This window comes from Streptomyces sp. cmx-4-9, from assembly GCF_046548835.1.
In the GTDB taxonomy this organism is placed as follows: domain Bacteria; phylum Actinomycetota; class Actinomycetes; order Streptomycetales; family Streptomycetaceae; genus Streptomyces.
In genome coordinates, this window is the sequence record NZ_JAEBEE010000003.1 from 1 (window position 1) to 55,729 (window position 55,729).

The window sequence follows — 55,729 nt, forward strand, 5'->3', positions numbered from 1 at the left end:
TTTTTCAAAGGAACCTCATCCACCGAAATGGACGGGGTATCAACTTCTGGCGTTGATTTTTGGCACGCTGTTGAGTTCTCAAGGAACGGACGCTTCCTTTGTACTCACCCTCTCGGGCTTTCCTCCGGGCTTCGTTCTTCGTTTCCGACTCTATCAGACTCTTTCGTGTCCGATTCCCGGTCGAAGCGGGGTTCGCTTTCCAGGTTTTCGCTTTCGCGTTTCCCTTTCCGGCGAGTCCGACTCTATCAGATCCTTTCGGGCCTGACTCCCAGTCAGCGGGGCTTGCGTTCCGGGCTGTTGGGCCCTTCCGGCGAGTGAGACAGTAGCGGATTCCCGGCTGCCGGACCTAATCGGCGGCCGCGTCCTGGGACACGGATTCCTCATTCGCAAATACGCATGAAAACAGGACGACACAGTGCGTCGTTCGTTCGAATGTGTGGTGCGGAATGGCTGTCCGGGGACCGGCCGGGCCGGCGCTCACTTCGGACAACTCGAAGAACCTTACGGACCGGGCACAAGCGTGTCAACCCCGGGTCGGGCGGCGGCGGACCGGCGGTGTCCGGAACCTCCGGGCGGGTCCGCGTCCCACCGTCTACGCTGTCCCCATGACCACACCCGTGCTCCCGTCCAGTCTTCGTTGGTGGGCCGCCTGACGGCGGCTGACCTTCTGCGCGAGCACGCACGCGCTCCACGGCCGCCGCCTCGGCGGCCGTTCTTGTTTCTCCCCCCGGGGAGTGGCTCGGCCGCCCGGCAGGCGGTACCGGCGCCACTCACACCACACACGTAGGGAGAGCAGGACATGACGAGGATCTTCAGCGGGGTCAAGCCGACCGGGCATCTGACGCTGGGGAACTACCTGGGGGCGGTCCGGCAGTGGGCCGCCGCCGACCAGGGACCGGACGAGGCGCTGTTCTGCGTCGTCGACCTGCACGCGCTGACCGTGGAGCACGATCCCGGGCGCGTACGGCGGCTCACCCGCCAGGCGGCCACACTGCTGCTGGCCTCCGGGCTGGATCCGCAGCGGTGCACCCTCTTCGTGCAGAGCCATGTCGACGAGCACACGCGGCTGGCGTACCTGCTGGAGTGCACCGCCACCGACGGTGAGCTGCGGCGGATGATCCAGTACAAGGAGAAGGCGGCGAAGGCGCTGGCGGCCGGGGAGGGCGTGCGGCTGTCGCTGCTCACCTATCCCGTGCTGATGGCGGCCGACATCCTGGCCTACGGGACACAGGAGGTGCCGGTCGGCGAGGACCAGCGGCAGCACGTCGAGCTGACCCGCGACCTCGCGGTGCGCTTCAACCAGCGCTACGGGCACACCTTCACCGTGCCGCGGGCGACGCATCCGACGGTCGCGGCGCGGGTCATGGACCTCCAGGAGCCGACGTCCAAGATGGGGAAGTCCCACGGGAACGCGGCCGGGATCGTCCATCTGCTCGACGAGCCGGAGGTCGTGGTCAGGAAGGTGATGCGGGCCGTGACCGACAGCGGGGACGGCGGCGTCGTCCACGACCGGGCGGCGCGGCCGGGAGCGGCGAACCTGCTCGACCTGCTGGCCGCCTGCACCGGCGGGGACCCTGTGGAGCTCGCCGGCGGCTACACCGGCTACGGGGCCCTGAAGCGGGACGTCGCCGATGCCGTGGTGGAGCTGCTGCGGCCGGTGCGGGAACGGCATGCCGAACTGGCCGCCGATCCGGGTGCGGTGGAGAAGGTGCTGCGGGAAGGCGCCGGGCGGGCCAGGGAGCTGGCGAGGCCGGTGGTGGACCGGGCGTACCGGGCGATCGGGCTGCTCGCGCCCTGAGGAGCGGGGGCACAGGGGTACGGGTGCCCGCTCGTGCGGGGCCCGTACCCGGCGGCCGGTCGGTGTCAGCTGTTTCCGGAGGCGAGTTCGCGGCTGCGGTCGCGGGCCGCTTCGAGGGCGGCGATCAGGGCCGCCCGGACGCCGTGCTTCTCCAGTTCCACGATCGCGTTGATGGTGGTGCCGGCCGGGGAGGTGACGGCCTCGCGGAGTTTGACGGGGTGCTCGCCGCTGTCGCGGAGCATGACGGCGGCGCCGATGGCGGCCTGCACGATCAGGTCGTGGGCCTGGGCGCGGGGCAGGCCGAGGAGGATGCCCGCGTCGGTCATGGCTTCGACGAGGAAGTAGAAGTAGGCGGGTCCGGAGCCGGAGAGGGCGGTGGCCGCGTCCTGCTGGGACTCCGGGACGCGCAGGGTCTTGCCGACGCCGCCGAAGATCTCCTCGGTGTGCTGGAGGTGGGCGGCGGTGGCGTGGCTGCCGGCCGAGATCACGGACATGGCCTCGTCGACGAGGGCGGGGGTGTTCGTCATGACGCGGACGACGGGGGTGCCTGCGGCGAGCCGCTCCTCGAAGAAGGCGGTGGGGACGCCCGCGGCGCCGCTGATGACCAGGCGGTCGGCCGGGACGTGGGGGGCGAGCTCTTCCAGGAGCTTGCCCATGTCCTGCGGCTTCACGGTGAGGATGAGGGTGTCGGCGCGCTTGGCGGCCTCGGCGTTGCTGACGGCCTCGACGCCGTAGCGGGCGGTGAGTTCCTCGGCGCGTTCCGGGCGGCGCGCGGTGACGAGGAGTTTCGCGGCGGGCCGGCCCCCTCGGATCATCCCGCTGAGCAGGGCCTCGCCGATCTTGCCGGTACCGAGGACCGCGACTGTCTGGGTCATGCCCGATTCACCTCGCCGAACTGTGTTGCACACGTGCTGCGGACAGCGGATACCTCCTCATCCTTGCACCCGGGGGCGTTGCGGCGAGGAGGTGTCCGTCCTGTGGGCGCCGGGCGTCAGGGGGTGCGGCGGCGCAGGGTGGCCGCGCCGAGGGCGAGGACGAGCAGGGCGCAGCCGGCGACGACGGCGGCGTCGCGCACGAACGCGGCGGTCATGTCGGTGTGGGTGAGGACCTGGGTCATGCCGTCGACGGCGTAGGACATGGGCAGGACGTCCGAGAGGGCTTCGAGGACCGGGTGCATGGAGGCGCGGGGGGCGAAGAGGCCGCAGAGCAGCAGCTGGGGGAAGATCACCGCCGGCATGAACTGGACGGCCTGGAACTCGGAGGCGGCGAAGGCGGAGACGAAGAGTCCGAGGGCAGTGCCGAGGAGCGCGTCGAGGAGGGCGACCAGCAGGAGCAGCCAGGGGGAGCCGACGACGTCGAGGCCGAGGACCCACAGGGCGAGGCCGGTGGCGAGGAGGGACTGCAGGACGGACACGGCGCCGAAGGCGAGGGCGTACCCGGCGATCAGGTCGCCTTTGCCGAGGGGCAGGGCGAGGAGGCGTTCGAGGGTGCCGGAGGTGCGTTCGCGCAGGGTGGCGATGGAGGTCACCAGGAACATGGTGATGAGGGGGAAGATCCCGAGAAGGGATGCGCCGATGCTGTCGAAGGTGCGGTCGCTGCCGTGGAAGACGTAGCGCAGCAGGACCAGCATCAGGACGGGGACCAGCAGCATCAGGGCGAGCGAGCGCGGGTCGTGGCGGAGCTGGCGCAGGACGCGGGCGGCGGTGGCCGCGGTGCGGGCGCCGCTGAGGGCGGTGGCGGAGGTCATCGGCTCTGCTCCGGTGCGGTGGCTGCGGCGTGGGCGATGGTGTCGGCGTCGTCGACGAGGCGGAGGAAGCCCTCCTCGACGGTGTCGGAGCGGGTGCGGGTGCGCAGGGCGTCGGGGGTGTCCTGCGCGAGGATGCGGCCTGCGCGCATGAGGAGCAGGTCGTGGCAGCGCTCGGCCTCGTCCATCACGTGGGAGGAGACGAGGATCGTGGCGCCGCGGGTGGCGGTGATCCGGTGGAAGAGGTTCCACAGGTCGCGGCGCAGTACGGGGTCCAGTCCGACGGTGGGTTCGTCGAGGACCAGCAGCTCGGGGGTGCCGAGGAGGGCGACGGCGAGGGAGACGCGGCTGCGCTGGCCTCCGGAGAGGTTCCCGGCGAGGGCGTCGGCGCGGGCGGTGAGGTCGACGTCGGCGACGGCGCGGTCGACGGCTTCGGCGCGGCGGTCGGCGGCGGCCCGGCCGGGGTCGAGGACGGCGGCGAAGTAGGCGAGGTTCTGCCGGACGGTGAGGTCGTCGTAGACGGAGGGCGCCTGGGTGACGTAGCCGATGCGCGCGCGCAGGCCCGGGTGGCCCGCCGGCCGGCCGAGGACGTCGAGGGTGCCGGTGACGCGGGCCTGGGTGCCGACGACGGCGCGCATCAGGGTGGATTTGCCGCAGCCGGAGGGGCCGAGGAGGCCGGTGATGCGGCCGCGGGGGACGTCGAAGGCGAGGGAGTCGAGGACGGTGCGGGGTGCGCGGCCGGTGCCGCGGCGGACGGTCAGGCCGCGGGCGTGCACGGCGGCCGGGGCGGGGGCCGGGACTCCTTCGGCCTGGTTATTCATCATGTGATGAATAATGCTCCTGGCGGTGCCGCGCCGTCAACACGGCCGGACCCGCCGGCCCCGGGCGGGCGGGGCGGGCGGGGCAGGCGGGGCAGGCGGGGCGGGGAAGGGCGGGGAAGGGCGGAAAGGGCGCTGGCTACTTCTTGCGCTTGGGGCGGCGCGCGGCCGGGTTGCCCGTACGGGTGCTGCGGCGGCGGGCGAACTCCGCCGAGGCCCGCTCGTACTCGGCACGGCGCAGCCCCTCCCCCGGGGCCTCGGTGAAGCAGCGCAGGAAGTAGGCGATGAGGGAGCCGATGAAGCCGATCGCCTTGAGGCCCTTGAGGGCGGCCTCGTCCGAGGACGGGCGGGGGCGGCGGGTGAAGGACTCCCAGGTCTTGGCGAAGGCGATCGAACTGGCGATCGCGAAGAGGACGACGACGGAGATGCTCAGGAACGGGCCGACGTCGCCGATCTCCATGCCCTCGTACGCGAACTGCAGCAGGTAGGCGCCCGCCACGGCCGCGGCGAGGTGGCCCAGCGCGGCGCCGACGCGGCGCAGTGCGTAGCCGCCGTCGTGCTCCACCCAGGTCGTCCCGAAGAAGCGGATCGGCTCGGGCTCCGGCCCGGCGGGGGCCGCCGGGGCCGGCGCGGCGGGGGTCTGGTCTCGCTGGTCGTCGCTCACACCGGCGATTATCCCCCGCCGGGGCGGGCCGGCCGGGGGTGTCTCACGTGGCAGAACGGTGACCGTGCCGCGACCGCGCCCACCTCTTGCCCCGGCGGGCGGGCCGCGGGGCGGGTCGGCGCCGGCCGGGCAGGACCTTCGCTACGCGCAGCGGGGGGCGACGTAGCCGTCGCTGCCGGTCTTCACGTAGGCGTCGGACACGAACTCGCCGTTCCCGATGCAGTCCCACAGGTTCGTCGTGCCGTAAGGACCCGAGACGGTCGTGCCGGGGCACTGGCAGCGGACCGAGACGATCGCACCGAGCGGCAGGGTGTCGACGATCGCGTATCCGGTGCCGGGACCGCTGCGGACGTTGACGTTGTAGCCGGGCGCGACCGGGAACCTCTGGACGCCGGATACGGCGGCGAGGCTTTGAACTTGGCCGGAATCGTTCTCAACGGACATGCGAAATCTCCCCCCATGGGTGTTGCACTGCGCAACGCGCGCAGGGTAGCAGGACCTTGGAGATTCGCACGGACCATGGACTAGGCTCCGGCGGGGGTGGTGAGCGGTGCGATCGCGGCGCGCGGACTACGCCGGGTTTCCGGAGTACGCCGGGCAGTACCGGCTCGAATCCGTGCTCGGCTCCGGCGGTATGGGCGTCGTCCACCTGGCCGCCTCCAGCTCGGGGCTGAAACTCGCCGTCAAGGTCGTGCACGCCCAGCACGCGGTGGATCCGGAGTTCCGGGCGCGGTTCCGGCAGGAGGTCGCTGCCGCGAGGCGGGTGAGCGGGGCGTTCACCGCGCCCGTCGTGGACGCCGACCCGGATGCCGAACGGCCTTGGATGGCCACCCTGTTCGTCGATGCGCCGACGCTGTCCGAGCGGGTACGGGAGCGCGTGCTGGACGCCGTTGAGCTGACCCGGCTCGCCGCCGGCCTCGCGGAGGCCCTGCGGGACATCCACCGCGCCGGGGTGGTGCACCGGGACCTGAAGCCGAGCAACGTGCTGATGGCCCCGGACGGGGTGCGGGTCATCGACTTCGGGATCTCGCGCCCGGTCGACAGCGACCTGCGCACCGAGACCGGCAAGCTGATCGGAACCCCGCCGTTCATGGCGCCGGAGCAGTTCCAGCGGCCCCGCGAGGTGGGGCCGGCCGCCGACGTCTTCGCGCTGGGTGCGGTGCTCGTCCACGCGGCGACCGGACACGGGCCCTTCGACTCCGACAGCCACTACCTCGTGGCGTACCAGGTGGTGCACAGCGAGCCCGATCTGGCAGGGCTGCCGGCGCGGCTCGTACCGATCGTGGCCCGTTGCCTCGCCAAGGATCCGGAGGAACGGCCGACCGCGCACGCGCTGATCGCCGAGGTCCGGGCCGTGGCCAGCCCGACCTCCGAGGACACGCAGGCCTTCGTACCGCAGCCGCGCAGACCCGTGCCCGACGAGGAGGACACCCACCGGCAAAACCGGATCGCGGACGCGTCCGCACCTCCCGCCGGGGCCACGGGGCGGCGCCGGCGGGCACGGATCGGGGTCGCCGCGGGTGTCGGGCTGTTGCTCGTGGGCGGGCTGGCCGGCGGGTACGTCCTGCGCGGGACCGACGAGCCCGTCGCGCCGGGGACCACGGCGGCCGCGGCCACGGAGTCCGAGGAGTTCGTGCCCTGGGAGGCGAGGCTGGCCGCGTCAGGAACGCAGGGCCCCACCCCGGCGTGCTCGGGCGGGGGCGACGCCCTCTACTGCTCTGCCCCCGGAGTCGCGGCGGCCCGGCTGGACCCGGCGAACGGTGCGGTGGTGTGGTCCGTGCCGACCGCCGCGCGAGAACCGAGGGGCGACAAGGAAAGGGTGCCCCTGTCCGTGGGCGGGCTCGTGCTGTCGGTGACTCCCGACAGCGGGGCGCTCAAGGCCGTGGACCCCGGTACGGGCTCGGTGCGGTGGGGCCGGGACCTGCCGGGCGGCGCGCGGGTGATCGTCACCGGCGGGAAGGCACTCGTCGTCACGGCGGACGGGAGCGTCAGCGCCATGGACCCGTCCAACGGCGTCCCGCAGTGGACCAAGCAGGTCGGTGGACCGGGGTCCGTGTGGTGGGGCGGCCTTGCGGATTCGTCCCCTCCGGCGCTGTTCGTGGCCGCGTCGAGCAGGAGCACGGCCTCGACCCAGCTGGCGGCAGTGGACCCCGGGAGCGGCGCGGTGCTCTGGCAGATCCGCGCCGAGGGGCGTCTGCGACCCGTGGGAACGGCGCGGGGCGGCATGTACCTCGTGGACAAGGACGCCGAGTCCAAGACCGACGCCGTGGTCCGCGTCGATCTGGCGACGCGCGCCGTGCTCCGCGTCCCGCTGGCATCGCCGCTGTTCGACGCGCAGGCCGCCGTGGCTCCCGACGGGACCGTGTATCTGGTCGGTACCTCCGGTGGGCTGGCGGCGGTCGGGGCGGCCAAGGAGATCTGGCGGCTGGAGACGGGTACGGCCTTCTCCTCCCAACCGGTCTTCGAGGACGGGCGGTTGTACCTGAGCGCGTCGGACGGGCGGCTCCTCGCCGTCGATGCCGCGGCGGGCCGCCTCGTCGGGCAGACCAAGCCCCGGATGGTGACGGGCAAGGACACCTTCAGCGCCACCCTCCCCGCGCCCGTCGTCGCCGGCGGCCGGGTCTACGGGTCCGCGCCCGACGGGACGGTGTTCGCCCTGGACGCGCGGAACCCCGCCGGGTGGTGACGCCGCCCGGCAGGGTTCTCGGTGTGGACGGCGCTCAGCTCAGTCGGCTCACGTCACGCACGGCGCCCTTGTCGGCGCTGGTCGCCATCGCCGCATAGGCGCGCAGGGCCGCGGAGACCTTGCGCTCGCGGTTCTTCGGGGCGTACACCCCGCCCAGCGCCTCGTGGCGGGCCGCCAGCGTCGCCTCGTCCACCAGCAGCTCGATGGACCGGTTCGGGATGTCGATGCGGATCCGGTCCCCGTCCTCGACGACGGCGATGGTGCCGCCCGAGGCCGCCTCGGGGGAGGCGTGGCCGATGGACAGTCCCGAGGTGCCGCCGGAGAAGCGGCCGTCCGTCACCAGGGCGCAGACCTTGCCGAGGCCGCGGCCCTTGAGGAAGGAGGTCGGGTACAGCATCTCCTGCATGCCGGGGCCGCCGCGCGGGCCCTCGTAGCGGATGACGACCACGTCGCCCGCCTTGATCTCCTTGCGGAGGATCTTGTCGACGGCCTCGTCCTGCGACTCGCAGACCACGGCCGGGCCCTCGAACGTCCAGATCGACTCGTCGACACCGGCGGTCTTCACCACACAGCCGTCGACGGCGATGTTGCCGCGCAGCACGGCCAGCCCGCCGTCCTTGGAGTACGCGTGCTGCACCGAGCGGATGCAGCCGCCCTCGGCGTCGAGGTCGAGGGTGTCCCAGCGCTCGGACTGGGAGAAGGCCGAGGCGGAACGCTTGCAGCCGGGGGCGGCGTGCCACAGCTCCATCGCCGTGTCCGAAGCGGTGCCGGAGCGGGCGTCCCACTGCGCCAGCCAGTCCTCCAGGCCGTCGGAGTGCACGGTGGTGACGTTCTTGTTGAGGAGCCCGCCGCGGTGCAGCTCGCCCAGGATGGCGGGGATGCCGCCGGCCCGGTGGATGTCCTCCATGTAGTACGTGCCGCCGGGCGCCACGTTCGGCGCGACCTTCGACAGGCACGGCACGCGGCGCGAGACCTCGTCGATGTCGGTGAGGTCGTAGTCCAGACCGGCTTCCTGCGCCGCTGCGAGCAGGTGCAGGATCGTGTTCGTGGACCCGCCCATGGCGATGTCGAGCGCCATGGCGTTCTCGAAGGCCTCGCGGGTGGCGATGGAGCGCGGCAGGACCGACTCGTCGCCGTCCTCGTAGTACCGCTTGGTGATCTCCACGACCGTCCGGCCGGCGTCCTCGTACAGGGCGCGGCGGGCGGTGTGGGTGGCGAGCACCGAGCCGTTGCCCGGCAGGGCCAGGCCGATGGCCTCGGCGAGGCAGTTCATCGAGTTGGCGGTGAACATGCCCGAACACGACCCGCAGGTCGGACAGGCGTTCTCCTCGATCCGCAGCACGTCCTCGTCGGAGATGTTCTCGTTGGAGGCGTCGACCATGGCGTCGATCAGGTCCAGCTTGCGGACGGTGCCGTCGACGAGGATGGCCTGCCCCGCCTCCATCGGACCGCCGGAGACGAACACGACCGGGATGTTCAGCCGCATCGCGGCCATCAGCATCCCCGGCGTGATCTTGTCGCAGTTCGAGATGCAGATCAGCGCGTCCGCGCAGTGCGCCTCGACCATGTACTCCACGGAGTCCGCGATCAGGTCGCGCGAGGGCAGGGAGTACAGCATCCCGCCGTGCCCCATGGCGATGCCGTCGTCGACGGCGATCGTGTTGAACTCGCGCGGGATCGCGCCCGCGGCCCGGATGGCGTCGGAGACGATCCGGCCGACCGGGGCCAGGTGCGTGTGCCCGGGGACGAACTCGGTGAAGGAGTTGGCCACCGCGATGATCGGCTTGCCGATGTCCTCGCTCGCTACGCCCGACGCGCGCATCAGGGCGCGCGCGCCCGCCATGTTGCGGCCGTGGGTGACGGTACGGGACCGGAGCTCGGGCATCGGGTTCACTCCCCAGAGGTGCGGCTGCGCCGGACGCGGCCGCGACTGTAGTCAGGAATCTGCATACGAGGCTACCGCTCCTCGCCCGGGATGCGGACGGCGAGTCCGGATGCCGGGACGAGAGGGTCAGCCAGCGGTCACTCCTCGGTCAGGTAGCGCTGCAGCGTGGGGGCGACCAGCGCGATGATGTCCTCGGGATCCGCGGACGCGAGGGGCTCCACGCGGACCACGTACCGCAGGATCGCGATGCCGACCATGTGCGAGGCGGCAAGCTCGGCCCGGAAGGTCGGCTCGGGGACGTCGAGGTCGGCGGCGACCTTCTCCAGGACCCGCCGCAGGATCAGCCCGCGCAGCACCTTCGCGGCGGCCTCGTGGGTGAGCGCCGACCGGATGACGGCCAGCATCGGCGCCCGCGTCGCCGGGTTCTCCCAGATCCCCAGGAAATACCTGGCCAGCCGCTCGCCGACGCCGTCCGGGCCGCCTCCGAGGATCGACGGGGCCACCAGCGCGGGCTCCATGTCGATCTCCACGGCCGCGGCGAAGAGGTCGTCCTTGCTGCCGAAGTAGTGGTGCACCAGCGCCGGGTCCACACCGGCCACCTTCGCGATGCCGCGTACGGACGTCTTGTCGTACCCCCGTTCCGCGAACACCTCGCGGGCGGCGAGCCGGATGCGCTCCTGGGTGCCGGGGCCTTCCTCGGCCTCGTCCTGACGGGGCCGTCCGGGACCCCGGCGGCGCGGCTTCGCGGGCTCGGTCACGGGCGGCGGACCCGGGGACGGGCCGCGGTGGCCAGGTGCAGCCGGGTGAAGGCCAGCGCCTCGGCGAGGTCGGCCTCGCGCTCGGCGGAGGACATGGCGCGCCGCGTGTTGACCTCGATGACCACGTGCCCGTCGAAGGAGGTCCGGGCGAGCCGCTCCAGCAGCTCGGCGCAGGGCTGCGTACCGCGCCCGGGCACCAGGTGCTCGTCCTTGGCCGACCCGTTCCCGTCCGCGAGGTGCACGTGCGCGAGCCGGTCGCCCATCCGGTCGATCATCGCCGTGGCGTCGGTCCGGGCCGTCGCGGTGTGCGACAGGTCGACGGTGAAGTGCCGGTAGTCGTCCTTGGTGACGTCCCACTCCGGTGCGTACGCGAGCATCTCGCGGTCGCGGTAGCGCCAGGGGTACATGTTCTCGACGGCGAACCGCACGTCGGTCTCGTCCGCCATCCGCCAGATCCCGGTGACGAAGTCCCGGGAGTACTGCCGCTGCCAGCGGAAGGGCGGGTGCACGACGACGGTCGACGCCCCGAGCCGCTCGGCCGCCGCCCGGGCCCGCTGCAACTTCGTCCACGGATCCGTCGACCACACGCGCTGGGTGATGAGCAGGCAGGGTGCGTGCACGGCGAGGACCGGCACCTGGTGGTGGTCGGACAGCCGCCGCAGTGCGTCCACGTCCTGGCTGACCGGATCCGTCCACACCATGACCTCGACGCCGTCGTACCCGAGGCGCGCGGCGATCTCGAAGGCGGTCGCCGTCGACTCGGGATAGACCGATGCGGTGGAGAGGGCGACTTTCGCGGTGGGTGTGCGGACTGGTTCTGCCACGCAGACAGGTTACGGGCCCCGCGCCCCCGCAGAACGTGACGACCACCACGCAACGGTCAACCCGCCCCCCGCAGGCCCCCGCAGACCCCTGCAGCCCTTCAGCCCCCTCGGCCCCCGCCTCAGCCCGCCACCGTGGGGAGGTGGTCCAGGCGGCGCAGGATGACTCCCTCGCGCAGGGCCCAGGGGCAGATTTCGAGCGCGTCGACCCCGAGGAGGTCCATCGCGCCCTCCGCGACCAGCGCCCCCGCCAGGAGCTGGTGCGCCCGGCCCTCCGAGACGCCCGGCAGGGCCGCCCGCTCGTCGGTGGTCATGGCCGCCAGCCGCGGGACCCACTCCTCCAGGGACTTGCGGGTCAGGTCCCGCTGGACGTACAGGCCGTCCGCCGAGCGGGCCGCCCCCGCCATGCGGGCCAGCTGCTTGAAGGTCTTCGAGGTCGCCACCACGTGATCCGGCGCCCCGAAGCGGTTGAACTCACCGACCGTACGGGCGATCTGCGCCCGCACGTGGCGCCGCAGCGCCCGTACGTCCGCGGCGTCCGGCGGATCGGCGGGGAGCCAGCCCGCCGTGAGGCGGCCGGCGCCCAGCGGCAGGGAGACGGCCGTGTCCGGGTCCTCGTCGATGCCGCACGCGATCTCCAGCGAGCCCCCGCCGATGTCCAGTACGAGGAGCTTGCCGGCCGACCAGCCGAACCACCGGCGGACCGCCAGGAACGTCAGCCGGGCCTCGTCCTCGCCGCTGAGCACGGGCAGGTCGAGACCGGTCTCCCGCTTCACGCGGGCCAGTACCTCGTCCGCGTTCGTGGCCTCGCGGACCGCGCTGGTGGCAAAGGGCAGGACGTCCTCGCACCCCTTGTCCTCCGCGGCCTGCACGGCCTCCGCGAGGACCGAGACCAGCCGCTCCACGCCCTCGGGGGTGACGGCGCCCTGCTCGTCGAGCAGCTGAGCCAACCGCATGTCCACCTTGTGCGAGTGCGCCGGCTGCGGGCGCGCACCGGGGTGCGCGTCCACCACCAGCAGATGGACCGTATTCGAACCCACATCCAGGACACCGAGTCTCATGGGGGCAAACGCTACTGGGAGGAACGCGCGGGGGAAGAGGAAGGGGCCCTTAGGCTTGGCTTTGTGCCACATACGAAGAAGGCAGACAAGACCCGGTCGAAGAAGAACACCGGCGTCCCCCTCGCCCAGACCGGCGCGCACCCCGCGGGCGACGCGCCCCCCGCGGCCGAGCCCGAACCCGAGCCGCAGCCCGAGCCCAGGCGGTCGGCGTCCTCGTCGGAGGCCTCGTCCAGGCCCGATGCCACGTCCTCCGCCACGTCCTCCCCCAAGTCCTCCGCCAAGTCCTCTGCCAAGTCCTCTGCCAAGAACAAGGCAAAGGCGGCCCGGGCCGCCGCCGCACCCGCAGTCCCCGACGAGAAGGGCCTCGACTTCCCCCGGGCCTGGGTGGAGTTCCCGGACCCCGCCGACGACGAGCAGGTCTTCCGCTGCGACCTGACCTGGCTGACTTCCCGCTGGACCTGCATCTTCGGCAGCGGCTGCCAGGGCATCCAGGCGGGCCGGGCCAGCGACGGCTGCTGCACCCTGGGCGCGCACTTCTCCGACGAGGACGACGAGCAGCGCGTCGCGCAGCACGTGTCCCGGCTGACGCCCGAGCTGTGGCAGTTCCACGATGTCGGCAGCGAGTCCGGGTGGACGCAGACCGACGACGACGGGGAGAGGCAGACCCGCCGCTGGGACGGCGCCTGCATCTTCCTGAACCGGCCCGGCTTCCCCGCGGGCGCCGGCTGCTCCCTGCACATCCTGGCCGTACGGGAGGGCAAGGAGCCGCTGGAGACCAAGCCGGACGTCTGCTGGCAGCTGCCCGTCCGGCGCACCTACGACTGGATCGAGCGGCCCGACGACACGCGGGTCCTCCAGGTGACGATCGGCGAGTACGACCGCCGGGGCTGGGGTCCGGGCGGCCACGACCTGCACTGGTGGTGCACCTCGGCGACCTCGGCGCACGGCGCCGGTGACCCGGTGTACCTCACGTACCGCCCCGAGCTGACGGAGCTGATGGGCAAGGAGGCCTACGACGCCCTCGTGGAGCTCTGCGAGGCGCGGCTGGCCTCCCTCCTCCCGATGGCTCCGCACCCGGCCGACCCGGTCCGCCCGGCGCCGTAGGGCCAGGTCGCCTCTCTCGGATCGCGCCGGCTCGGCCGGGGTCGTCCGCGGCGATGTGCCGTGCGGGCCGGGCCGGGCCCCGACACGATCCGACATGGCTTAGGACGGCGCGGACGATCCGCCGTCCCCCGGCTTCGGATCCGTTCCGGGGTCGGGGGAAACCGTTCCGCCTGGTCCCGGCCCCTCCGTGGGCGTCGGGTCGGGCGTCGGCGAAGCCGGCGGCGTCGGCTCCGTGGGGGTCGGGCTCGGCGTGGGCGTCGGCGTCGGGTCCGCCGACGGCGGCTGCGTCGCAGGCGGGGGCCGGGTCGGGTCGGGCGCGGGCCGGCCGCGGCCCCGTACGGAGACCACTGCACCGCCGGGGTCCACCCCCACCCGCGCGCTCCACGCCCCCACGGGCTGGGCTTCGGAGTCCACCACGATCCGCAGGGTGACCGATTCTCCGGGGGCCAGCGTGCCAGCGGTCCGGTCGGCCCGGAGCCAGGGTGCGTCGGACCACAGGCGCCAGTCCACGGGGGCTCCGCCCGAGGCCGTGAGGGTGAGCAGGGTGAGCAGGGTGACGGCCCCCCGGGAGGCCGCCGATACCGTGAGGTGCCCGGGGCCGCCGGGCCGGTCGGGGGTGGCCGGGGCGCCCGTGCTGATCACCTCGACGGAGACGTCGGGGGCGGCGCTGCCGGGGGCGAAGCCGGGGCCGCCGGTGGTGCTGGCGGCGTTGCCTGCGATCTCGTACGCCGTCAGGGGGCGGCCGTCCACCCGCCGCAGCGGGATCTCCGATTCGCTGGCGGAGATCCGTGCGGCCCCGCCGCCGACGGGCTCGCCCGTGTCGGGGGCACCCCGGTACGCGGCCCAGAGGGCGAGGACCGGCGCGGCCACGACGGTGGCGACCACGGTGGTGGTGACGGCCCGGGCCCGGAGCCGGTCCCGTCGGGCCGCACGGTCCTTGGGGTCCATTGGGAAACCGGTGCGGTCGAAACGCGGTCCGGGCCGGCGGCGGCCGCCCGAGCGGAGCATCGCGGCGTGCACCGCGGTGCGGGGCGCCGGGACCAGGGGCAGGGCGGCGGTGTCGAGGCCGCCGGAGCCGGGCCAGGGTGCCGCGGCGCCGAGGCGTTCGGCGACGCGGCGGCAGCGCGGGCAGTCGTCGACGTGCCGGACGAGCTCGGCGCGCAGGGTGGTGGACAGCAGGACTCCGGCGCCGCCGGCCCCGTCCCCGGTGAGGCGGGACACGGCGGGACAGCTGCCGGTCTCGACGACGGCCAGGGCGGCCCGGGTGCGTTCGACCTCGCAGGCGGCGCCGGACAGCAGCTCACGGGCGGCGGCCGGGGCGGTGCCGAGGACGGCGGCGAGCTCGGGGACGCCGAGGCGGTGGCGGACGGCGAGTTCCAGGGCCTCGCGCTGCTCGGGGGTGGTCCCGGCCGCCTCGGGCCAGGCGAGCCGGGCCAGTTCGGTACGCCGGTAGGCACTCACGTCAAGGGCGCGGCGGGCCCCGGGGACGTCCTCGGGCCCCGTGTCACCGCCCGGCGCACCCGGCGCACGGCCCGGCTCCGCGCGCTCCGGCGCGCGCCCGGCGCAGTGCGCTCCCTGCCGAGTGCGCCGCTGCTCGCCGAGGCGGCGCAGGCATCCCCAGCGGGCCAGGGCGTACAGCCAGGCCCGCCGCTCGCCCTCGTCGGGGCAGCGGCCGGGGTGGCGTTCCGCGACGGCGAGGACGTCGCCCAGCACGTCGGTGGCGGTGTCGTGGTCGCACAGGACCGAGAGGCAGTACGTGAACAGGCCGTCGAGGTACGGCTCGTGCCGGAAGGGGGGCGGCTGCTCCCCCTCGCGGGACGCGCGCCCCTGCGCCCGGTGTGCGCCGGTGCGCGATGAGGAGTGTGCCTGGCTGCTGCTGTTCACTCGGCGACCGTAGGCGGCACGCCGGTGGACCCTCGGAAGCCTTGAGCACTTTTAGTCCTTACGGGTGAACAGATCGGTGATGCACTGACGTATGCACTGACGCCCGCCTCTCCGCTGCACTGTCGCCCGCCTCCCCGCGGGCCTCGTGCGGGCCCCGGCACGTCCCGCACCCCCCGCGCGCCCCGGCGCGGCCCGGGCTGTCGGTGGCGGCGGCTACGGTGGGCGCCATGGCTGCCCGTACTGCTCGTTCATCCGCCAAGGACCGGCCGTCCTACCGCTGTACCGAGTGCGGGTGGACCACCGCGAAGTGGCTCGGGCGGTGCCCCGAGTGCCAGGCCTGGGGCACCGTCGAGGAGATGGGCGCGCCCGCGGTGCGGACCACCGCCGCGGGCCGGGTCTCCACCGCGGCCGTGCCGATCGCCCAGGTCGACGGGCGGACGGCGACCGCGCGCAGCACCGGTGTGGACGAACTCGACCGGGTCCTCGGCGGCGGCCTGGTGCCGGGCGCGGTGGTACTGCTCGCCGGGGAGCCCGGCGTCGGCAAGTCGACCCTGCTGCTGGACGTGGCGGCGAAGGCCTCCAGCGACGCGCACCGCACCCTCTACGTCACGGGCGAGGAGTCGGCGAGCCAGGTCCGGCTGCGGGCCGACCGCATCAAGGCGCTGAGCGACCACCTCTACCTCGCGGCCGAGACCGACCTGTCGGCGGTCCTCGGGCACCTCGACGCGGTGAAGCCCTCCCTGCTCATCCTGGACTCCGTACAGACGGTCGCCTCCCCGGAGATCGACGGCGCTCCCGGCGGCATGGCCCAGGTCCGCGAGGTGGCCGGGGCGCTGATCCGGGCCTCCAAGGAACGCGGGATGTCCACGCTCCTCGTGGGCCACGTGACGAAGGACGGGGCCATCGCGGGCCCCCGGCTCCTGGAGCACCTGGTCGACGTGGTGCTGAGCTTCGAGGGCGACCGGCACGCCCGGCTGCGTCTGGTGCGGGGCATCAAGAACCGGTACGGGGCCACCGACGAGGTGGGCTGCTTCGAGCTGCACGACGAAGGGATCACCGGGCTCGCCGATCCGAGCGGCCTGTTCCTGACCCGGCGCGCCGAGGCCGTGCCGGGGACCTGCCTGACCGTGACCCTGGAGGGCAAGCGGCCGCTGGTCGCGGAGGTGCAGGCGCTGACCGTGGACTCGCAGATCCCCTCCCCCCGGCGGACCACGTCGGGCCTGGAGACCTCGCGCGTCTCGATGATGCTGGCGGTCCTGGAGCAGCGCGGCCGCATCACGGCACTGGGCAAGCGCGACATCTACAGCGCCACGGTGGGCGGCGTGAAGCTCACCGAGCCCGCCGCCGACCTGGCGATCGCGCTCGCGCTGGCCTCGGCCGCGAGCGACGTGCCGCTGCCGAAGAACCTGGTCGCCATCGGGGAGGTGGGCCTGGCCGGCGAGGTGCGGCGGGTGACCGGTGTGCAGCGGCGGCTCGCGGAGGCGCACCGCCTGGGGTTCACGCACGCGCTGGTGCCGTCCGATCCGGGCAGGGTGCCCCCGGGGATGAAGGTCGTCGAGGTCGCCGACATGGGTGACGCGCTGCGGGTCCTGCCGCGCGGGCGCTCGCGCACCCCGGCCGGCGAGAAGGCCGCGCGGTAGCCGCCGCGGCAACCCCTTGGAGCCCTCTTCCGCTGGTCAGGGCCCCGTACGGGGTCTCCGCAGGGCCCACCTCGTCAAGCCACGGCGGGGCCACAGCCTGCGCCGGTAGACTTTGCGCTGGTCCGCCCGGCCGTACGCACGCCCTCGTGCCCGCAGCGCCGGACGGCGCAACCCGCGACCGGAGGAGTGCAGTGGCAGCCAAGGACGGGGCAGCAGCATCCGGCAAGTCGGGCGCGAGTTCCAAGCAGGAGGCCATGATGCGGGCCTCGCTCAGCGCGGTCGCACCCGGTCAGCCGTTGCGCGACGGCCTGGAACGGATCGTCCGCGGCAACACCGGCGGGCTCATCGTGCTGGGGATGGACAAGAGCGTCGAGGCCATGTGCACCGGCGGCTTCGTCCTGGACGTGGAGTTCACGGCGACCCGGCTGCGCGAGCTGTGCAAGCTCGACGGGGCGCTCATCCTCGACAAGGACATCACCAAGATCCTGCGGGCCGGTGTGCAGCTGGTGCCGGACGCCTCGATCCACACCGAGGAGACGGGCACCCGGCACCGCACCGCGGACCGCGTCTCGAAGCAGTGCGGCTTCCCCGTGGTGTCCGTGTCCCAGTCGATGCGGCTGATCGCCCTGTACGTGGACGGCGAGCGGCGCGTCCTGGAGGAGTCCGGGGCGATCCTGTCGCGGGCGAACCAGGCACTGGCCACGCTGGAGCGGTACAAGCTGCGTCTCGACGAGGTCGCGGGCACCCTGTCGGCGCTGGAGATCGAGGACCTCGTCACGGTCCGCGACGTGACGGCGGTCGCCCAGCGGCTGGAGATGGTCCGGCGCATCGCGACGGAGATCGCCGAATACGTGGTCGAACTGGGCACGGACGGACGGCTGCTGTCGCTCCAGCTGGACGAGCTGACGGTCGGGATCGAGCAGGAGCGGGAGCTGGTCATCCGGGACTACGTGCCGGAGCCGACGGCGAAGCGTTCCCGCACGGTGGACGAGGCGCTGGCCGAACTGGACGCGCTGACGCACCCGGAGCTGCTGGAGCTGGCCATCGTCGCGAAGGCGCTGGGGTACACGGGCTCGCCCGAGACCCTGGACTCCGCGGTGTCGCCGCGCGGGTACCGGCTGCTGGCGAAGGTGCCGCGGCTGCCCGGCGCGATCATCGAGCGGCTCGTGGAGCACTTCGGCGGCCTGCAGAAGCTGCTCGCGGCCAGCGTGGACGACCTGCAGACGGTGGACGGCGTGGGCGAGGCCCGGGCGCGCAGCGTCCGGGAGGGCCTGTCCCGGCTCGCGGAGTCCTCGATCCTGGAGCGCTACGTCTGACCGGCGGGTCCTGCCCGGCCCACCGACCCGCCGAGGAGCACCCCGGCCCGGGCCGTCGCGGCCGGCCCGGGCCCTGCGGGACCCGTACCGGCCGGGCCGGCCGCGGCGGTCCGGGCGCGGCGGTCCGGCCTATTCCGGCTTCAGGACGAACGAGGTGCGGGCGACCGGCATCCCCGGCGCCTTGACCTCGACCACGTACGTGTCCGGTGCGGCCTTCCCCGGCGGGGGTGACGGGCACTGGCCGGAGGCGCTGAACCCGCGGTCCCAGTCCAGCACCTGCTTGGTCTCGCCCTGCGCCGGAAGCCGGAGGAAGACACTGCCGGCGCCGGCGGGGCAGTCCGCCGAGGACCAGACCGCCTTGCTGGTGGTCGCCTGAAGAATGGTCAGGACCGCCTGCTGCGGGCCGAGATCCACCTTGCAGGTGGTCCCGGAGGTGTTGCGGGCGACCAGTTCGAGGCGGGGCTTCTCGTTCGCCTCGTACTCGTTCTTCGCACTCTTGACCTCCCACTGGAGCGCGCCGGTCGCGCAGGTGGGGAGCGGCGAGTCCGCGGGCACCTGGTCCGGCCCGCCGCCTGCCGCGCCGCCGGCCGCCGCGCCGACACCCGCACCCGTGCCCGAGCCGGAACCCGTGCCGGAGCCCGTGCCGCTGCCCGGTTCGCCGTTCTTCCCGGCGCCGCCCGGGCTGCCGCTCTCGGAGCCCGTGGTGCCGCTGCCGCCCGAGTTCCCGCGCCCGCCCGGGGCCTGACTGATCGCCGGCCCCGTGCCGGGCGGGCCGGGGGTGATCGAGGAGACGGGATCGGGGCGGCCTCCGCCCTTGCCGTTCGTACTCGACTTCCCCCCGCCGGAGGTGACGACCCATACGGCGAGGAGTGCCAGGAGCGCGGCAACGGACGCCAGCACGGCCCTCCGTCGCCAGTAGATGGAGGAGGGGAGCGGCCCGACCGGATTGCGCAGAGATCCCACGGACGGAACTTTACGAGAGTCCCGGACCCGATCAGTGCCCCACATGCCGTACGACGCCCTCGATTTGCCGATGATCAGCCTGCGGGCCCATCGCCGCGTCCGCACGGACCCCGCGCAGGACCCCGCGCAGGACCCGGCCGGGTCCTGCGCGCGACCCGTCAACGACCGGGCGAGCGCGCCGCGGACGCCGAGGTCCGGCCGGACGTCGGACGCGGTGGCCCCTTTCGGTTGAGTACCGTCGGTCGGCATGAACAGCTCCGGCCTCTACCGTGACATCACCGGTTTCGCCCACACGACCCCCGGCTGGGTGCAGTCGGTCCTGGAAGGGTGGACGGAGTACGGACTCCTGCTCTTCGGCGGCCTCTTCATAGCCGCGTGGTGGCGCGCCCGGGACCGGCGCAGCCACCGTGCGCTGGCCGTGGCCGTCCTCGCGGCGCCGGCCACCGCCGTCGCCTACGTCGTGTCCGAGGCCCTGAAGTCCCTCGTGGACGAGGAGCGGCCGTGCCGGGCCGTTGCGGGGGCGGTGGCCCCGCTCGTCGCGTGCCCGGCCCCCGGCGACTGGTCCTTCCCGAGCAACCACGCGGCCATCGCGGGCGCCTCCGCCGTGACGCTGGCGCTGGCGGTGCGCGGGCTGGCGCTGCTGACGGTGCCGCTGGCCCTGCTGATGGCCTTCTCCCGGGTTTTCGTGGGCGTGCACTACCCGCACGACGTCGCGGTCGGCCTCCTCATGGGCGGGGCGGTGGCCGCCCTCGTCGTCCTGGCCTTCGCCGGCCCCCTCAGCAGGATCACCGCCGCCATGCGGGCGAGCGGGGTCCGCGCCGCTGTCTGGTTCACCGGTCCCGGCCCGGCACGGCAGGGCGGAAACGTGCCAGGATGCCGTCTGCCATGACTGCATCCACATCCCCCTCCCCCTCCACCGCCGTGCCCGCCGGCTCCGGCCGCGCGCTGCACGCCCCCGTCATCGCGTGGTTCGACGAGCACGCCCGCGACCTGCCCTGGCGCCGCCCCGAAGCCGGACCCTGGGGGGTGATGGTCAGCGAGTTCATGCTCCAGCAGACCCCCGTCAGCCGGGTCCTGCCGGTGTACGAGCAGTGGCTGGCCCGCTGGCCCCGGCCCGCCGACCTGGCCGCGGAGGCCCCCGGCGAGGCCGTACGCGCCTGGGGGCGGCTCGGCTACCCGCGCAGGGCCCTGCGGCTGCACGGCGCGGCGCTGGCGATAACGGAACGGCACGGGGGTGACGTACCGCGGGAGCACGCCCAGCTGCTCGCCCTGCCCGGCATCGGGGAGTACACGGCCGCGGCCGTGGCCTCCTTCGCGTACGGGCAGCGGCACCCCGTCCTCGACACCAACGTCCGGCGGGTCTTCGCCCGGACCGCGACCGGCGTCGAGTACCCGCCGAACGCCACGACCGCTGCCGAGCGGCGCCTGGCCCGGGCCCTGCTGCCCGAGGACGAGGCCGTCGCGGCACGCTGGGCGGCGGCGTCGATGGAGCTGGGCGCGCTGGTGTGCACGGCCCGGACTCCGGACTGCGCCCGCTGCCCGGTGGCGGGGCTGTGCGCGTGGCGCCTCGCCGGCAAGCCCGCGCACGACGGGCCGCCGCGGCGCGGGCAGACGTACGCAGGGACGGACCGGCAGGTGCGGGGCAGGCTGCTGGCGGTGCTCCGCGAGGCGGTGGGCGCAGTGCCGCAGGCCGTGCTGGACACGGTCTGGGACGAGCCGGTGCAGCGGGCCCGGGCCCTGGACGGGCTGGTCTCCGACGGGCTGGTGGAGCCGCTCGCGCAGGGCATGTACCGGCTCCCGCAGTCGGCGCCGGCGCCCGGGAGGGATCCGCGCCGGGGGTGAGCGCAGGGTGGCGCCGGGATGTCGTGGCGGTACTCGAAACTGACTCGAAGATTCCACTTCCTCCCGGGAAACCGCAGCTCAACGGCGTTGTTACACAACCTATGGGTGTCCGTGCGTCCACCGAAGGCTGGCCCGCACAGGCCCGTGACAACGCCTCCGTACCTTCGGATCCGTAAGACAGCGGACGAGTGGGTGAACGGCAGCGGAGGCGGTCTGAGATGGCGCACGGTGAGGTACTCGAATTCGAGGAGTACGTACGCACCCGGCAGGACGCCCTGCTGCGCAGTGCCCGGCGCCTGGTGCCGGACCCCACGGACGCCCAGGACCTCCTGCAGACCGCCCTCGTGCGCACCTACGGCCGCTGGGACGGCATCGCCGACAAGTCCCTGGCCGACGCCTACCTCCGCCGGGTCATGATCAACACCCGCACCGAGTGGTGGCGCGCCCGCAAGCTCGAAGAGGTCCCCACCGAGCAGCTCCCGGACGCCTCCGTCGAGGACGGCTCCGACCAGCGGGCCGACCGCGCCCTGCTGATGGACATCCTCAAGGTCCTCGCGCCCAAGCAGCGCAGTGTCGTCGTGCTGCGACACTGGGAGCAGATGAGCACCGAGGAGACGGCCGCGGCGCTCGGAATGTCGGCGGGAACCGTGAAGAGCACCCTGCACCGCGCACTGGCCCGCCTCCGTCAGGAGCTGGAGAGCCGGGACCTGGACATGCGGGCGCTGGAACGCGGTGACCACACCATCCTGTACGAGGGGCGTGAGCGGTGCGCGGCCTGAACGGCCAAGGTCTGACGGACAGAACGTCACTTGCGCTGATGTCGGCGGGGACGGTCGTCCTCGTCGGCTCGGCGCTGTTGGCGGTCGGCTGCTCCACGGGCGGCACCGGGCTGCGCGACGGGGGGCCGGCGCGGACCGACGCGATGTCGAAGGCCGTGCAGTCCGTGGCGCCCTCCGGCTCCCCGGACCCCTCCGGCTCCCCGGACCCCTCCGGCGCGCCGGCCTCCGGCTCGGCCGATGCCTCCGCCGCGTCCGGGCGGCCCGCGAAGAAGGTCGACCCGGTGGCGCTCCTCAAGGCGGACCCCAAGGTCAGCGCCGAGGTCAAACGGGAGCTCAAACCCTGCACGGGCAAGGAGTACCCGGTGGACGTGAGCTACGGCCGGATCACCGGCAGCAGCGTCGTCGACATCGTGGTGAACGTGCTGTCCTGCGCCGATGCGCTGGGCCGGGGCTCGTACGTGTACCGCGCCGACGGCGGGACGTACGAGAATGTGTTCTCGGACGAACAGCCACCCGTGTACGCGGAGATCGACCGGGGCGATCTGGTGGTCACGAAGCCGGTGTACGGAAAGAGCGACCCGCTCTCCTACCCGTCGGGCGAGGACGTGCTCACCTACCGCTGGGACGGGGAGAAGTTCACCGAGCAGGACCGGGTCCACTCGGACTACAGCAACGTGGTCGACGGCGGCCTGCCCGCCCCGGCCACGAGTCAGAAGAACTGAGCACACAGCGCGCAGCACACAGCGTGCGGCGCGCGGCACGCGGCACGCGGCACACGGCACACGGCACACAGCACGCAGAACCGAAGAGCAGCAGAACCGAAGAACCGAGGCGAGGCTTCCGCATGGCCGAGACCCATGTCCTGTTCGTGGAGGACGACGACGTCATCCGCGAGGCCACGACCCTGGCGCTGGAGCGCGACGGGTTCGTGGTGACCGCCATGCCCGACGGCCTGTCCGGACTGGAGTCCTTCCGGGCCGACCGGCCGGACATCGCCCTGCTCGACGTGATGGTCCCCGGCATGGACGGGGTGAGCCTGTGCCGCCGCATCCGTGACGAGTCCACCGTTCCCGTGATCATGCTGTCGGCGCGGGCCGACAGCATCGACGTGGTGCTGGGCCTGGAGGCGGGCGCCGACGACTACGTCACCAAGCCCTTCGACGGTTCCGTGCTCGTCGCCCGGATCCGCGCCGTGCTGCGCCGCTTCGGCCACGCCGGCGGCCCGCAGAACGGCGCGGCGGGCGGCGACGAGGGACCGGCCGGTGAACGCGGGGTGCTCAACTTCGGAGACCTCCAGGTGGACACGGAGGGCATGGAGGTGCACAAGGCCGGCGCCGCCGTGGCCCTGACGCCCACCGAGATGCGGCTGCTGCTGGAGTTCTCGTCCGCGCCGGGCACCGTGCTGTCGCGCGACCGCCTGCTGGAGCGGGTCTGGGACTACGACTGGGGCGGCGACACCCGCGTCGTCGACGTCCACGTCCAGCGACTGCGCACCAAGATCGGGCAGGACCGGATCGAGACGGTCCGGGGCTTCGGATACAAGCTCAAGGCATGAGGCGCTTCACCCTCCGCACCGGGATCCGCTGGAAGATCACCCTCGCCATCGCCGCCGTCGGCGCGCTCACCGCGGTCGCGCTCAGCCTGGTGGTGCACAGCGCTGCCCGGGTGTCGATGCTGGAGAGCGCCCGCGAGGTCCAGCTGGACCGCGTGCAGTTCATGTCCCGCAACGTCGACGCCGGGCGCAAACCGCCGCTGGGCTTCAAGATCAACGACCCGGACCTGCCGTCCCAGTTGCGCCAGAAGGTGCAGTCGGGCCGGCGCGGGACGTTCGTGCAGGAGAACCCGGGCGGACCCCAGGAGGTCTGGGCCGCCGTACCGCTGGGCAACGGCCAGGCCCTGTCCCTGCACACCCAGTTCCGGGAGAGCGCCAACATGGTGCGCGACCTGGACCAGGCACTGGTCGTCGGCTCCCTCGCCGTGGTCATCGGCGGCTCCGCGCTCGGCGTGCTCATCGGCGGGCAGATCTCCCGCCGGCTGCGCAAGGCCGCGGCCGCCGCGCAGCGGGTGGCGCACGGGGACCCCGGGGTACGGGTCCGCGACGCGGTGGGCGGTGTCGTACGGGACGAGACCGACGATCTGGCCCGGGCGGTGGACGCCATGGCCGACGCCCTCCAGCAGCGGCTGGAGGCCGAGCGGCGGGTGACGGCGGACATCGCGCACGAACTGCGGACCCCGGTGACGGGACTGCTGACCGCGGCGGAACTGCTCCCCCCGGGCCGGCCGACCGAGCTGGTGCGCGACCGGGCGCAGGCGATGCGCGCGCTGGTCGAGGACGTGCTGGAAGTGGCCCGGCTGGACAGCGCCTCCGAGCGGGCCGAACTCCAGGACGTGGCGCTGGGCGAGTTCGTGTCCCGGCGGGTGAAGGCGCTGATGCCGGAGGCCTCCGTGCGGATCGTCGCGGACGAGATCGTCAGCACCGACCCGCGGCGCCTGGAGCGGATCCTGGGCAACCTGCTGGCCAATGCCGCACGGTACGGGCGGCCGCCGGTCCAGGTCGACGTCGAGGGCCGGGTGGTACGGGTCCGGGACCACGGGCCGGGCTTCCCGGAGGCGTTGCTGCGCGAGGGGCCGAGCCGTTTTCGCACCGGGTCGACGGACCGGGCGGGTGTGGGGCACGGGCTGGGGCTGACCATCGCGGAGGGGCAGGCACGGGTGCTGGGCGCCCGGCTGACCTTCCGCAACGTGGCCGCGCCCGGCGGCTTCGACCACGAGGGTGCGGCGGCCGGCGCGGTGGCGGTGCTGTGGCTGCCGGAGCACGCGCCGACGGCGACGGGGAGCTTCCCGGTCGTCAGCCTTCCACCGGGATAGGCCGGCTTCCCCGGCCGGATCGGTACCGGGCCGTCCGGTGCGCCGGCACGTGACTTAGCATCCGAGGCATGACCGACGCGAATTCCCCGAGCACTCCGCAGTCCGAGCCCTCCCCGGGGAGCGGCGGTTACGGGTTCCCGCCGGGGCCGCCCGCCTCCGGCGGCTACGGCTACCCGCCCGGTCCGCCCGCGCAGGGCGGCTACGGCCCTCCCTCGGGACCGCCTCCGATATCCGGCGGCGGCTACGGCTTCCCCCAGCAGGGGCAGCCCAACCCGTACCAGCAGGAGCCCGCGGCGCCCCACCCGTACCGGCAGGAGCCTGATCCGGGCCAGGGCGGCGGGCAGTGGCCTCCGCAGCAGCCGGACCGGCCCCAGGGCCAGCTGTTCACCCCGGCGCCCGCCCCGGAGCAGCCGGACTGGGAGGCGATGGCCGACCGGTCGGAGTCCGAGCGGCGCAAGAAGCGGTGGTGGATGCTGGGCGGCGCGGTGACCGTACTGGCGCTGCTCGCGGGCGGCGGGGCGTTCCTCCTGCTCGGCACCGACAAGGGCGAGGGGCCGAGCGAGGCCGACAGCCAGCCCTCGGTGTCCTCCTCCCCCACTCCGGAGGAGTCGGGCGCCACGAAGGCACCGGCCTACAGCGCCACCGTGGAGGGCGACGCGACGCTGCTGCGCGACAGCAACGGCAAGGCCGCCATCCGGCTGGCCCCCGACATGAAGCTCGGCCCGCTGGGCTCGCGCTTCCAGATCGTGGGCAGGGGGACCGGGAACTCGTACGCGCAGTCCGCGGAGCCCGTCGTGGACGTGTCCAAGAGCTTCACGCTCACGGCCCGCGTCTACAACTCCGCCGCGAAGGGCTCGCACATCGCGCTCAGCCAGGGCGACGGGGAGTCGTTCTCGTTCGAGCTGGGCGTGAACGAGGTGAACGGCAAGCAGGCCTGGATCTTCCGGGTGCAGACCGGGGACAAGGGCGCCGCGGCGACGGCGAAGACCGTGACCGCGGAGGGGCTCAGCATGGTCAAGACCGCGACGATGCTGATGGCGACCTACGACGCCGAGAAGAAGACCATCGCCCTGTACGTCGACGGGAAGAAGGCCCAGGAGGCCCAGGTCCCGCCGATCTGGCAGGCGCAGGGCCCGCTGCAGCTGGGCCGGTCCAAGCACCACAACATCTGGACCGGGCCCTGGCAGGGCGCCCTGCACAACATCCGGGTCTACGACACCGCGCTCACGGCGGAGCAGGCGGCCGCGTACAAGGAGGGCAAGCTCGGCGGGGCCGTGAAGCCGACGCACTCCTGGCTGCTCACCTGACGGCCGGACCGCCCCCGCTCGGCTGCCGGGGGCGGGGCGCCGCGGGTCCGCGCGGGGCGGTCGCCGGGACGGTCAGAGGGTGACGCCGGCGTTGCGCAGGAAGGCGACCGGGTTGACGGCGGAGCCGTAGTTCGGCGTGGTGCGGATCTCGAAGTGCAGGTGCGGGCCGCTGGAGTTGCCGGTGTTGCCGGACAGCGCGATCCGCTGGTTCATGTTGACCTTCTGGCCGACCTTGACCTTGATCTTCGAGAGGTGCGCGTACTGCGAGTACGTCTTGTTCGCGTGCTTGATCACGACGGCGTTGCCGTAGGCGGGGCCGTCGCCGCCGCCGTTGGGGCCGGCCTTGACGACGGTGCCGGCGGCCGCGGCCTTGACCTGCGTGCCGACCGGGACGGCGAAGTCCTGGCCGGAGTGCTTGTGGGACCACATGGTGCCGCCCTTGCCGAAGGTGGCGGACAGCGTGTAGGAGGCCACCGGCTTGATCCACAGCGGCTTCTTGGCGGCGGGCTTGGCGGCGGCGACGAGCTTGGCGGCCTGCGCCTGGGCGGTGGCCTGCTCGGCGACGAGCCGGGCGGTACCGGTGAGGGCGGTCTGGGTCGTGTCGGCGAAGGCAGCGGTCGTCCCGGCCCCGAGAGCAAGAACGGCGCCGAGAGCGGTTACGCCGGCGGCAATACGGGTACGGGGGGCGGTGACGTGCTTCGCGGACATGAAGGAGACCTCCGGGGCCGGGGACAAGGGCGGGCTCACGCCCGGTACGGGCATGAAGTGACCCGGCACGATGAAGCGCGTGCCGGGCTGGCTCATCCTTGGTAACCCGGGCCCCCGGACTTCCCCAAACGCCTCCGTTACTACCGGTCCTCGTAGGAGGACTCAGGCGGTCCGCCCTGTTGACGCGGTCCCTCCTGCGGTGAAAGTCCCTTTTCCGGGCCCGGTGGATCTACGAATACGCCTAGTACGTCCGATTTGTTCTGTGCGGCTTGTCACCGGTCTCCGCCGTTCGTCCCGACCGGTCCGGGACTGTCGGCGGGCAGCGGTGTGACGTGGACCTCCTCCGGAACAGCCCCCCGGCGGGCCCCGGTTCACCACCGGCGGGTGGCCGGCCGCAGGCCCCGCCCGCCGGTCCGCAGGACGCACGGGCCCCCCGACGGCTCTTGAGGACCCCGACGCCGCCCGGGGCCGTGTCGCGCACCGCCGGGGGGCCGCGCCCCGCCCGGGGCTGGTGGGCCCGAGAGCCGCCCGGTCCCCCGGAGAACCCCGTACGGCCCTCCGTCCAGCCCGGCACCCCCGCCGGGCCGGGTCCCGCCCGGCCGTACGGGCCCGGCGGGCGGGACCGCAAAAGGGGCGGCCCCGGAACCGTGTGGTTCCGGGGCCGCCCCTTCGCACTGCCACCGCTACGCGGTCACGCGCCCTTCGACAGGTCCGGGCCGGAGCCCGTGGCCTCGATCGGGGGGAGGTCCGGCAGAGCCGTCTTCTCCTCGCCGCGGAAGGTGAACTTGGCGGTCTCGCCCTCACCCTCCTTGCCGACGACCACGATCTGACCGGGCCGCAGCTCGCCGAAGAGGATCTTCTCCGAGAGCATGTCCTCGATCTCGCGCTGGATGGTCCGGCGCAGCGGGCGGGCGCCCATGATCGGGTCGTAGCCGCGCTTGGCGAGCAGGAGCTTCGCGTCACCGCTCAGCTCGATGCCCATGTCGCGGTCCTTCAGGCGCTCGTCGACCTTGGCGATCATGAGGTCGACGATCTGGATGATGTCTTCCTCGGTGAGCTGGTGGAAGACGACCGTGTCGTCGACACGGTTGAGGAACTCGGGCCGGAAGTGCTGCTTGAGCTCTTCGTTGACCTTTGCCTTCATCCGGTCGTAGCCGGTCTTGGTGTCGCCCTGGGCCGCGAAGCCCAGGTTGAACCCCTTCGAGATGTCCCGGGTACCCAGGTTGGTCGTCATGATGATGACCGTGTTCTTGAAGTCCACGACCCGGCCCTGGGAGTCGGTCAGGCGACCGTCCTCCAGGATCTGGAGAAGGGAATTGAAGATATCCGGGTGGGCCTTCTCGACCTCGTCGAAGAGGACGACGGAGAACGGCTTGCGGCGCACCTTCTCGGTGAGCTGGCCGCCCTCTTCGTAGCCCACGTAGCCGGGGGGCGAACCGAAGAGACGGGAAACCGTGTGCTTCTCGCTGAACTCCGACATGTCGAGGGAGATCAGCGCGTCCTCGTCGCCGAAGAGGAATTCGGCGAGCGTCTTCGAGAGCTCGGTCTTACCGACACCGGACGGACCGGCGAAGATGAACGAGCCACCCGGGCGCTTCGGGTCCTTCAGACCCGCACGGGTACGACGGATCGCCTGGGAGAGCGCCTTGATGGCGTCCTTCTGGCCGATGACCCGGCGGTGGAGCTCGTCCTCCATGCGGAGCAGACGCGAGGACTCCTCCTCGGTGAGCTTGAAGACGGGAATGCCGGTCGCGGTCGCGAGGACTTCGGCGATGAGCTCGCCGTCGACCTCGGCGACGACGTCCATGTCGCCGGCCTTCCATTCCTTCTCGCGCTTGGCCTTCGCCGCCAGCAGCTGCTTCTCCTTGTCGCGGAGCGACGCTGCCTTCTCGAAGTCCTGGGAGTCGATGGCCGACTCCTTGTCGCGGCGCACGCCCGCGATCTTCTCGTCGAACTCGCGGAGGTCCGGCGGTGCGGTCATCCGGCGGATGCGCATCCGGGAGCCGGCCTCGTCGATCAGGTCGATCGCCTTGTCCGGCAGGAAGCGGTCCGAGATGTACCGGTCCGCCAGCGTCGCCGCCTGGACGAGGGCCTCGTCCGTGATGGAGACGCGGTGGTGGGCCTCGTACCGGTCGCGCAGGCCCTTGAGGATCTCGATCGTGTGGGGGAGGGAAGGCTCCGCCACCTGGATCGGCTGGAAGCGGCGCTCAAGGGCCGCGTCCTTCTCGAGGTGCTTGCGGTACTCGTCCAGCGTCGTGGCACCGATGGTCTGGAGCTCACCACGGGCCAGCATGGGCTTCAGGATGCTGGCGGCGTCGATCGCGCCCTCGGCGGCGCCCGCACCCACGAGGGTGTGGAGCTCGTCGATGAACAGGATGATGTCGCCGCGGGTGCGGATCTCCTTGAGGACCTTCTTCAGGCGCTCCTCGAAGTCACCGCGGTAGCGGGAGCCGGCGACCAGGGCGCCGAGGTCAAGCGTGTAGAGGTGCTTGTCCTTGAGGGTCTCGGGGACCTCGCCCTTGACGATCGCCTGCGCCAGCCCCTCGACGACGGCGGTCTTGCCGACGCCGGGCTCGCCGATGAGGACCGGGTTGTTCTTGGTCCGGCGGGACAGCACCTGCATGACCCGCTCGATCTCCTTCTCGCGCCCGATGACCGGGTCGAGCTTGGATTCGCGGGCAGCCTGGGTGAGGTTGCGGCCGAACTGGTCCAGGACGAGCGAGGTCGAGGGCGTGCCCTCGGCCGGGCCGCCGGCCGTGGCCGACTCCTTGCCGCCCCCGGAGTACCCGGAGAGCAGCTGGATGACCTGCTGCCGGACCCGGTTGAGATCGGCGCCCAGCTTCACGAGGACCTGGGCGGCGACGCCCTCGCCCTCGCGGATCAGGCCGAGCAGGATGTGCTCGGTGCCGATGTAGTTGTGGCCGAGCTGGAGGGCCTCTCGGAGCGACAGCTCCAGGACCTTCTTCGCCCGCGGGGTGAAGGGGATGTGGCCGGAAGGGGCCTGCTGCCCCTGCCCGATGATCTCCTCAACCTGCTGGCGAACAGCCTCGAGCGAAATCCCGAGGCTCTCCAGGGCCTTAGCGGCGACACCCTCACCCTCGTGGATCAAGCCCAGGAGGATGTGCTCGGTGCCGATGTAGTTGTGGTTGAGCATCCGGGCTTCTTCCTGAGCCAGGACGACAACCCGCCGCGCGCGGTCGGTGAACCTCTCGAACATCGTTTATCGCTCCTCAGAGCGGTCGGGCAGTTCGGGGTCGGTCCCCGCCCTGTCCTTCCGCATGCTAGTCCCGCGGGGCGGGACAGCTCATTCCAACTGCCGACATCCGTCCGCGGCTCACCCCCACGTCGGTGAGGAAAACCGGCCTGAACAGCCGACAACTGCTCCAACCCGATAGTGGGAGACGATGTTCCCGCAGGCCAGGCAGATACCCGTCATGCGTGTACGCCGATGGCGAACGGAACCCCCTCACATCAGCGTGTCACCCCGATCCACTAGGAATGTCTTACCCGCGGACACCGACACTCCATGCCGCAGACCCCGGTCCCCTCCGCTGAGGGCGAACACGACGGCGTCTCGCATTGCAGACACCGGTCGGCCGCGCCCTACGGTGCGCACCGGGACGCGTGCGGTGGGTCACCCTGCCCGTAACCCGGCGGCGGTTCGGCAGTTGCACCCGTCATGGCCGTCGACACCGTCAGCGTCCCTTCGCCCCGCGCCGCGCCCGAGTCGGCCGCGTACGCCTCCTGGTACGAGCGCGTGCTCGGCTGGAACCTCGCGGGCGGGCCGCCTGCGCGGCTCGCCACCGGGACCCGGTTCGACGTCCTGGAGGTGCCCTCCGACGCGGGAGCCGCGGTGCTGCGCCGACGGGTCGGCACGGGACCGGTGGCCCTGACGGGTCGCCGTATGCAGTTCCTGGTGGCCTCGGGGAGCGCAGAGGAGCTGGACGCGCTGCTCGACTGGCTCGAATGGGGCGGGGTGGCCCTCGACCTGACCGCCCTGGGTGCGGGCGGCCGGATCACCGCCCCCGCTCCCCCGGGTGCCGCCCGAGGGGCGAGCCCCCGGGAGGCCGCCGTGTGGCTGCGACCCCCCGAGCAGGGATGTGAGGCGTTCCTGCCGGCCCTGCCCGGTCCTGGGCAGGGCACCGGGCCCGTGCAGGGGCCCGATCTCGTACGACTCGTCGCCGCGGCGGCGACCGAATGCCACCGCGCTCGTCTGCGGCGCACGGCCGGCACGCCGTTGCGGAGTACCGCGGATCAGGCCTTGGCCTTCTCGTAGGCCTCGCGGATCTCGGCCGGGACACGGCCGCGGTCGTTCACGTTATAGCCGTTCTCCTTGGCCCACGCGCGGATCTCGGCGGTGTCCGGGTTACCGGTCGCCGCGGAGGTGCGGCCGCCCTTGGTACGGGCGGAAGTCGCGCGGCCACCGGTACGGCGGCCGCTCTTGGTGAACGGGTCGAGCAGACCGCGGAGCTTTTCAGCGTTGGCGGTGGTGAGGTCGATCTCGTAGGTCTTGCCGTCCAGAGCGAACGTCACCGTCTCGTCCGCCTCGCCGCCGTCGAGGTCGTCGACAAGAAGGACCTGAACCTTCTGTGCCACCGGGATTTCCTTTCATCGAAAAGCAGTACGCGGAAAGGAAACCGCTTTTGCCTGGAAAACACAAACCCTCGGGAGAGGTTCGAGACCGCAACAGGGCGGGAAACGTGCGCGATTCGGACATAGGCCTCAGGCTCGCGCAGTGCCGTAATAGCCGGGGTGATCGATCAGAGGTGCAGAAGCATCCGACTGTTGCCCAAGGTGTTCGGCTTCACTCGTTCGAGACCGAGGAACTCGGCGACGCCCTCGTCATAGGAACGCAGCAGCTCGATGTACACATCGGTCTCGACCGGGGTCTCGCCGATCTCGACGAAGCCGTGCTTGGCGAAGAAGTCCACTTCGAAGGTCAGGCAGAAAACGCGGCTGACCCCCACATCGCGGGCGGTGCGCAACAACTGCTCCAGCAACCGGTGGCCGACTCCGGCGCCCGTCAACTCGCGGTCCACTGCAAGAGTGCGGACTTCGGCGAGGTCTTCCCACATCACATGCAGAGCACCGCAGCCCACCACCTGCCCGTCCACGGCGCGTTCTGCGACCCAGAACTCCTGGATGTCCTCGTAAAGGACGACGGGTGCTTTGTCGAGCAGGATCCGCTGCTGCACGTACTGGTCGAGCAGGCGGCGCAGCGCGGGAACGTCACCGGTGCGGGCACGGCGGATCGTCACTGTTTCTGCATGTGCAGCGGAAAACTCACCCATGGTCCCGGACGCTATCGCCCCGGACGCTCCTGCCGCGCGGCGGACTCCTCTTCGCCCCCGCGTGCCGGGGGTGCCTGGGCCCCGGGCTCGGCGGGCGCCCGTACGGGGTCCTGTACGGGGGCCTCGGGGGCGGAGTCGTCCTGCTGGACGATCCGTACGGCGTCCCGGAGGGCCTCGCGCTGTTCCGCGGACATCATGCCGAAGAAGGCGATGAGAGCGGCCGCGGCGTTGTCGCTCGTCGACCAGGCTTCGTTCATCAGTGCGGCCGAGTAGGCGGCGCGGGTGGAGACCGCCGTATATCGATAGGCCCGGCCTTCGGCTTCCCGGCGGACCCAGCCCTTCTGATGGAGATTGTCCATGACGGTCATCACCGTGGTGTAGGCGATGGACCGTTCCTGCTGGAGGTCTTCCAGCACTTCTCGAACGGTGACCGGGCGGTTCCACTGCCACACCCGTGTCATCACGGCGTCTTCGAGTTCTCCCAGGGGGCGAGGCACAACAGCACGATAGTGCGGTATGTGCGCAATTGCCCGGCCATCGGGGCGGCAACGCGCAGCAAAAAGGGGCGGAAGCCGGTGCGGGCGGGCACGCGGAGGCCGACGGCCGCGCCACGGGCCGGCGGGGCCGGCCGGGGGAGGACCCGCGTCCGGCGGGCCACCGGGCGGTGCGGCGGGCCGCCGGGCCGGTGCGGCGACCGCACGGGTTCCCCGGGCCGGGCCCCGACGAGACCGAAGGGGCCGGTGCGGTGACCGGAGAGGTGTGCCGGGTCGCGGTGTCCGGTGCGGTGCATCGCACGGCGGAGGGCCACGTCTCGTACCGGACGTACGTGCGTGGTCCGACAACGCCGCGAGGCGCCGTGCCGGGCGTCGACGAGACCCGGAGGGGCTAGCTGCGGGGCTGGCGGGCGGCTTCGGCGCGGGCGAGCACGGCGTCGACGGCCGCGTCCTCCTTGGCCTTGTTGGCCCCGCCCTGGGTCTTCACGATCGTCACGACGAGGGCGATGAAGAACGCGGCCATCACGACGGGGGGCACGAGCGCGGAGACGTAGTCCATGCCCTCAGCCTAGCCACCCGGCCGCGCGCCCGGCGGCCGGGGGCGGGGCGGGCCTGCGGCGCGGCGGGAACACCTCGCCCGGGGTCGGGACGGGCCGTTCGGGGCGCGGCTCCTTCTCGGGCGGCTCCCCCGGCTGCGGGGCGGGTCCCGGGGCCGGCCGGGGGTCCTGGCCGCCGCCGGGCAGCGCCAGCAGCCGGGTGCGCGGCGCGGGGGTGGTCGACAGCCGCCGGCGCACGGAGCGCTCGGCGGCGGGCCGGGCGCGCTCCAGGAGGGCGGCCGCGGCCGGGTTGGCGCGCAGCGCACGCAGGGCGGCGAGGTCGTCGGGCACCGGCTCGTACCCGGTGGCGAGGGCGTCCTGGAGGAGTTCCAGGTAGCCGCTGAGGCTGCCGGGCAGGGCGCGCCGGTAGCGGCCCAGGTCCGCCAGGAGGAAGGCTCTGAGCCGGTCGGCCTCCTGGACCGCGTCGTCCACCGACTGCGCGAGGCGCAGGCAGTCCTGGACCTCAGGGGCCGCCAGGGGGGCCGGCGAGGACTGGAGGGCGCGGGCCAGCGAACGCCTGAGCACGTGCAGCTCGGCAGCGCTGAACGCCATGCCGCCGCGGGATCCGTAGGGCGTGGGCATGGGCCGAAGATACGCGCTAATCGGACAAAACCCCCTCAGGGCGGGCGTGCCGGGCGCGCCGGGCCCCGGTCGGGCGAGGACCCGGAAGGGGCGGCCGGCCCGTCAGCCGGCGGCCTTGACCGCCTGCAGGAAGTCGTCCCAGGCCGCCCGGGTCGTCGCGAGGACCAGGTGGGCCGGGTCGGCGCGGTCGGCGACCCGCACCAGGGTGCCGGGGGCAGCGGCGACATAGACGCAGGCGTCGCGGCCTTCACCGCAGAACGAGGACTTCCGCCACACGGGCTGAGCGGTCATGGGGTCTCCTCAGGTCACAGGCACCGCCGGTATCTCCGTGGAGGGACGGTAGCGCCCCGGCGGAGCCGCACCGATGACTTCCGCGGAATTCGGCGATTCACCGCCCTTCACCGCCCTGCACGGCCTGTGTCCGCTACAGCCGGGCCACGAAGGCCGCCGCCGCCTCCCGGACGTCCCCGGCCGTCCAGGCCAGGCCCGGCTCCGTGACCTCCAGCTCGGTCATCGCCAGCCCCGGCGGCCCGTCGGGGGACCAGCGGCGGAACAGGGCGGTGCCGGTCTCCTCCGCGAGCCGCAACCCGGCGTCCGTGAGGCGCTCCGCCTCGTACGGCAGCCACACCTGGAACTGGTGGGTGTGCGGCACCTCGGGGTGGACCCGGAACCAGGGCAGACCCGCCTCGGTGAACGCCTCCTGCAACGCGGCGGCCACCACCCGTGCCTGGGCCACGTACGCCGGGAGCCTCGGCAGCTCCCGCTCCAGGCCGTCGAGCGCCGCCAGCGCCTGCGGGAACTGGCGAAAGATCCGGCCCCCGTAGCGGTGGCGCCACACGCGGGCCTCCTCCACGAAGGAGGCCGGTCCGGCCAGGGCCGCCCCGCTGAGGCCGCCCAGGGACTTGTAGAAGGACACGTAGACCGAGTCGGCCAGCGCGGCGATCTCCGCCAGCGGGCGGCCGAAGTGCACGGTGGACTCCCACAGCCGCGCCCCGTCGAAGTGGACCACCGCGTCCCGCCGGCGTGCGGCGTCGACCAGCTCCGTCAGCTCCTGCCAGGTCGGCAGCAGGAAGCCCGCGTCCCGCAGCGGCAGTTCCAGCATCAGCGTGCCGAAGGGCTCCGGGAGGTCCCGGACCTCGGCCGCCTCCGGCTGGCGGGCCTCGGACGTCGGGTACACCGTCCGCAGGCCGGCGACGACGGGCAGCGCCGCCTCCTCCCAGCGCTCGGGATGGCTCATCGGGTGCAGGGCCACCACCGGGCTGCCGGTGCGCCCCGCCCAGCAGCGCAGGGCGACCTGCTGGGCCATCGTCCCGGACGGGAAGAAGGCCGCGTCCCCGGTGCCGAGCAGGTCCGCGACGCGCCGCTCCAGTGCGGCGACGACCCCGTCGCCGTACACGTCGGCCGCCTGGTCCGTGTCGTACGGGGCCTCGGCGAGCGAGGCCAGCAGCTCCCCGACCGTCGGCTCCAGCAGGCTGCGGGACAGCACCCGCCCGGCTCCGCGCCAGGCCGCCACCAGCCGCTGCGTGTGCTCCGTGTCGTCGCTCATGCCCCGATCATCGCCGACCGCGCCCGGGACCCGGACCGTCCCCGCCCGCGGGCTCGTATGCGTGGCCGGACCGGCCAGGGCCTAGCATGGCTGCGTATCGTCCGGTACCCCCCGCGGACTGGAACGGAAGGCCCTCCCCGCGTGAACACTTCACAGCAGCCGCGCCCTGCCCGGCTCGCCGTCGGCGTCGTCGGAGCCGGCCGGGTCGGCCCGGCCCTGGCCCGCGCCCTCCAGCAGGCCGGGCACCGCCCCGTCGCCGTGTCCGGGGTGTCCGACGCCTCCCTGCGGCGTGCGGCGCGCATGCTGCCCGACGTACCCGTCGTCCCGCCCGCGCAGGTGTTCGAGCATGCCGACCTGGTGCTCCTGACCGTCCCGGACGACGCGCTGCCCTCCCTCGTCGAGGGCCTCGCCGAGACCGGCGCGGTCCGACCCGGCCAGCTCCTCGTGCACACCTCGGGCCGCTACGGGACCGCCGTGCTGGACCCCGCGCGCCGCGCCGGCGCCCTTCCGCTGGCCCTGCACCCCGCGATGACCTTCACCGGCACCGAGGTCGACGTGCAGCGGCTCGGCGGCTGCTCCTTCGGCGTCACCGCCCCCGAAGAACTCAGGCTGGCCGCGGAAGCCCTGGTAATCGAGATGGGCGGGGAGCCCGAGTGGATCGCCGAGGAGGCCCGTCCGCTCTACCACGCGGCCCTGGCCCTCGGCGCGAACCACCTGGTCACACTGGTCGCCCAGTCGATGGAACTGCTGGCCGGGGCCGGGGTCGAACACCCCGACCGGATGCTCGGCCCGCTGCTCGGCGCGGCCCTCGACAACGCCCTGCGCTCCGGGGACGCCGCCCTGACGGGCCCGGTGGCCCGCGGCGACGCCGGGACGGTCGCCGCGCACGTCGCGGAGCTGCGCCGGCACGCGCCCGGCGCGGTCGCCGGATACCTGGCCATGGCCCGCACCACCGCCGACCGGGCCCTCGCGCACGGCCTCCTCAAGCCCGAACTCGCCGAGGACCTGCTCGGCGTACTCGCCGACGGCACGGACCGCAGCGGGGGCGAGGACCGGTGAGCGGGCGCCTCCTGAACACCTCGCGGGAGCTCCTGGAGCTGCCGCGCACCGGCCGGCGGGCCGTGGTGATGACCATGGGCGCACTGCACGAGGGCCACGCCACCCTGGTCCGCACCGCCCGCGAGCAGGTCGGCCCCGGGGGCCAGGTCGTCGTCACCGTCTTCGTCAACCCCCTGCAATTCGGTGCGGGCGAGGACCTGGACCGCTACCCGCGGACCCTCGACGCCGACCTGCGGATCGCCCGGGAGGCGGGCGCCGACGCCGTGTTCGCCCCGGCCGTGGACGAGGTGTACCCGGGCGGCGACCCGCAGGTGCGGATCAGCGCCGGACCCATGGGCGAGCGCCTCGAAGGGGCCACCCGCCCCGGCCACTTCGACGGGATGCTGACCGTCGTCGCCAAGCTGCTCCACCTGACCCGCCCCGACCTGGCCCTGTTCGGGCAGAAGGACGCCCAGCAGCTGGCCCTGATCCGGCGCATGGTGACCGACCTGAACTTCCCCGTCGAGGTGGTCGGCGTACCGACCGTCCGCGAGGAGGACGGGCTGGCCCTGTCCTCCCGCAACCGCTACCTCTCGGCCGGGGAGCGGCGCACCGCGCTGGCCCTGTCCCGCGCCCTGTTCGCCGGACGCGACCGGCTCGCCGCACAGGCGGCCCTGCGCGCCCGCGCCGAGGCCGCCCCGGGCGGCGGCGGGCGGGCGGGCGCGCTGGCCCGGCTCGGGGAGGTCCGCGCCTCGGCCGACGCGCACGCCGTGTCCGCAGCGGGCGCCGGGCTGCCGGACGCCGTACGGGCCGCCGCGCACCACGTGCTCCAGGACGCGGTCCGCCAGGATCCGCCGCTGGTCCTGGACTACCTGGCGCTGGTCGACCCGCAGGACTTCTCCGAAGCCGGCCCCGACTTCACCGGGCGGGCCGTGCTGGCCGTCGCCGCGAAGGTCGGCACGACCCGGCTGATCGACAACATCCCACTGGAATTCGGAGCACACGCGTGAGCACCCCAGGCAGAGGCATCGGGCCGGGCGGCACCGGCATACGGCTGCACGCCCCGGCCCCCGGCTGGTCCCTCGACGCGGACGTCGTGGTCGTCGGTTCGGGCGTCGCGGGCCTGACGGCCGCACTGCGCTGCGCCGCCGCGGGCCGCCGTACGGTCGTGGTCACCAAGGCCCGGCTGGACGACGGCTCGACCCGCTGGGCCCAGGGCGGTATCGCCGCGGCCCTCGGCGAGGGCGACACCCCCGAGCAGCACCGGGACGACACGCTGGTGGCGGGCGCGGGCCTGTGCGACGAGGCCGCCGTACGGCTGCTGGTCACCGAAGGACCGGACGCCGTGCGCCGGCTCATCGCGACCGGGGCGGTCTTCGACACCTCCGCCGCGACCGGGGAGATAGAACTGACCCGCGAGGGCGGCCACCACCGGCGGCGGATCGCGCACGCGGGCGGCGACGCCACGGGCGCCGAGATCTCCCGGGCGCTGGTCGAGGCCGTGCACGCGGCAGGCATCGAGACCGTCGAGAACGCGCTGGTCCTGGACCTGCTCCAGGACGCCGAGGGCCGCACCGCGGGCGTCACCCTGCACGTCATGGGTGAGGGCCAGCACGACGGCGTGGGCGCCGTCCACGCGCCCGCCGTGATCCTCGCGACCGGCGGCATGGGGCAGGTCTTCTCCGCCACCACCAACCCCCCGGTGTCCACCGGCGACGGGGTGGCCCTCGCCCTGCGGGCCGGGGCCGAGGTGTCCGACCTGGAGTTCGTGCAGTTCCACCCGACGGTGCTGTTCCTCGGGGCCGACGCCGAGGGGCAGCAGCCCCTGGTGTCGGAGGCGGTCCGCGGCGAGGGCGCGTACCTGATCGACGCGGACGGGGTCCGCTTCATGACCGGGCAGCACGAGCTCGCCGAGCTGGCGCCGCGCGACATCGTCGCCAAGGGCATCATGCGCCGCATGCAGGAGCAGGGCGCCGCGCACATGTACCTGGACGCCCGGCACTTCGGCGCCGCGATGTGGGAGCAGCGCTTCCCGACCATCCTCGCCGCCTGCCGCGCCCACGGCATCGACCCGGTGACCGAACCGATCCCGGTGGCGCCCGCCGCGCACTACGCGTCCGGCGGCGTACGCACCGACCTGCACGGCCGCACCACCGTCCCGGGGCTGTACGCCTGCGGCGAGGTCGCCTGCACCGGCGTGCACGGCGCGAACCGGCTGGCCTCCAACTCCCTGCTGGAAGGCCTGGTCTTCGCCGAGCGGATCGCCGACGACATCACGGCGCAGGCCCGCACGGGCACCGGCCCGGGCATCCCGGTCCCCGCGACCGGCCCGCTACAGCCCGCCGGGGCCCGGTACGAGGTCCAGCGGATCATGACGGACGGCGCGGGCGTGCTGCGCTCCGCCGCCTCACTGCGCCGGGCCGCCCTGGCCCTCGAAGAGCTGTACGCGACCGCCCTGAACGACCTGGAGGCGCACGGCAAGACGGCCGAGCCGGGCGTGGACACCTGGGAGGCCACCAACCTGCTGTGCGTGGCCCGTGTCCTGGTCGCCGCCGCCGAGCGGCGGGTGGAGACCCGCGGCTGCCACTGGCGCGAGGACCATCCCGACCGCGACGACGCGGCCTGGCGCCGCCACCTCGTCGTCCGGCTGTCGGCGACCGAGCGGCGCGCCCTGGTCGTCACCCCCACCGAATCGGCGGACTTCCCGTCCGTGCGCGTCCCCCTGGACCCCCCGAACCCCCCCAGCCTGGAGAAGTGACCGTGAGCACCCCCGAACTCCCCCTGATCGACCAGTCCGCCGACAACGACGGCGGCTGCGGCGAGGACTGCGCCTGCGGCGACGGCGAGGAGAGCGGCCTCGACCCGGCGCTGGCCCAGCTGCTGGCCGACGCGGGCCTGGACCCGATCGAGGTCGAGGACATCGCGCACATGGCGCTCTCCGAGGACCTGGACGGCGGCGAGGACGTGACCACCGTCGCGACCGTCCCCGAGGACGCCGAGGCGGTCGCCGACTTCGTCGCGCGCGAGGCCGGCGTCGTGGCTGGCCTGCGCATCGCGGAGGCCGTGTTCTCCGTGGTGTGCACCGACACCTTCGAGGTGGAGCGGCACGCGGAGGACGGCGACCGCGTCGAGGCCGGCCAGGTGCTGCTGTCCGTGCGCTCGCGCACCCGCGACCTGCTGACCGCGGAGCGCAGCGCGCTGAACATCATGTGCCGGCTGTCCGGCATCGCGACGGCCACCCGCCGCTGGGCGGACGTCCTGGACGGCACCACGGCCAAGGTCCGCGACACCCGCAAGACCACACCGGGCCTGCGCGCGCTGGAGAAGTACGCGGTCCGCTGCGGCGGCGGGGTCAACCACCGGATGTCGCTGTCGGACGCGGCGCTGGTCAAGGACAACCACGTGGTGGCGGCCGGCGGGGTCGCGCAGGCCTTCAAGGCCGTGCGCGAGGCCTTCCCCGAGGTGCCGATCGAGGTCGAGGTCGACACCCTGGCGCAGGTCGGCGAGGTCCTGGAGGCGGGCGCCGACCTGATCCTGCTGGACAACTTCACGGTGACGCAGACCGCCGAGGCCGTGGCCCTGGTGGACGGCCGCGCCACGCTGGAGTCCTCCGGGCGGCTCACCCTCGACTCCGCCCGCGACTACGCCCTGACCGGGGTGGACTACCTGGCCGTCGGCGCGCTGACGCACTCCTCCCCCATCCTGGACATCGGCCTCGATCTGCGCGAGGCGGTGTAACCGGTGCTCCTCACCATCGACGTGGGCAACACCCACACGGTCCTGGGGCTGTTCGACGGTGACGAGATCGTCGAGCACTGGCGGATCTCCACCGACCCGCGGCGCACCGCCGACGAGATGGCCGTCCTCATGCAGGGCCTGATGGGGATGCACCCGATGCTCGGCAACGAGCTGGGCGACGGGATCCACGGCATCGCGATCTGCTCCACGGTGCCCTCGGTCCTGCACGAGCTGCGCGAGGTCACCCGGCGCTACTACGGGGACGTGCCGGCGGTGCTGGTGGAGCCCGGGATCAAGACGGGTGTGCCGATCCTGATGGACAACCCGAAGGAGGTCGGCGCGGACCGCATCATCAACGCGGTCGCGGCGGTCGAGCTCTACGGGGGTCCGGCGATCGTGGTCGACTTCGGAACGGCGACCACCTTCGACGCCGTGTCCGCGAAGGGCGAGTACGTGGGCGGGGTGATCGCCCCGGGCATCGAGATCTCGATGGAGGCCCTCGGTGTCCGCGGCGCCCAGCTCCGCAAGATCGAGCTGGCCCGGCCGCGCAACGTGATCGGCAAGTCCACGGTCGAGGCGATGCAGTCCGGCGTGGTCTACGGATTCGCGGGCCAGGTCGACGGGGTGGTCACCCGGATGGCCAAGGAGCTGGCCGGCCCGAACGGCGCGCCGGACGCCGTCCGCGTCATCGCCACCGGCGGGCTGGCCCCGATGGTGCTGGGCGAGTCCTCGGTGATCGACGACCACGAGCCGTGGCTGACGCTGATCGGGCTGCGGCTGGTCTACGAACGCAACGCGCCCAAGTTCGGTTAGGCCGCCCCTTTTCGGATCGTGCCGGGGCCCGGCCCGCCCGGCACGACGCCGCACCCCGGGGTGCGAGGGCCGTACGGGCCCGGGCGGCGGCCCCGCAGTCAGCAGGGGCGCGGGCGGGTCAGCCGGCGGCGCAGGGCCGCGCGCCAGGGGTGCCGGGCCGACCGGCCGTCCAGGACGGCCCGGGCCTGTGCGCCGGAGCGGACCGCCCGCGCCACGGCCAGGTCGTCGCGGCCCGGGGGCGGGGGCATCGGGGCGCCCTGGCGGGACGCCCGGTAGGTGTCGACGAGGTACTGCTCGATGGAGGTCATGCGCCCAGCCTCACTCCGTCGGCAGCGCGGGGCGCATCGATTGACGCCACGGGTCAATCGGCCGGCCCGGCCCGCGGAGTACCGGCATTCCCGCGAGCCACGGGCACCGGCCGGCCGGCCCGCGGGTCCCCCGTCCGGCCCCGCCCGGGGTCCGCCCCCGCGGGCCGCGGGGACGGGTGCACCGGCAGAATGGGGCGATGAGCGTCACCATCGACATCGCCGGGCTCCCGGCCGGGCGGATAACCTTCGCGCCCTCGCCGCTGGCCGAGCTCTGCATGGCCCTGCACGCGCTCTCCCAGCCCGCCCACCACCCCGGGCTGGCCTCCTGGACCGCCGCCACCTCCGCCGCGCTCGACCCCTGCCTCGCCGACCGGCTGCTGGAGGGCGACTTCATGTGGCGCAGTTCGTTCTCCGACGTGTTCATGCCCTTCGCAGGGCTCCCGGGCGGCACGGGACGGCCCGCCGCGACCCTGGCCGGGGAACTCGACGTACTGGACCGGCTCGACGACGAACTGTTCGTGACGGCCGCCCTGGAGCACTGCTGGCTCAACCGGTACAACGAAGGCGGCATGCCCTCGCCGCTGACGGATCCGGGGGCCCGGGCCAAGGCCCTGGAGACGGCCGCCGCCCGCGGCCCGCGCCGGCTGGAGTTCTCCCTGCGGCTCCTCGACGACCCGGTCGGGGTCCGCGGCTGGATGCGCCGGCTCCTGGAGGACTGCGACGAGGCCTTCTTCGGGGCGATGTGGAAGCGGATCGAGCCCGGACAGAGCGCCGACGCCCGGCACAAGACCGAGGTGCTGCGGCACAAGGGGCTGGCGGCCGCCCTGAAGGAGACCTCCTCGGCGCTCGGCGTCGACGAGGCGCTGACGACGATCACCGTGGACAAGATGGTCCACGGCACGGCCACCGCCACCGATCCGCGGCTGGGGCCCGGCCTGGTGTTCATACCGACCTACTTCGGCTGGCCGCACCTGCTCGTGCTGCACGCGCCGGGCTGGCGGCCGGTGGTCCACTACCCCCTCGGCTCCCCCCAACTGACCTCCGCACCCGGCTCGGTGGAACTCCTCCAGCGGCGGATGGAGGCACTGGCGCACCCGATGCGGATGACGCTGTGCCGGAGCCTGGCCCGGGCCCCGTACACGACGGGCGAGCTGGCGGCCGTACACGGCATCACCGCGCCGGAGGTGTCCCGGCACCTGGCGGCGCTGAAGAAGGCGGGCCTGCTGCACACCCGGCGCCAAGGGCGCTATGTGCAGCACCAGTTGGATCTGCCCGCGGTCGCGCGGCTGGGCTCCGACCTCATAGAGGGACTGCTCCGCTAGGCCGTCTCCTGCCGATCGTGTCGGGGCCCGGCCCGCCCGGCACGGCACCAGGCGGTCATCCGGTGGGGTGAATGGCCGGTTCTCGACGGCGCGTATTCACCGATATGCGGAATTCATCAACCGGAAACAGCGAAAAGTCTGGTCAGACGGACCCGTTGCTGTCTAACGTGCGTCCACCGCTCCCCCCACGTACCGCGCACCGCATCCCGCTCGCCGTTTTGTCGTGGAAGGATCTTCATGCCCTCACGTCGTATAGCCGCTGCAACGGCCGCCCTGGCCACCGCGGCCCTCGTCTCCCCGCTGCTCTTCGCCGGGCCCGCCGGTGCGGCCGGCAGCCCGCAGAGCGACGCCGCCCGGGGTGACGCACTGGCCGCGAAACTGGTCAGGGAAGCGACCGGCAAGGGCGCCTACAACCACCTGAAGGTCCTGCAGTCGCTCGCGGACTACAACAAGGGCACGCGCGTGGCCGGTTCCAAGGGCCACGTGCAGTCCGCCCAGTACGTCGAGGCGGTGCTGCGCGGGGCCGGCTACGAGGTCAGCCGCAACGAGTTCGACTTCGTGTACGTCGAGACGATCGCCGAGAAGCTCACGGTGAACGGCGCGGCCGAGCGCGAGGTCCCGATCCACCTCATGACCTACACCGCGAGCGGACCGGAGGAGGGCGTCACCGCACAGCTCGCGGTCGCCCCGGTCGACGCGGACGGCACCAACGGCTGCGAGCCGGGCGACTTCGCCGCCGGCGCCTTCACCGGCAGGATCGCGCTCGTCAAGCGCGGCGGCTGCACCTTCGCGGTCAAGCAGCAGAACGCGGCGGCGGCCGGAGCGGTCGGCGCGGTCATCTACAACAACACCCCCGGCGCCCTCAACGGCACCCTGGGCGACCCGGCCGCGGGCAAGGTCCCGACCGGCGGCGTGAGCCAGGAGGAGGGCGAGCGGCTCGCCGCCGACGCGGCCGCCGGCCCGGTGGAGGTCACCCTCGACCTCCGCGAACTGCGGGAGAACCGCAAGACCTTCAACGTCGTCGCCGAGACGCGCGGCGGTGACGAAGACAACACCGTCTTCCTCGGCGCGCACCTCGACTCGGTCGCGGCCGGCCCCGGGATCAACGACAACGGCTCCGGCTCGGCCGGCATCCTCCAGGTCGCCCAGCGCCTCGCGAGCAGCCAGACGAAGATCAAGAACAAGGTCAAGTTCGCCTGGTGGTCGGCGGAGGAGTTCGGCCTGCTCGGCTCCGAGGCGTACGTCGCCGGGCTGACGGAGGACGAGAAGAAGAAGATCAAGCTCTACCTGAACTTCGACATGATCGCCTCGCCGAACGCCGCGTACTTCGTCTACGACGGCGACGACTCGGACGCCGCCGGCTCCGGTCCGGGCCCCGAGGGCTCCGCGCAGATCGAGCGGGGCATCACCGGCTTCCTCGACTCGAAGAAGATCCCGCACGAGGGCACCGACTTCTCCGGCCGCTCGGACTACGGCCCGTTCATCGCGGTGGGCATCCCCTCCGGCGGCACCTTCACCGGAGCCGAGGGCATCAAGACCGAGGCCCAGGCCGCGAAGTTCGGCGGCCAGGCCGGCGTCGCGTACGACGTGAACTACCACGCCGCCGGCGACGACATCACCAACATCGACCAGAAGGCGCTCGACATCAACGTCGACGTCATCGCGGACGCGGTCGGCCACTACGCGTACGACCTGGCCCCGCTGTCCAAGCCGGTCGTCTCGCAGCCGACCACCCCGGGCACGGGCAGTGGCGGCGGCCTGCACGAGGGCCACGGCGACCAGCTGACGCAGTAACCGCACCGGGCGGGGCGGGGCCGGCTCCTCGGGGAGCCGGCCCCGCCGGCGTGTGCGTCAGGCTTCCGGCGGCCCGTCCGCCGGACGCGGCGGCGGCCACGGTCCGGTGCCGACCGGCTGGACCAGCCAGCCGAAGCCGCCCAGGCCGGCGCGTGCCGTGAGCTCCGCCGCCTCGCCCGCCGCCGCCAGGGCCCGGACGTAGCCCGCCGGGTCCGTCGAGGCCAGGGCCAGCGGCGGCCGGGCGCCCGAGACACCGAGGGCGTCCAGGGCCTCGCGCTGGCTGAGCAGGACCGCGCCCGGTCCCGCGCAGGAGTCGAGAGCCACGTGGGCCGTGACATCGCAGCTGCCGTCCGGCAGCGGCGGCACCTCCCGGCCCGCGCGGAAGCCCGTCATGGTCCCGTACGGGGGCCGCGCCTCCCGGGTGTGCGCGTAGTCCACCGCCACCGCCAGGCCCCGGTCCACGGTCGCCACGGCCGCCGCCCAGGCCTCGTCGCGCGTCCGGCCGATCTCGGCCCGGCCCGGCCCGGGCCACCACCGCCGCACCCAGGACCGGTCCGCCTCGTCGAGAGGGCCGCCGGGGCTCTCGGTACCGTCCGGCGCCACCAGGACGTAGCGCCCGTCCTCGGCGACCTCCAGCGGGACGTTGTCCAGCCATTCGTTCGCGAACAGCAGCCCGGTCGTCCCCGCGGGGGGCTCGGCGACCCACTGGATCCGCGGATCGAGGCCCGCGGGCCGCGCCGCCCGCTCCACGGCGTACGGCCGCACCCGCGCGGCGGTCTGCGGCGCCAGCGCGGCGAGCACCGCCGTCACCAGCTCGCCCCGCCCCGCGCCGAGGTCGACCAGGTCCAGCCGGCCGGGGCGCCCCAGTTCGGCGTCCACCCACAGCAGGAGCCGGGCCACCGCCCCCGCGAACAGCGGGGAGGCGTGGACGGAGGTGCGGAAGTGCCCCGCGGGGCCCGGGCCGGGCCGTACGTAGAAACCGTCCGGTCCGTACAGCGCGGTGTCCATCGCCCTGCGCCACCGAACCGGAGCAAAGCGTTCATCATGGCTGCTCATCGCCCCCAGGTTAAACTCGCCTCCACCTTGCGGAGTACGCCCCCGGCGCCAGGTTCGCACCTGTGGTTGACTCCAGCACCTATCTCCCTTCCCTACGCTGGGTGACGTGCAGCGCCTCTACGACTTCCTCCGCAGACACCCGACGGGCGTCGACAGCTTCTGGGCTGTCCTCCTGTTCGGGTTCTCGATGCTGAACGTCGTCGAGGAGAGCGAACTCGACACCCGCCTCAAGCTCGCCGCCGTGCCCGTGGTGATCGCCATGAGCACCGCCGTGGCCCTGCGCCGCAAGTGGACCCGGGCGATGTTCTGGCTCACGCTCGGCGCGGGCATCTGCCAGCTGGCGACGGGGATCGTCGCCGGGACGTACGACCTCGCGATGTTCGTGATCCTCTTCACCGTCGCCGCGAGCGAGGTCCCGCGCTGGGTCTCGCGCACCGCACTGGGCTGGGGCGTGGCCGCGGCCCCGCTGTACTTCCTGCGCTACGGCGTGGACAAGGGCGGCAACGACTTCGACAACCTCCTCTTCGCCCTGTTCATGATCGTCCCCTTCGTCCTGGCCTGGGTGATGGGCGACTCCCTGCGCACCCGCCGGGCCTACTACGCCCAGCTCATCGAGCGCAACCAGCGCCTGGAGAACCAGCGCGAGGCCCAGGCGAAGGTGGCCGTCGCCGCCGAACGCGCCCGGATCGCCCGGGAGCTGCACGACGTCGTCGCCCACAACGTCTCGGTGATGGTGGTCCAGGCCGACGGGGCCGCGTACGTCATGGACGCCGCCCCCGAACAGGCCAAGGAAGCCCTCCAGACCATCTCCGGCACCGGCCGCCAGGCCCTCGCCGAGATGCGCCGGCTGCTCGGCGTGCTGCGCACCGGCGAGCCGCAGGAGTCCGAGGACTACGTGCCGCAGCCGGACGTCGAGCAGATCGAGGTACTGGTCGAGCAGGTGCGGGCGGCCGGCCTGCGGGTGGACTTCGCGGTCGAGGGCGCCCCGCGCCGGCTGCCCAGCGGCGTCGAGCTGACGGCGTACCGCATCGTGCAGGAAGCCCTCACCAATACGCGCAAGCACGGCGGCCCCCAGGCCTCGGCGAGCGTCCGGCTGGTCTACTTCGACGACGGCCTCGGCCTGCTGGTCGAGGACGACGGCCGGGGCGCGGCCCACGAGTTGTACGAGGACGGCGGCGCGGACGGCGCCGGACACGGCCTGATCGGCATGCGGGAGCGGATCGGCATGGTCGGCGGGACCCTGGACACGGGGCCGCGGCCGGGCGGCGGCTTCCGGATCAGCGCACTGCTCCCCCTGAAGAAGAAATGACGAGGACGAGGTAACTGATGTCCATCCGAGTGATGCTCGTCGACGACCAGGTGCTGCTGCGCACCGGCTTCCGGATGGTGCTCGCCGCCCAGCCGGACATGGACGTCGTCGCCGAGGCGGGAGACGGCCTGGAGGCGTTGGAGGTGCTGCGGGCCACCAAGGTGGACGTGGTGCTGATGGACGTCCGGATGCCGCGGCTCGACGGGGTCGAGGCGACCCGGCGGATCTGCGAGCCCCCCGAGCACCCCAAGGTCATCATCCTGACCACCTTCGACCTGGACGAGTACGCGTTCTCGGGCCTGAAGGCGGGCGCGAGCGGGTTCATGCTGAAGGACGTGCCGCCGGGTGAGCTGCTGGCGGCCATCCGCTCCGTGCACAGCGGGGACGCCGTCGTCGCCCCCTCCACGACCCGGCGGCTGCTGGACCGGTTCGCGCCGATGCTGCCGTCGAGCACGCAGGAGCCGCAGAACAAGGAGATCGAACGGCTGACGGACCGCGAGCGCGAGGTGATGCTGCTGGTCGCGCAGGGCCTGTCGAACGGCGAGATCGCCGGCCGGCTCGTCCTGTCGGAGGCCACGGTGAAGACCCACGTGGGCCGCATCCTCACCAAGCTGGGCCTGCGCGACCGCGTCCAGGTGGTCGTCCTCGCCTACGAGACGGGCCTGGTCCGGGCGGGCGGCAACCCCGCCTCTTGACGAACCGGGCCGTCGGGCGCCCTTCACCAGCGGGGCTCTTCCCAGGTGTGGCGCCCGACGTGGCCGGCGAACAGACAACAGCCGGGGGGACCGGGCGCGGGACCGGACTCCGCGCAGTCGTAGAGCTCCAGCGAATCCACGGCGCCGCGAAGCCAGCGGGCCCACAGGGCGAGGCCGTACTCCAGGGAGTCCAGAAGCCCGAAGTGTGGTCCGTCGTGAGAGCCGGACAGCAGGCACTGGACGGCACTGTCCACCTGCTCTGAGGGGACCCGGTCCGTAGCCGCGATGAACAGGGCGACCGGCAGACGCCGTACTGCCGCGCAGCGTGTCACCACGCCCGCCGCGGCGATCGGGCGGCCACCGTCCTGCGGCCGGTGCACCGCGCGCACTCGCACGGCGGGTAGCCGCCGGGATTCTCCAGGACGACCACCGGGTCACCCTCCCTGACCGCGACAGTCGGCTCCCACGTCCGACCGGAGTCCCGCGATACCCGCAGGGACATCAGCACACGCGGCTGGTCGTCGGCCACCGATTGCGAACTGTGCACGACTGAGCTCCTCCGGCCGCGACGGGGTGGCGTGCGCAGCGGAAGAGCTGCGTACGGAGATGCGTCGGCCGGAAGACGATGCTGGGTCCCGCGTCAGAGCGTTACCACCCCGTTCTCAGGACGTTTGGGACGTTCCCTCGCTACCGTTCGCTCCGTCCCAGAGGTCCAGAGAGGCGAACTGTGAACCACGCCCTCCGCCGCGCCATGGCGAATGCCAAGATGACCGAGACCCAACTCGCAGAGGTGTGCGGTGTCGACGCCAAGACCGTCGGCCGCTGGATCACCGAACCGAACCGCATTCCTCACGCCCGCCACAGGTGGGCAGCCTGCGAGGTCTTAGGCGAGGAGGAGACAGCCTTGTGGCCCCATGCCATCCGCTCAGCACTCGGGACGGGACCCGACCGGGAGATCGTGCAGGTCTTCCCCTACCGGTCGGCCGCTCCGGCAAGCCTGTGGCGCTCGCTCGTGACCAAGGCACACCGTGACCTGGTGTTCGCCGGTTACACGAACTACTTCCTGTGGCTGGAGCAGGCCAACTTGGCCGCGGCCCTGCGTCGCAAGGCCCAGAATGGATGCCGGGTCCGGTTCCTGATCGGCGACCCCGACAGCCCCGTCACGGCGGCACGGGAGGCCGAGGAGGCCGTGCCGCTCACCCTCTCCACGCGTATCGCCGTGACGCTGAACGAACTGGAGAAGCTGCGGGACGTCCCCAATGTCGAGGGCCGTTTCGAAACCGGTCACGTCGGCCTCTCGGTCTTCCGCTTCGACGATCAAATGATCGTGACACCGCACCTCGCCCGCCGAGTGGGGCACGACTCACCGATGATGCACCTGCGACGTGCCCAGCCGGACGGCATGTTCGACCGCTTCTCGGCGCATGTGGAAGAGCTGTGGACGCGCGGTCGTGACATCAGGGAGGTGCCCCGCGGTGGGCAGGCGTGACTATCAGGACGATCCCGGCGCCCCGGCAGCCAACAGCCTGGTGCCGGCCGCCTCGACGGTCGTGGTGGACGAGGACGGCCGGGTGTTGTTGCAGCGGCGTACCGACAACGGGATGTGGGCTCTGCCCGGCGGGAGGATGGAACTAGGCGAGTCCATCGGCGCGTGCGCGATCAGGGAGACTTTCGAGGAGACCGGAGTGACGGTCGAGATCACAGGCATCGTCGGGACGTACACGGACCCCGGCCACGTCTTCGCTTACGACGACGGGGAAGTCCGCCAGGAATTTTCCGTCTGCCTACTGGCCCGGGCGACCGGCGGCACGCTCCGTGCGTCCGACGAGTCGTCGGAGGTGGCGTGGTTCGCCCCGGCAGCACTGGACGATCTCCCGATGGTGCCTGCCATCCGCAAGCGATTGAACGACTGGCGCGCCGGCCGGGGCCCGGTCGTCCGGTAGACGCGCCCGCTCCGTCAGGCGGCGCCGCCCGGCTGCGTCATCCAGCGGTCCGGGCGGGCCCCGGCCCGGGAGGTGCGGGACCGGGCCGCCTGCGCGGCCAGCAGCTCCGCGGCCTCGGCGGCCCCGCGCAGCCGGGCCGTGACCGTGCCGTTCGCGCCGGTGTCCACATGCACGTCGGCCACCGCGCGGGCCCGCTCCCAGGGGCCCTGGGCCAGCCGGACGCTCTGCACCTTGGCGTGCGGGACGATCTCCGTACGACGGCACAGCCGTCCGCGGCGGGCGGCGAACACCTCCGGGGAGACGGCCAGCCCGTAGCCCTTCCACCACACCGGGACCACCCAGCGCGCCCCGGCCCGCGGAGCGGGTGCGAAGGCCAGCTGCGCCAGGTCCACGCCCGGCAGCACCCGCGCGACCACCGCGTGGGCGGCCTCCCGTGCGGCCACCGGGACCAGGACCTCGTTCTTCGAACCGGCCACCGCCAGCTCCACCCGGACCCAGCCGCGCCGCCGCCACAGCAGCGGCTCCACGATCCGCACGGTCTGCACCCGGCCCGGCGGCACGGTCTCGTGGGCCCGGTCCAGCAGCCCGTGGTCCAGCCGCAGCCCGTCCGGGGACTCGGCCACCGTCCAGTCGTACTCGGCGAGGAAGCGGCCCGCAGTGGCCGCCCAGGCGGCGCCGAGCAGCGGCAGCAGCGCCACGACGGCCGCCCACGGACTGGAGCTGAGCCACCACAGGAAGGCCGACCCGATGATCCCGCCGGCCAGCGCCGCCCACACCCCGAGGCTCAGCAGCAGCGAGACGACGAGCTCGCGCGGCCGGACGCGGAGCAGCTCCCGCTCCGGCGCCTCGCCGACCCGCACGGCCTCGGCCGGGGCGAACCCGGCCGCCCGGGCCAGGAGTTCGGCACGCAGCGCCACGGCCTCCCGCTCGGACAGGAAGGCCAGCTCGTCCTTGTCCTCGGTGCCTATGACGTCCAGGCGCAGCCGGGCCACCCCGGCGATGCGGGCCAGCATCGGCCGGGTGACGTCCACCGCCTGGATCCGGTCCAGGCGGATGTGCGCGGTGCGGCGGAAGAGGAGACCGCTGCGGATGCGCAGCTCGGTGTCGGTGACGGCGTAGTAGGTGAACCACCAGCTGAGGAACCCGTACAGCCCGAAGAACAGGACGAGGCCCGCGAGGAGCGCCGCGCGGAGCAGGCCGGACTGCTCGGCCAGCCACTCCCCGGCGCGGGCGCCCTGCTGGAGGGCCACGCCGGCGGTGGCGGCGATCGGCACCCAGGCGCGGCGCAGCGGGGTCACGGGGTGCAGCCGCCGCCCCTCGGCGGCCTCCTCGCGCGGGCCGGGGGCCCGGGGCGGGGACGCGGGCCCCTCCCGGCCGGGGGTCACAGGCCCGCCGACCGGGATTCGCCGAGCTCGGTCAGCCGGTCGCGCAGCCGCTCCGCCTCGGCCGGCACCAGCCCGGGGATCTTGGCGTCGGTGGCCGCGGCCGCGGTGTGCAGTTGGACGGAGGCCAGTCCGAAGCGGCGCTCCAGCGGCCCCGAGGTCACCTCGACCAGCTGCATCCGCCCGTACGGGACCACGGTCTCCTCGCGCCACAGCACACCCCGGCTGATCAGCAGGTCGTCCGCACGCTCGGCGTACCGCCAGGAGCGCCAGTTGCGGCCGAGCAGCACCCAGCCCCACACCAGGACCGCGCCCCACGCCGCCCCGAGGGCGGCCCAGCCCGGTCCGGCCGTCAGCCCCAGCACCACCGCGGTGGCGACACCGGCCAGGAGGGTCCAGAACACCAGCAGCAGCCGCCTGAGCGTGAGCAGACCGCCCGGCAGCCCCACCCACGCGGGCCGGCCCGTTCCGCTCGCTGTCCCCGTTTCCATCCCCCCAGCGTAGGGGGGCGGCGTGCCGGCCGGGCCGGGCCCGCGGCGTCCGGCGCTGATCCGGCCTGCTCGACACGGCACCCCGCGCGGCTGAGACAATGCCCGCATGACGGAGACCACGGTCGGCATCGGCGGCGCGGCGGAGAGCACCGACATGGTGCTCAACATCGGCCCCCAGCACCCTTCCACGCACGGCGTGCTGCGCCTGCGCCTCGTCCTGGACGGGGAGCGCATCGTCAGCGCCGAGCCGGTGGTCGGCTACATGCACCGCGGCGCGGAGAAGCTCTTCGAGGCCCGCGACTACCGCCAGATCGTGATGCTCGCGAACCGCCACGACTGGCTGTCCGCGTTCTCCAACGAACTCGGCGTGGTCATGGCCGTCGAGCGGATGCTGGGCATGGAGGTCCCCGAGCGGGCCGTGTGGATGCGGACGCTGCTGGCCGAGCTGAACCGGGTCCTGAACCACCTGATGTTCCTCGGGTCGTATCCGCTCGAACTGGGCGGCATCACCCCGATCTTCCATGCGTTCCGCGAGCGCGAGGAGCTCCAGGCCGTCATGGAGGAGATCTCCGGCGGCCGGATGCACTACATGTTCAACCGGGTCGGCGGCCTCAAGGAGGACCTCCCGGCCGGCTGGCTCGGCCGGGCCCGGGCGGCGGTGGCCGACGTCCGCACCCGCATGGGCGTCTACGACGACCTGGTCCGCGGCAACGAGATCTTCCGCGCCCGCACCCGCGGCGTCGGCGTGCTCTCCGCGGAGGCGGTGCACGCGTACGGGGTCTCCGGCCCGATCGCCCGCGCCTCCGGCGTCGACTTCGACCTGCGCCGCGACGAGCCCTACCTGGCCTACGGGCAGCTCCAGGACGTGCTGGAGGTGGCCACCCGTACCGAGGGCGACTGCCTGGCGCGCTTCGAGGTGCTGCTGGAGCAGACGCACAACGCCCTCGACCTGGCCGTGGCCTGCCTGGACCGGATGGCCGAACTGCCGCCGGGACCCGTCAACCAGCGGCTGCCCAAGGTGCTGAAGGCCCCCGAGGGCCACACGTACGCCTGGACCGAGAACCCCCTGGGCATCAACGGCTACTACCTGGTCTCCAAGGGCGAGAAGACCCCCTACCGGCTGAAGCTGCGCAGCGCCTCCTACAACAACATCCAGGCGCTGGCGGTCCTGCTGCCGGGGCAGCTGGTCGCGGACATGGTGGCGATCCTGGGTTCGCTGTTCTTCGTCGTCGGCGACATCGACAAGTAGGGCCGCTCAAGGGCGGGTCGGGGACCGGCCGCCGCCGCCCGGCCACCGCCTAGGGTGGCCGCATGACCACTGGCACATACGCCGGCTACCTGCGTCGGCTCGGCTTCGCGGAGCCGCCCCGACCGACCGCCGAGGTCCTCTTCGCCCTCCAGCGGGCCCATGTGGAGCGGATTCCGTACGAGAACGTCGACATCCAGCTGGGCCGGGCCCCGGGGATCGACCCGGCGCTGTCCGTGCGCCGCATCGCCGCCGGGGGCAGCGGCTACTGCTTCCACGTCAACGGGGCCTTCGCCGCGCTGCTGGAGTCCCTCGGCTTCGACGTGACCCGGCACGTGGGGGGCGTCCACCACGACCCGCAGGCGCGCACCGTCACCGGCGACCACCTCGCCCTGACCGTCCGGGTCGGTGGGGCGGCGTACTTCGTCGACACCGGCCTGGGGGACGGACCGCACGAGCCGCTGCCCCTGCGGGCGGGCACGCACCGCCAGGGCGACTTCCGCTACGTCCTGGAGCCGTTGCGGGGGCCCGAGCCGGGCTGGACCCTGCTGGCCTCGTACGGGCCGTGCCCGGTGACCGTCTTCAGCTCGGCGCCCGCCACGACCGCGGACTTCGAGGCCGAGCACGTCCGGCTGACCACCTCCCCCGAGTCCGGCTTCGTCCGGACGCTCGTGATGATCCGCCGGGACGCGGAGAGCATCGACGTGCTGCGCGGGCGGGTGCACGCCCGGATCGACCCCGCGAAGGGGCCGAGCGAACGCGAACTGGACACGCCGCAGGAGTTCTACGAGGTGATGGCCACCGTCTTCGGGCGGTCGCTCCACGATCTGGGCCCCGCGGACCGCACGAGGCTGTGGGAGCGGGTCTGCCGGTCCCACGAGGCCTGGCGGGCGGGCCGGGCCGGCTGACTGCGGTGCGGCAGGGCAGACTTGGGGGCATGTCCCACTCTCCCCGCCGCGCCTGTCCGGCTTGCGGACGCGACTGCGCCGTCACCGCCGGCCGGATCGCCCGCCACGACCCTCCCGGCGGACGGGAGCGCGGCGGGCTGGTGTCCTGCCCCGGCTCCCGGGCCCGGGTGGTGCTCGGCGCCTCGGCGCCCGTGCTGGACGGTTTCACCGTCCCCGGACTCCCGGGCCAGCTGCCGCTGTTCTGAGGGCTCCTACGAAATCGCGGTGCGCAGGCGCACCACGTCGATCGGCTCGGTCTCGTCGTGGGCCGTCAGGTCGATGACCTGGCCCACCGCGCGGGTCTGGGGGGTGGCCGGCTTCACCGGGCCCTTGCCGGAGGCCGGCTCGGCGGCGCTCGGCCCGGCCTGCGCCTCCTGCGCCTCGTGGACCGCGAGGGCCTCCGCGCCGACCACGTCGGCCAGGTCCTCGTTCTGGACCGCCTCGATCGCCGCACGGGCCTGCGCCGCGTTCTTCGTGCCGAAGAAGTCGAAGCCGCCCTCGACGCGCGAGGCCGTCCGGCGCTGCGCCGCGTACGGGGCCACCGCGGCCGCCGGCCGCCGCCCGGGCGCCGCCGCCGCGGCGGAAGCGGACGCGAGGGCCGCGGCCCGGCGCGGCGCGGGCAGCTCCCGGGCCTGGCGCCGGACGGCCAGCGCGCCCAGGGCGGCGTGGGCCCGGGCGTAGCCGACCGAGGTGGGGGCGCCCGCCGAGGTGCGCTCCTCCGAGACCGCGGGGAGTTCCTTCGGCGCCTCGGCCGGAGCCGCGGCGGCCTCGATGGCGAGCAGGCGGCGGCCTTCCAGCGCGCTGGCGCGCTCGGTCTCGGCCGTCGCGTACCGGCGCAGCAGCGCCGCGTGCTCCCCGCGCAGTCCGGCCAGTTCCACGCGCTTGGCGCGCAGTTTGGCGTCGAGACGGGCGCGCAGCACCCGGGCCTCTTCCAGGTCGGTTTCGAGCTCGGCTATCCGCTCTTCGGTCTTCCACTCGTCCTTGACCCGCTCACGGGCGAGTTCGGCGACCCGGCGGCCCGCGGAGCGGTCCCAGGTGCGCATCACCACCGCGCCCGCGATGCCCGCGGCCGCCGCGAGGGTCACGAGCAGGCGCAGGGCCGAGCTGTGGCCGGGGCCCGCGAGCAGCCAGGCGGCGCCGGCGCTGGTCGCGCTGACTGCGGCGACGGTCGTCGGCGTGAGCAGCCGGTGCAGGGGTTCGGGAGTGCGGTGGCGTCCACGGGGCATGGCCCGAAATTTACAGGGCGTAGGGGTCGTGCGGGATACCCGCCCGGCAATCTCTTGCCGGGCAGTTACCCCACATTTCTCCATCAACCGCGTAACTGCTACTTCTTCAGCAGGCCCTTGGACTCCAGGTAGGCCTTCGCGACGTCGGCCGGCTTGGCGCGTTCCGCGTCCACCTTGCGGTTCAGGTCGACGAGGTCGGCCGTCGTGAGGGCCTTGGTCAGCCCGTCGAGCGCGGCGGCGACCTCCGGGGCCCCGGCGTCCTTGGCGTTGACCACCGGCAGCACGTTGTCCGCGTTCTGGAGCTTCTTGTCGTCCTCCAGGAGGACCAGGCCGAAGGTGTCCAGCGTGGCGTCCGTGGTCGTGGTCAGCGCGAGCTGGTCGGCGCCGTCCTTGACCGCCTGCTTGGACTGCGGGGTGCCGACGCCCTTGGGGTCGACGCCGCTGACGTCGATGCCGTAGGTCTTCTTCAACCCGGGGGCGCAGAACGGCCGGACGGAGCATTCGTCGCCCGCTGCGATCTTCACCTTGAGACCGGACTTCCCCAGATCGGAAAGGGTCTTCAGGTTGTTCTTCGCAGCGAATTCCCGGGATACGGCGAAGGCGTTCTGGTCCACGGCCCCGCCGGGCGCCAGCGCCTTCAGGCCGAGCGGGCCGGCCAGCTTCTCCAGGGCCGCGACGGTCGCCGTGACGTCGCTGGAGGCGACCGGCTTCTCCTCCGGCGCCTTCGGGCCGTTGACCTTGGCGTTGAGGAACTCGGCGAGGGTGGCCGCGTACTCGGGGACCACGTCGATCTCGCCCTTCTCCAGGGAGGGCTCGTACAGCTCGCGGTTGTTGACCGTCTTGATGGACGTGGAGTAGCCCGCGTCCTTGAGGACCTGCGCGTACAGCTCCGCCAGCACGTTGGACTCGGTGAACCCGGCCGCGCCGACCACCAGGCTGCCCTTGCCGCCTGCCGCGCCGCCCGGGGAGGAGGACGCGGAGGAGCCGCCGTCCTTGTTCTTCTCCAGGCTGTCGCCGCCGCACGCGGTGAGCGATGCGGTCAGGGCCACCGCACCCAGTGCCGCGCCGAGGACGCGCGTGGACTTGCTCATGGTCTCTCCTCCAGGGAGTCGGAAAAGCGGGAAGGTCGGGCGGGAAGGACGTGAGGGGCGGCCGCGGGGGCCGCGCCGTTGCGGGAGCTGCGGCAGGATCAGGAGGCCGCCCGGCGCCCGGTGCGGCGCGGCAGCAGCCGCTCGGCCCCCACCAGCGCGCCCTCGACCAGCAGGG

At 73.2% G+C, this 55,729-nt stretch carries 55 protein-coding genes (1 of these 55 cut by a window edge); 27 read left to right on the forward strand and 28 right to left on the reverse strand.

The features are described from left to right. Positions 1-799: 799 nt before the first annotated feature. Positions 800-1,798: a tryptophan--tRNA ligase gene (trpS, locus tag ACLJTM_RS10910; RefSeq protein WP_411103307.1), complete on the forward strand. Its 999-nt coding sequence runs from the start codon at positions 800-802 to the stop codon at positions 1,796-1,798. 65 nt (positions 1,799-1,863) lie between these two features. On the opposite strand, the gene proC is transcribed toward trpS, so the two are convergent. The 5 genes from proC to ACLJTM_RS10935 all read right to left on the reverse strand — a co-directional run bounded on the left by proC (position 1,864) and on the right by ACLJTM_RS10935 (position 5,468). Beyond that, entirely contained in the window at positions 1,864-2,673 is an 810-nt protein-coding gene (gene proC / locus ACLJTM_RS10915; RefSeq protein WP_411103308.1) for a pyrroline-5-carboxylate reductase, read from the reverse strand. A 116-nt stretch (positions 2,674-2,789) separates the two neighbouring features. Further along, the gene (locus ACLJTM_RS10920) at positions 2,790-3,545 is read right to left on the reverse strand and encodes an ABC transporter permease (protein ID WP_411103309.1); all 756 of its coding nucleotides are present in this window, start codon (positions 3,543-3,545) and stop codon (positions 2,790-2,792) included. Then, positions 3,542-4,366, reverse strand: a complete 825-nt coding sequence (locus ACLJTM_RS10925) for an ABC transporter ATP-binding protein (protein ID WP_411103310.1) — start codon at positions 4,364-4,366, stop codon at positions 3,542-3,544. Before ACLJTM_RS10925 ends, ACLJTM_RS10920 begins: the two co-directional genes overlap by 4 nt. Positions 4,367-4,499: 133 nt before the next feature. Further along, a complete protein-coding gene (locus ACLJTM_RS10930; RefSeq protein ID WP_411103311.1) occupies positions 4,500-5,024 on the reverse strand; it encodes a hypothetical protein in 525 nt (174 codons plus the stop codon). Positions 5,025-5,165: 141 nt separating this feature from the next. Then, entirely contained in the window at positions 5,166-5,468 is a 303-nt protein-coding gene (locus ACLJTM_RS10935) for a peptidase (RefSeq protein WP_411103312.1), read from the reverse strand. A gap of 106 nt (positions 5,469-5,574) precedes the next feature. Here ACLJTM_RS10935 and ACLJTM_RS10940 point away from each other — a divergent pair, with 106 nt between their 5' ends. Then, complete coding sequence (locus tag ACLJTM_RS10940) at positions 5,575-7,710, forward strand: serine/threonine-protein kinase (protein ID WP_411103313.1); 2,136 nt, start codon at positions 5,575-5,577, stop codon at positions 7,708-7,710. A gap of 34 nt (positions 7,711-7,744) precedes the next feature. On the opposite strand, the gene ilvD is transcribed toward ACLJTM_RS10940, so the two are convergent. From ilvD to ACLJTM_RS10960, 4 genes are all read right to left on the reverse strand, one after another. Then, entirely contained in the window at positions 7,745-9,595 is a 1,851-nt protein-coding gene (gene ilvD / locus ACLJTM_RS10945; RefSeq protein WP_411103314.1) for a dihydroxy-acid dehydratase, read from the reverse strand. A 137-nt stretch (positions 9,596-9,732) separates the two neighbouring features. Continuing rightward, entirely contained in the window at positions 9,733-10,353 is a 621-nt protein-coding gene (locus ACLJTM_RS10950) for a TetR family transcriptional regulator (protein ID WP_411103315.1), read from the reverse strand. Further along, a complete protein-coding gene (locus tag ACLJTM_RS10955) occupies positions 10,350-11,177 on the reverse strand; it encodes a sugar phosphate isomerase/epimerase family protein (RefSeq protein ID WP_411103316.1) in 828 nt (275 codons plus the stop codon). Before ACLJTM_RS10955 ends, ACLJTM_RS10950 begins: the two co-directional genes overlap by 4 nt. A gap of 119 nt (positions 11,178-11,296) precedes the next feature. Further along, a complete protein-coding gene (locus tag ACLJTM_RS10960; protein ID WP_411103317.1) occupies positions 11,297-12,235 on the reverse strand; it encodes a Ppx/GppA family phosphatase in 939 nt (312 codons plus the stop codon). 63 nt (positions 12,236-12,298) lie between these two features. Between ACLJTM_RS10960 and ACLJTM_RS10965 the strand changes: the two genes are divergently transcribed. After that, positions 12,299-13,339 carry a hypothetical protein gene (locus ACLJTM_RS10965; RefSeq protein WP_411103318.1) on the forward strand — a complete coding sequence of 347 codons (1,041 nt, stop codon included), beginning with the start codon at positions 12,299-12,301 and terminating at the stop codon, positions 13,337-13,339. A 99-nt stretch (positions 13,340-13,438) separates the two neighbouring features. Here the strand turns inward: ACLJTM_RS10965 and ACLJTM_RS10970 are convergent, their stop codons facing one another. Beyond that, complete coding sequence (locus ACLJTM_RS10970; protein WP_411103319.1) at positions 13,439-15,223, reverse strand: hypothetical protein; 1,785 nt, start codon at positions 15,221-15,223, stop codon at positions 13,439-13,441. A 227-nt stretch (positions 15,224-15,450) separates the two neighbouring features. Between ACLJTM_RS10970 and radA the strand changes: the two genes are divergently transcribed. After that, a complete protein-coding gene (gene radA, locus ACLJTM_RS10975) occupies positions 15,451-16,863 on the forward strand; it encodes a DNA repair protein RadA (RefSeq protein ID WP_411103320.1) in 1,413 nt (470 codons plus the stop codon). 191 nt (positions 16,864-17,054) lie between these two features. Continuing rightward, positions 17,055-18,179 carry a DNA integrity scanning diadenylate cyclase DisA gene (gene disA, locus ACLJTM_RS10980; RefSeq protein ID WP_266936016.1) on the forward strand — a complete coding sequence of 375 codons (1,125 nt, stop codon included), beginning with the start codon at positions 17,055-17,057 and terminating at the stop codon, positions 18,177-18,179. Positions 18,180-18,308: 129 nt separating this feature from the next. Here disA and ACLJTM_RS10985 read toward each other — a convergent pair whose 3' ends face one another. Continuing rightward, on the reverse strand, positions 18,309-19,142 hold the full coding sequence (locus tag ACLJTM_RS10985) for a hypothetical protein (protein ID WP_411103321.1): 834 nt from the start codon (positions 19,140-19,142) through the stop codon (positions 18,309-18,311). Positions 19,143-19,389: 247 nt separating this feature from the next. On the opposite strand from ACLJTM_RS10985, the gene ACLJTM_RS10990 reads away from it, so the two are divergent. From ACLJTM_RS10990 to ACLJTM_RS11020, 7 genes are all read left to right on the forward strand, one after another. After that, positions 19,390-20,031, forward strand: a complete 642-nt coding sequence (locus ACLJTM_RS10990; RefSeq protein ID WP_411103322.1) for a phosphatase PAP2 family protein — start codon at positions 19,390-19,392, stop codon at positions 20,029-20,031. Next, positions 20,028-20,984 carry an A/G-specific adenine glycosylase gene (locus tag ACLJTM_RS10995; RefSeq protein ID WP_411103323.1) on the forward strand — a complete coding sequence of 319 codons (957 nt, stop codon included), beginning with the start codon at positions 20,028-20,030 and terminating at the stop codon, positions 20,982-20,984. The genes ACLJTM_RS10990 and ACLJTM_RS10995 overlap by 4 nt, the downstream gene beginning before the upstream one ends. 218 nt (positions 20,985-21,202) lie before the next feature. Continuing rightward, positions 21,203-21,763 carry a SigE family RNA polymerase sigma factor gene (locus ACLJTM_RS11000; RefSeq protein WP_150518482.1) on the forward strand — a complete coding sequence of 187 codons (561 nt, stop codon included), beginning with the start codon at positions 21,203-21,205 and terminating at the stop codon, positions 21,761-21,763. A 38-nt stretch (positions 21,764-21,801) separates the two neighbouring features. Further along, positions 21,802-22,485: a hypothetical protein gene (locus ACLJTM_RS11005; RefSeq protein WP_411103324.1), complete on the forward strand. Its 684-nt coding sequence runs from the start codon at positions 21,802-21,804 to the stop codon at positions 22,483-22,485. 122 nt (positions 22,486-22,607) lie between these two features. After that, on the forward strand, positions 22,608-23,318 hold the full coding sequence (gene cseB, locus ACLJTM_RS11010; RefSeq protein ID WP_411103325.1) for a two-component system response regulator CseB: 711 nt from the start codon (positions 22,608-22,610) through the stop codon (positions 23,316-23,318). Continuing rightward, positions 23,315-24,631, forward strand: coding sequence for a two-component system sensor histidine kinase CseC (gene cseC, locus ACLJTM_RS11015; RefSeq protein WP_411103326.1), 1,317 nt, complete (start codon positions 23,315-23,317; stop codon positions 24,629-24,631). The genes cseB and cseC overlap by 4 nt, the downstream gene beginning before the upstream one ends. Before the next feature lie 68 nt (positions 24,632-24,699). Beyond that, entirely contained in the window at positions 24,700-25,938 is a 1,239-nt protein-coding gene (locus ACLJTM_RS11020; RefSeq protein ID WP_411103327.1) for a LamG-like jellyroll fold domain-containing protein, read from the forward strand. Positions 25,939-26,010: 72 nt separating this feature from the next. Here the strand turns inward: ACLJTM_RS11020 and ACLJTM_RS11025 are convergent, their stop codons facing one another. Together ACLJTM_RS11025 and ACLJTM_RS11030 are read right to left on the reverse strand one after the other, a co-directional pair. Then, positions 26,011-26,646: a M23 family metallopeptidase gene (locus ACLJTM_RS11025; protein WP_411103328.1), complete on the reverse strand. Its 636-nt coding sequence runs from the start codon at positions 26,644-26,646 to the stop codon at positions 26,011-26,013. A gap of 691 nt (positions 26,647-27,337) precedes the next feature. Then, positions 27,338-29,863, reverse strand: coding sequence for an ATP-dependent Clp protease ATP-binding subunit (locus ACLJTM_RS11030; RefSeq protein ID WP_411103329.1), 2,526 nt, complete (start codon positions 29,861-29,863; stop codon positions 27,338-27,340). A gap of 462 nt (positions 29,864-30,325) precedes the next feature. Between ACLJTM_RS11030 and ACLJTM_RS11035 the strand changes: the two genes are divergently transcribed. Beyond that, complete coding sequence (locus ACLJTM_RS11035) at positions 30,326-30,922, forward strand: SCO3374 family protein (RefSeq protein WP_411103330.1); 597 nt, start codon at positions 30,326-30,328, stop codon at positions 30,920-30,922. Here ACLJTM_RS11035 and ACLJTM_RS11040 read toward each other — a convergent pair. From ACLJTM_RS11040 to ACLJTM_RS11070, 7 genes are all read right to left on the reverse strand, one after another. After that, the gene (locus tag ACLJTM_RS11040; RefSeq protein WP_411103331.1) at positions 30,901-31,242 is read right to left on the reverse strand and encodes a histone-like nucleoid-structuring protein Lsr2; all 342 of its coding nucleotides are present in this window, start codon (positions 31,240-31,242) and stop codon (positions 30,901-30,903) included. The two genes, ACLJTM_RS11035 and ACLJTM_RS11040, sit on opposite strands and share 22 nt — an antisense overlap. Before the next feature lie 164 nt (positions 31,243-31,406). Next, the gene (locus tag ACLJTM_RS11045) at positions 31,407-31,937 is read right to left on the reverse strand and encodes an amino-acid N-acetyltransferase (protein ID WP_411103332.1); all 531 of its coding nucleotides are present in this window, start codon (positions 31,935-31,937) and stop codon (positions 31,407-31,409) included. 11 nt (positions 31,938-31,948) lie between these two features. Next, positions 31,949-32,434 (reverse strand): BlaI/MecI/CopY family transcriptional regulator, encoded by a 486-nt coding sequence (locus tag ACLJTM_RS11050; protein ID WP_411103333.1) that lies wholly within the window; start codon positions 32,432-32,434, stop codon positions 31,949-31,951. A 388-nt stretch (positions 32,435-32,822) separates the two neighbouring features. Beyond that, on the reverse strand, positions 32,823-32,990 hold the full coding sequence (locus ACLJTM_RS11055) for a hypothetical protein (RefSeq protein ID WP_411103334.1): 168 nt from the start codon (positions 32,988-32,990) through the stop codon (positions 32,823-32,825). A gap of 4 nt (positions 32,991-32,994) precedes the next feature. Continuing rightward, on the reverse strand, positions 32,995-33,609 hold the full coding sequence (locus tag ACLJTM_RS11060; protein WP_411103335.1) for a hypothetical protein: 615 nt from the start codon (positions 33,607-33,609) through the stop codon (positions 32,995-32,997). 102 nt (positions 33,610-33,711) lie between these two features. Next, entirely contained in the window at positions 33,712-33,900 is a 189-nt protein-coding gene (locus tag ACLJTM_RS11065) for a DUF397 domain-containing protein (protein WP_411103336.1), read from the reverse strand. A gap of 133 nt (positions 33,901-34,033) precedes the next feature. Next, positions 34,034-35,155, reverse strand: coding sequence for a threonine aldolase family protein (locus ACLJTM_RS11070; protein WP_411103337.1), 1,122 nt, complete (start codon positions 35,153-35,155; stop codon positions 34,034-34,036). Between the two features lie 141 nt (positions 35,156-35,296). Here ACLJTM_RS11070 and ACLJTM_RS11075 point away from each other — a divergent pair, with 141 nt between their 5' ends. From ACLJTM_RS11075 to ACLJTM_RS11095, 5 genes are read left to right on the forward strand one after another with little or no spacing between them, the layout of a single operon-like run. Continuing rightward, complete coding sequence (locus ACLJTM_RS11075) at positions 35,297-36,214, forward strand: Rossmann-like and DUF2520 domain-containing protein (protein ID WP_411103338.1); 918 nt, start codon at positions 35,297-35,299, stop codon at positions 36,212-36,214. Continuing rightward, positions 36,211-37,203, forward strand: coding sequence for a pantoate--beta-alanine ligase (gene panC, locus ACLJTM_RS11080; protein ID WP_411103339.1), 993 nt, complete (start codon positions 36,211-36,213; stop codon positions 37,201-37,203). The genes ACLJTM_RS11075 and panC overlap by 4 nt, the downstream gene beginning before the upstream one ends. Then, on the forward strand, positions 37,200-38,951 hold the full coding sequence (locus ACLJTM_RS11085) for an L-aspartate oxidase (RefSeq protein ID WP_411103340.1): 1,752 nt from the start codon (positions 37,200-37,202) through the stop codon (positions 38,949-38,951). Before panC ends, ACLJTM_RS11085 begins: the two co-directional genes overlap by 4 nt. A 2-nt stretch (positions 38,952-38,953) precedes the next feature. Then, the gene (gene nadC / locus ACLJTM_RS11090; protein WP_411103341.1) at positions 38,954-39,931 is read left to right on the forward strand and encodes a carboxylating nicotinate-nucleotide diphosphorylase; all 978 of its coding nucleotides are present in this window, start codon (positions 38,954-38,956) and stop codon (positions 39,929-39,931) included. A gap of 3 nt (positions 39,932-39,934) precedes the next feature. Beyond that, complete coding sequence (locus ACLJTM_RS11095; RefSeq protein WP_411103342.1) at positions 39,935-40,744, forward strand: type III pantothenate kinase; 810 nt, start codon at positions 39,935-39,937, stop codon at positions 40,742-40,744. A gap of 98 nt (positions 40,745-40,842) precedes the next feature. On the opposite strand, the gene ACLJTM_RS11100 is transcribed toward ACLJTM_RS11095, so the two are convergent. Further along, positions 40,843-41,052 (reverse strand): hypothetical protein, encoded by a 210-nt coding sequence (locus ACLJTM_RS11100; protein WP_411103343.1) that lies wholly within the window; start codon positions 41,050-41,052, stop codon positions 40,843-40,845. A 197-nt stretch (positions 41,053-41,249) separates the two neighbouring features. Between ACLJTM_RS11100 and ACLJTM_RS11105 the strand changes: the two genes are divergently transcribed. Together ACLJTM_RS11105 and ACLJTM_RS11110 are read left to right on the forward strand one after the other, a co-directional pair. Next, the gene (locus tag ACLJTM_RS11105; RefSeq protein WP_411103344.1) at positions 41,250-42,374 is read left to right on the forward strand and encodes a DUF5937 family protein; all 1,125 of its coding nucleotides are present in this window, start codon (positions 41,250-41,252) and stop codon (positions 42,372-42,374) included. A 237-nt stretch (positions 42,375-42,611) separates the two neighbouring features. After that, the gene (locus ACLJTM_RS11110; RefSeq protein WP_411103345.1) at positions 42,612-44,168 is read left to right on the forward strand and encodes a M28 family metallopeptidase; all 1,557 of its coding nucleotides are present in this window, start codon (positions 42,612-42,614) and stop codon (positions 44,166-44,168) included. A gap of 57 nt (positions 44,169-44,225) precedes the next feature. Here ACLJTM_RS11110 and ACLJTM_RS11115 read toward each other — a convergent pair whose 3' ends face one another. After that, the gene (locus tag ACLJTM_RS11115; RefSeq protein WP_411103346.1) at positions 44,226-45,224 is read right to left on the reverse strand and encodes an SAM-dependent methyltransferase; all 999 of its coding nucleotides are present in this window, start codon (positions 45,222-45,224) and stop codon (positions 44,226-44,228) included. A 106-nt stretch (positions 45,225-45,330) separates the two neighbouring features. On the opposite strand from ACLJTM_RS11115, the gene ACLJTM_RS11120 reads away from it, so the two are divergent. Together ACLJTM_RS11120 and ACLJTM_RS11125 are read left to right on the forward strand one after the other, a co-directional pair. Then, positions 45,331-46,533 carry a sensor histidine kinase gene (locus ACLJTM_RS11120; RefSeq protein ID WP_411103347.1) on the forward strand — a complete coding sequence of 401 codons (1,203 nt, stop codon included), beginning with the start codon at positions 45,331-45,333 and terminating at the stop codon, positions 46,531-46,533. Between the two features lie 17 nt (positions 46,534-46,550). After that, entirely contained in the window at positions 46,551-47,228 is a 678-nt protein-coding gene (locus ACLJTM_RS11125; protein WP_411103348.1) for a response regulator, read from the forward strand. A gap of 23 nt (positions 47,229-47,251) precedes the next feature. On the opposite strand, the gene ACLJTM_RS11130 is transcribed toward ACLJTM_RS11125, so the two are convergent. Continuing rightward, on the reverse strand, positions 47,252-47,482 hold the full coding sequence (locus tag ACLJTM_RS11130; protein ID WP_411103349.1) for a hypothetical protein: 231 nt from the start codon (positions 47,480-47,482) through the stop codon (positions 47,252-47,254). A 473-nt stretch (positions 47,483-47,955) separates the two neighbouring features. On the opposite strand from ACLJTM_RS11130, the gene ACLJTM_RS11135 reads away from it, so the two are divergent. Both ACLJTM_RS11135 and ACLJTM_RS11140 read left to right on the forward strand, forming a co-directional pair. Further along, positions 47,956-48,717, forward strand: coding sequence for an XRE family transcriptional regulator (locus ACLJTM_RS11135; protein ID WP_411103350.1), 762 nt, complete (start codon positions 47,956-47,958; stop codon positions 48,715-48,717). Further along, positions 48,704-49,171: an NUDIX hydrolase gene (locus ACLJTM_RS11140; RefSeq protein WP_411103351.1), complete on the forward strand. Its 468-nt coding sequence runs from the start codon at positions 48,704-48,706 to the stop codon at positions 49,169-49,171. The genes ACLJTM_RS11135 and ACLJTM_RS11140 overlap by 14 nt, the downstream gene beginning before the upstream one ends. A gap of 14 nt (positions 49,172-49,185) precedes the next feature. Here the strand turns inward: ACLJTM_RS11140 and ACLJTM_RS11145 are convergent, their stop codons facing one another. Together ACLJTM_RS11145 and ACLJTM_RS11150 are read right to left on the reverse strand one after the other, a co-directional pair. Further along, entirely contained in the window at positions 49,186-50,556 is a 1,371-nt protein-coding gene (locus ACLJTM_RS11145; protein ID WP_411103352.1) for a PH domain-containing protein, read from the reverse strand. Next, positions 50,553-51,044: a PH domain-containing protein gene (locus ACLJTM_RS11150; RefSeq protein ID WP_411103353.1), complete on the reverse strand. Its 492-nt coding sequence runs from the start codon at positions 51,042-51,044 to the stop codon at positions 50,553-50,555. Before ACLJTM_RS11150 ends, ACLJTM_RS11145 begins: the two co-directional genes overlap by 4 nt. Before the next feature lie 106 nt (positions 51,045-51,150). On the opposite strand from ACLJTM_RS11150, the gene ACLJTM_RS11155 reads away from it, so the two are divergent. The 3 genes from ACLJTM_RS11155 to ACLJTM_RS11165 all read left to right on the forward strand — a co-directional run bounded on the left by ACLJTM_RS11155 (position 51,151) and on the right by ACLJTM_RS11165 (position 53,443). After that, positions 51,151-52,293 carry an NADH-quinone oxidoreductase subunit D gene (locus ACLJTM_RS11155; RefSeq protein WP_411103354.1) on the forward strand — a complete coding sequence of 381 codons (1,143 nt, stop codon included), beginning with the start codon at positions 51,151-51,153 and terminating at the stop codon, positions 52,291-52,293. Positions 52,294-52,355: 62 nt separating this feature from the next. Further along, positions 52,356-53,198, forward strand: a complete 843-nt coding sequence (locus ACLJTM_RS11160) for an arylamine N-acetyltransferase family protein (RefSeq protein ID WP_411103355.1) — start codon at positions 52,356-52,358, stop codon at positions 53,196-53,198. Between the two features lie 29 nt (positions 53,199-53,227). Then, on the forward strand, positions 53,228-53,443 hold the full coding sequence (locus tag ACLJTM_RS11165; protein WP_411103356.1) for a hypothetical protein: 216 nt from the start codon (positions 53,228-53,230) through the stop codon (positions 53,441-53,443). A gap of 6 nt (positions 53,444-53,449) precedes the next feature. Here ACLJTM_RS11165 and ACLJTM_RS11170 read toward each other — a convergent pair whose 3' ends face one another. From ACLJTM_RS11170 to ACLJTM_RS11180, 3 genes are all read right to left on the reverse strand, one after another. Continuing rightward, complete coding sequence (locus tag ACLJTM_RS11170; RefSeq protein WP_411103357.1) at positions 53,450-54,463, reverse strand: hypothetical protein; 1,014 nt, start codon at positions 54,461-54,463, stop codon at positions 53,450-53,452. Positions 54,464-54,561: 98 nt separating this feature from the next. Beyond that, the gene (locus tag ACLJTM_RS11175) at positions 54,562-55,554 is read right to left on the reverse strand and encodes an ABC transporter substrate-binding protein (RefSeq protein WP_411103358.1); all 993 of its coding nucleotides are present in this window, start codon (positions 55,552-55,554) and stop codon (positions 54,562-54,564) included. Positions 55,555-55,652: 98 nt separating this feature from the next. Then, positions 55,653-55,729, reverse strand: the 3' end of a protein-coding gene (locus tag ACLJTM_RS11180) for an ABC transporter permease (protein ID WP_411103359.1). 601 nt of this gene lie beyond the right edge of the window; the window shows 77 of its 678 coding nt (coding positions 602-678); the start codon falls outside the window, past its right edge; the stop codon is at positions 55,653-55,655.

Excerpts from the sequence above, each read along its gene's own strand:
- ACLJTM_RS10935 (WP_411103312.1), bottom strand. The coding sequence starts at position 5,468 with ATGTCCGTTGAGAACGATTCCGGCCAAGTTCAAAGCCTCGCCGCCGTA.
- ACLJTM_RS11045 (WP_411103332.1), bottom strand. The coding sequence starts at position 31,937 with ATGGGTGAGTTTTCCGCTGCACATGCAGAAACAGTGACGATCCGCCGT.
- ACLJTM_RS11020 (WP_411103327.1), top strand. The coding sequence starts at position 24,700 with ATGACCGACGCGAATTCCCCGAGCACTCCGCAGTCCGAGCCCTCCCCG.
- ACLJTM_RS11005 (WP_411103324.1), top strand. The coding sequence starts at position 21,802 with ATGTCGGCGGGGACGGTCGTCCTCGTCGGCTCGGCGCTGTTGGCGGTC.
- ACLJTM_RS11000 (WP_150518482.1), top strand. The coding sequence starts at position 21,203 with ATGGCGCACGGTGAGGTACTCGAATTCGAGGAGTACGTACGCACCCGG.
- proC (WP_411103308.1), bottom strand. The coding sequence starts at position 2,673 with ATGACCCAGACAGTCGCGGTCCTCGGTACCGGCAAGATCGGCGAGGCC.
- ACLJTM_RS11100 (WP_411103343.1), bottom strand. The coding sequence starts at position 41,052 with ATGACCTCCATCGAGCAGTACCTCGTCGACACCTACCGGGCGTCCCGC.
- cseC (WP_411103326.1), top strand. The coding sequence starts at position 23,315 with ATGAGGCGCTTCACCCTCCGCACCGGGATCCGCTGGAAGATCACCCTC.
- cseB (WP_411103325.1), top strand. The coding sequence starts at position 22,608 with ATGGCCGAGACCCATGTCCTGTTCGTGGAGGACGACGACGTCATCCGC.
- ACLJTM_RS11175 (WP_411103358.1), bottom strand. The coding sequence starts at position 55,554 with ATGAGCAAGTCCACGCGCGTCCTCGGCGCGGCACTGGGTGCGGTGGCC.
- ACLJTM_RS11065 (WP_411103336.1), bottom strand. The coding sequence starts at position 33,900 with ATGACCGCTCAGCCCGTGTGGCGGAAGTCCTCGTTCTGCGGTGAAGGC.
- ACLJTM_RS10960 (WP_411103317.1), bottom strand. The coding sequence starts at position 12,235 with ATGAGACTCGGTGTCCTGGATGTGGGTTCGAATACGGTCCATCTGCTG.
- ACLJTM_RS11165 (WP_411103356.1), top strand. The coding sequence starts at position 53,228 with ATGTCCCACTCTCCCCGCCGCGCCTGTCCGGCTTGCGGACGCGACTGC.
- ilvD (WP_411103314.1), bottom strand. The coding sequence starts at position 9,595 with ATGCCCGAGCTCCGGTCCCGTACCGTCACCCACGGCCGCAACATGGCG.
- ACLJTM_RS11030 (WP_411103329.1), bottom strand. The coding sequence starts at position 29,863 with ATGTTCGAGAGGTTCACCGACCGCGCGCGGCGGGTTGTCGTCCTGGCT.
- ACLJTM_RS11125 (WP_411103348.1), top strand. The coding sequence starts at position 46,551 with ATGTCCATCCGAGTGATGCTCGTCGACGACCAGGTGCTGCTGCGCACC.
- radA (WP_411103320.1), top strand. The coding sequence starts at position 15,451 with ATGGCTGCCCGTACTGCTCGTTCATCCGCCAAGGACCGGCCGTCCTAC.
- ACLJTM_RS11115 (WP_411103346.1), bottom strand. The coding sequence starts at position 45,224 with ATGAGCAGCCATGATGAACGCTTTGCTCCGGTTCGGTGGCGCAGGGCG.
- trpS (WP_411103307.1), top strand. The coding sequence starts at position 800 with ATGACGAGGATCTTCAGCGGGGTCAAGCCGACCGGGCATCTGACGCTG.
- ACLJTM_RS10990 (WP_411103322.1), top strand. The coding sequence starts at position 19,390 with ATGAACAGCTCCGGCCTCTACCGTGACATCACCGGTTTCGCCCACACG.
- ACLJTM_RS11105 (WP_411103344.1), top strand. The coding sequence starts at position 41,250 with ATGAGCGTCACCATCGACATCGCCGGGCTCCCGGCCGGGCGGATAACC.
- ACLJTM_RS10995 (WP_411103323.1), top strand. The coding sequence starts at position 20,028 with ATGACTGCATCCACATCCCCCTCCCCCTCCACCGCCGTGCCCGCCGGC.
- ACLJTM_RS11150 (WP_411103353.1), bottom strand. The coding sequence starts at position 51,044 with ATGGAAACGGGGACAGCGAGCGGAACGGGCCGGCCCGCGTGGGTGGGG.
- ACLJTM_RS10920 (WP_411103309.1), bottom strand. The coding sequence starts at position 3,545 with ATGACCTCCGCCACCGCCCTCAGCGGCGCCCGCACCGCGGCCACCGCC.
- ACLJTM_RS11035 (WP_411103330.1), top strand. The coding sequence starts at position 30,326 with ATGGCCGTCGACACCGTCAGCGTCCCTTCGCCCCGCGCCGCGCCCGAG.
- ACLJTM_RS11025 (WP_411103328.1), bottom strand. The coding sequence starts at position 26,646 with ATGTCCGCGAAGCACGTCACCGCCCCCCGTACCCGTATTGCCGCCGGC.
- ACLJTM_RS10925 (WP_411103310.1), bottom strand. The coding sequence starts at position 4,366 with ATGATGAATAACCAGGCCGAAGGAGTCCCGGCCCCCGCCCCGGCCGCC.
- ACLJTM_RS11060 (WP_411103335.1), bottom strand. The coding sequence starts at position 33,609 with ATGCCCACGCCCTACGGATCCCGCGGCGGCATGGCGTTCAGCGCTGCC.
- ACLJTM_RS11160 (WP_411103355.1), top strand. The coding sequence starts at position 52,356 with ATGACCACTGGCACATACGCCGGCTACCTGCGTCGGCTCGGCTTCGCG.
- ACLJTM_RS11070 (WP_411103337.1), bottom strand. The coding sequence starts at position 35,155 with ATGAGCGACGACACGGAGCACACGCAGCGGCTGGTGGCGGCCTGGCGC.
- ACLJTM_RS11155 (WP_411103354.1), top strand. The coding sequence starts at position 51,151 with ATGACGGAGACCACGGTCGGCATCGGCGGCGCGGCGGAGAGCACCGAC.
- ACLJTM_RS11110 (WP_411103345.1), top strand. The coding sequence starts at position 42,612 with ATGCCCTCACGTCGTATAGCCGCTGCAACGGCCGCCCTGGCCACCGCG.
- ACLJTM_RS11170 (WP_411103357.1), bottom strand. The coding sequence starts at position 54,463 with ATGCCCCGTGGACGCCACCGCACTCCCGAACCCCTGCACCGGCTGCTC.
- ACLJTM_RS11055 (WP_411103334.1), bottom strand. The coding sequence starts at position 32,990 with ATGGACTACGTCTCCGCGCTCGTGCCCCCCGTCGTGATGGCCGCGTTC.